Source organism: Streptomyces tsukubensis (genome assembly GCF_003932715.1).
Classification (GTDB): domain Bacteria; phylum Actinomycetota; class Actinomycetes; order Streptomycetales; family Streptomycetaceae; genus Streptomyces; species Streptomyces tsukubensis.
Window position 1 is genome coordinate 5117642 of the sequence record NZ_CP020700.1, and the last position, 57671, is coordinate 5175312.

The following is a 57671-nucleotide window of genomic DNA, read 5'->3' on the forward strand; positions in this document are numbered from 1 at the left end:
GGGCCGGGTGCCGTAGGCCTTGGAGACGTCCCTGACGGTGAGCTGGGAGCGTTCCGGTGTCCCCGGTCCGGACGCAGGGGCGGGTGCGGGCAGGGTGGAGTGGGCGCGTTCGCGCATGGTTCTTTCCCTGAGAGGTGAAAGGGGGCGCGCGGCGACGCCGGAAAAAGAGGGGTCAGCCGCGGCAGGGCAGGCGGAAACGGAACGCCGGCGGAGCGGTCAGTCGCTCGACGCGGCGGCGTCCGTGGCCCTGATCAGAGAAAGAAGTAGTGCAGGTGCGGTCCCATGCGTCCAGCGTAGCCGGGGGCCGGGGAGACCGTCGAACGGTTTCCCCGGCCCCTCTGAACAGGACCTAGCGTCCGAGATACGCCTGGTGGACCGTGACGACGCTCCGGTTGCCCTGCTTGTCGAGCGCCTGGCCGCGCAGCGCCAGGCCCTTCCCCTTGCCCGGGTTCTTCAGGGTGACCGTGCCCTTCTTCACGGGCACCTGCCGCCAGGTCTTCCCGGAGTCGTAGGAGACGTGCACCGCCAGCGACCGCAGATTCGTTCCGGCGGCGGCGCCTTCGACGGCCACCGGGAAGGTCTGGGTCCGGCCGGCCGGGGCGGTGGAGTCGAGTGCGACGGCCGGGGAGAAGCGGATCGTGGACAGCGGCAGCCTGACCGGCTCCGGCGCCCGGGCCGTGGCGAAGGTCCACGTGCCCTCGATCCGGGTGCCCACCGCGGACACGGACACGGGACGGGTGACCGTGGTCGTCAGCGTGTACTTCCCGGGCGTGCCCGGAAGGGTCAGCGGCTCGTCGGAGACCAGATCGTCGGCCTTCTCGTCGATCAGTTTCCCGCCCTTGCGGAGCGTGGTCCGCGCGGTCGAGTACCGGGAGTCGCCGATATGGCCGCTGCCGTCGGAGAAGAACGGCAACTGGCCGATGACCGAGTCGCCGTCCCGGAAGACACCGATGAAGCGGCCCGCGACCCGCGGCCCGTGGACGGCGGTGTTGATGTCGACGCGGTAGCTCTTGCCCGCGGTGTAGACGCGATCCGCGGAGTAGAAGTAGACGTCGCCCGCGGCATCGCCGGGCTTCTCCAACTGGTCGTAGTTCAGGTTCCAGGCGGTGCCCGTGTTCCCGGCCACTGCGGCCTCGTGACGGCTCGGCGCCGGCCGTTCCACCCAGACTCCGATCCCCTCACCCGTCGGCAGGACGCCGATCACGGCGACCCTCCCGGTCCTGCCCTTCACGGCGGAACCGAGCCCGACCGACAGCTTCGCGAAGTCGCTCGCCCGATAGTCCTTGGTCAGGGCCGAGAACCGGGACGACTGCGCGTAGTGCACGGTGTTGCGGTCGGCGGCCCCGCCCTGCCACATACCGATCCAGCCCTGCCACGCCTTGTCGCCCGCCGGGGCGGGCGGCCCGGCGTGGGCCGTGCGCAGTTGGCCGGGGGGGTCGGCGATGAAGCCGCCGGAGTATCCCTGCGTTTCCAGACCCCAGTAGGAGACCGTGCTCACCGGCTTCGACTCCGGGTCCGGCACGGTGATCCGGCTCGGCTTCGCCGTCCGGGCGTCGAGGACGACCGTGGTGTCCCCGGCGATGTCCAGGTTGGGGTAGAGCACCTGGTCGGAGCCCTTGCGCAGATCACCGTCGACCTGGGTGACGTGGTCGACGAAGTAGCGCCCCTTGGGGAGCCGCAGGGTCGCCGTGCCCGAGGACCAGTCGCCCTCGAAGGTCCGGCCCTGCGCGGCGCCGGTGAGGGCGGCCACGGAGACGAGGGCGTACGGATCGGGTTTGCCGCTGCGGTCGAGGTTCCTGATGGTGACGGAGTACGCCTCGTCCTCGCGGTCGACGGCGACGGGGGTACGGACGCTCAGGCCGCCGTTCGTCGCGGTCACCGTCGCGGCGTAACCGCCGTTGCCGCCCGCGGCGATCCGGGTGTCGGCGGTGACGTCCACCGTCGCGGTGCCGCGTCCCGGGACCGTGACACTGGATGCGCCCAGGGTGAAGAAGCCGTCCGGCGCGGGCTGTCCGCCGGGCCCGGTCGCGCCGGTGACGGCGAGGTTCAGGGTGACGTCCTCCGGGCCGGTGTTGTGGTAGGTCAGCCTTTTGGTGACGGGGGTGTCGTCCTCGTGCGGCCAGGCCTGGGAGCCGAGCGACAGCGACCCGGGCTCGGCGAAGAGGCCCTGTTCGACGGCCCGGTCGACCGCGATCCGGCCCGCGCCCTGGACGTGCGGGCTGTAGGCGCCGGGCTTCGCGGAGCCCATCAGCGCCGCCTTCAGCCGGGACCCGGTCCAGTCGGGGTGCTGCTGCTTCAGCAGGGCGGCCGCGCCCGCGGCGTGCGGGGTGGCCATCGACGTACCGCTCATCGCGTAGTAGCCGGGCGGGTTCTGCGGGCCGGTGCCGTCGGCTGCGGCCGCGACGACGGCGACGCCCGGGGCCGTGACATCGGGTTTGATGCCGCTGTCACCGAACTTCGGTCCGCGGCCGGAGAAGTCGGCGATCACATCGTTGCCGTCGACCGCGCCGGCGGTCAGGGCCGCCTCGGCGCTGCCCGGGGAGTCGATGGTGCCGTCACCCGGACCGGCGTTGCCCGCGGCGACGGCGAAGAGGATGCCCTTCTGTTCCGACAGCCGGTTGATCTGGGCTTCCGACGGGCCCGTTCCGATCCGGTCGGGGCCGCCGACGCTCAGATTGACGATATCGGCGCCCTGGGCGGCGGCCCATTCGATGCCCGCCATGATGGTGGACTCGCTGCCGATGCCCCAGTCGTTGAGGACCTTGCCGTTGAGCAGGGTCGCACCGGGGGCCACGCCCTTGTGCGTGCCGCCCGACTTCGCTCCCGTACCGGCGGCGGTGGCGGCGACGTGTGTTCCGTGGCCGACGCGGTCCGGGAGGCCCGGGGAGTTGGAGAAGTTCGCCGCGGCCCGGACCTTGCCCGCGAGGTCGGGGTGCGTGTCGTCGACACCGGTGTCCAGGACGGCGATGGTGACCCCCGTCCCGTCCAGTCCGCGGTTCCACGCGGTGGGGGCGCCGATCTGCTTCGTGGTCCGGTCCAGCGCGGCCTTGACGACCCCGTCCAGCCAGACCTTCCCGATGCCCGCGACGGCCGTCGTGCGGGACGCCGTGCTGCCGGAGGCGGTAAGCGCGTCCCACAGGGCGGTGGGTTCATCGGGCGATGCGGTGAGCGCCTCCGCGTTCAGGGTCGGCAGGCTGCGCCGTACCGCGGTGCCTTCCGAACCGCGTACGCCCGCCTTCGCGGCCGCGGCCGACGGGCCCGCGTAGGTGACGATCACCTTGAGGCCGTCGGCGTATGCCGTGCGGGCCTCCGGCCGGCTCAGCGCGGTGATGTCGAACAGGTTCCGGTCCAGCTTCCCGGCGGCGATCAGCCGCTCGGCGTCCAGCGGCACGACGTGGGTGCGGTTCGCGTGCCGGGTGATCCGGACGGGTATGTGCTTGCGCCCCTCGGGCCGGTCGACGCCGATGACCCGGCCGGCGGTGTCGATACGGACCCGGTCGCCGGTCAGCAGGGTGACGGTACGGGCGCCCGCACCGGACCCGGACCCGGACTCGGACCCCGTTCCGGTCCCGAACCCGGCTCCGGACCCCGTTCCGGTCCCGGCTCCTGCCGACGGTGTGACGGCCGGAACCGGACCCGCCGCCCCCAGCGTGAGTGCCACCCCGGTCGCCAGGGCCACCGTCGTACCGAAAAATCGTCTTCTCTGTCTCTGCGTGCGCACATCATCCCCTGCGATAAAGGACATGCTCGGTGATTTCCGTACGTCCCCCGTGGACTCCCCCGCGGAACGAAGTATCGGACGGCGGGGGAAGGGAATCGGCCGGTGCGGGTGGCGTGATAACTGCCGTGACGCATCCGTGATCGGAAACCGGTGCCGTTATCACCGGGGGATGGCGAACGCATTCGGTGGGGGCCAACCTGCCCGAGCCCGGGGGAAGTTCGGGCTCGGGCGGGTGGCGTTGTTCAACGGTCCGGGGCGGTGGTCACTTCCCCAGATAGGCGTTGGCGATCCTGACCGAGGCCTTGTTGCCCTTCTTGTCGGAGACGAAGGCCTGAAGCGAGATTCCCTTGCCCTTGGCCGGGTTCTTCACCGTGATCTTTCCGTTCTTCACGGGCACCTTCTGCCATTTCTTCCCGGAGTCGTAGGAGACGGAGACGCTCAGCGACTTCAGGTTCTTTCCGGCGGCCGGTCCCTGGACGGTGACCGGGATGCTCTGCGTCCGGCCCGCCGGGGCGGTGGAGTCGAGCGCGACGGCCGGGGCGAAGCGGACCGTGGAGAGCGGCAGTTGCTCGGGGCTGCCGGGGGCGGTGCGTCCCGTACGGAACGTCCACGATCCGTCGATCCGGGTCGCTGCCCTGCTGACCTCGGGCGCCCGGCTGACGGTCGACACCAGGGTGTACTGCGCCTGCTGCGCGGGCAGCGTGGCCAGCTCCACGTAGAACGGCAGCTCGTCGATCCGGGCGACGAGCGTCGAGCCCCGGTGGAGCGTGGTCCGGGTCGAGGTGTACGTCCCCGAGATGGAGACGTTGCCGTGGCCGTCCGAGAACAGCGGCAGCTGGCCCTGGAGCGTGTCCTCGTCCCGGAAGACCCCCCAGGTCCCGCCCACCGAAGGCCCGTGGGCGGCGGTGTTGAAGTCGATCCGGTACGTCCTGCCCGCCTTGAAGGCGCGGGATTCTGCGAAGGCGTGCACCGTCTCCCCGCCGAACCAGACGTCGTCCGGGCTCTTCAGCTGGGCGTACTCCATGTCCCAGCGGACACCGTGGGCCGTGGTCACCAAGCTGCTGCGGCGGGTCTGGGCCGGAGCCACGGTGTCGACGCCGAAGCCCCAGAAGCCGTCACCGGGAGGCCGGCCGAAGGGGATGTAGCCCCCCGACCTGCCGGGGACGGAAGCGCCGAGTCCGGCGTCGACCCGGGCGAAATCGGCCTTCCGGTAGTGCTTGACGGCCCCCGCCGGGAAGCGGTTGCCCCGGCCGGAGAGAACGGTGTTGTAGTCGACGCCCGGCCTGCGCCAGTTGGCGTGCAGGGCGTACGTCAGGGCGCCGTCGGCCAGGGCGGGGCCGAGGTGCCCGGTCCGCAGCGAACCGAGGGACGGCACCATGACCATCGAGTGGTAGCGCTCCGTGCCCACGCTCACCTGATGCTGGACGACTCCGGGCGCCTCCTGGACCCGGGGATCGGGGACGGTGATGTCGAACGGCTTGGTGGTCCGGAAGTCGAGGACCGTGGAGGTGTTCCCGTTGAGCTCCAGCACCGGCTGCACCAGCTCGTCGAAACCGTCGGCCGGACGGCCGGTGGAGGCCGAGCCGGTGAGCTGGTAGCGGCCCTTCGGGAGGCGTATCGTCCGCTCTCCCGCGGAGAGGTCGACCGGCAGATAGACGCCGTCCAGTTCGCCCCCGAGCCCGACGAAGGTTGCCGATGCGATCGGGGCCGCCGCGCCGTCACGGCCGATCGTCCGCAGGGTGATTTCGTACGACTCCGGCTCGCGGTGCACCGAGGTGGCGGTGCGGACCACGGTGCGGCCGTTGTCGCCGGTGGCCACGACCGTGGCCTGGTAGGTGCCGTCGGCGGCGCCCGGTACCCGGATGTCGGCCGTCACACCGACCGTGGCGGTGCCGCCCGCGGGAACGGTGATGCGCGAGGCGCCCAGGGTGAGCAGACCGGCGGGGGCGGGTGTGCCGCCGGGGCCGGTCGCCCCGGTCAGCGCGAGGTCGAGGGTGAGGTCCGCCGGCCCGCTGTTGCGGTACGTCACCTGCTCGGTGGCGGGTGCCGCGTCGTCGTGGGGCCACCGGTGGGTGCCGAGGGAGACCGACGCGGGTTCGGCGACGACCTGTTGGGCCACGGCCCGGTCGACGGCTATCCGGCCGGTGCCCTGGGTGAAGACGTCGTACGGTCCGGGCTTCGCGGAACCCGCCAGGGCGGCTTTGATCCGGGCCCCGGTCCAGTCCGGGTTCCGCTGCTTGAGCAGCGCTGCCGCGCCCGCGGCGTGCGGGGCGGCCATGGACGTGCCGTCCATGTCGGTGTAGCCGGGCGGGCTCTGGGGTCCGGTGCCGGTGGCGGCGGCCGCGGTGACGGCTACGCCGGGGGCGGTGACATCGGGCTTGATGCCGCCGTCGCCCAGCCGGGGGCCGCGGCTGGAGAAGAACGCGATCTCGTCGTGGTCGTCGACCGCTCCGACGGTCAGGGCGCCGGATGCGGTGCCCGGGGTGCCGACGGTCAGCCGGCCCGGGCCGCTGTTGCCCGCGGCGACGGCGAAGAGCACGCCCCTCTCCGCGCTGTACTTGTCGATCAGCGCCTCCACCGGGTCGACGCCCGGGCTGTCGGACCCGCCGAGGCTCATATTGACGACGTCCGCGCCCTGGGCCACCGCCCAGTCGATCCCGGCCATGATCTCGGACCAGGTGCCGCCGCCCCAGTCGTCCAGGACCTTGCCGTTGATCAACTGGGCGCCGGGTGCCACGCCCTTGTGCGTGCCGCCCGACTTCGCCCCCGTCCCGGCGGCGGTGGACGCCACATGGGTGCCGTGGCCGTTGCGGTCCCCGGCATCGGCGGTGAGGGTGAAGTTCCGTTCGGCGACGACCTTGCCCGCGAGGTCCGGGTGGCCGCTGTCGATACCGGTGTCCAGTACCGCGATCTTCACCCCGGTGCCGTCGTACCGGCTGTCCCAGGCGGCCGGCGCGCCGATCTGCTTCACCGTCCGGTCCAGACTCGCCTTGACGGTCCCGTCCAGCCAGATCTTCCGTACGCCCGCGGTGGCGGCGATCCGGCCGTCCGCCGCCGTGTCGGTGAGCGCCTTCCACAGCGCCGCGGCCTGCCCGGGCGCCGCGGTGAGGGCCTCGGCGCCCGCCGCGGGCAGGGCCCTGCGGGCCTTCGTACCGCCGGAGGACCGGACGGCGGTCTTCGCGGCAGCGGCCGCCGGACCCCCGTACGAGACGATGACCTTCACACCGTCGCGGTAGGCCCGGCGGCTCTCGGGCGTGCTCAGCGCGGTGATGTCGAACAGCTTCCGGTCCACTGTCCCGGCGGCGATGAGGCGCTGTGCGTCGTACGGGACGACATAGGTGCTCCGCCCCGCGCGCAGGGCATGGAAGGACATCCCCTCCCGGCCCTTCGCCCGCTGGACCGACAGGGGCCGGCCGTCCGTCCCGACGAGGACCCGGTCCCCGGTGACGAGCGTGACGGAGTGCGACACCACGCCCCCGCCCCGGGGCTGGCCCTGGCCCGTACCCTTGCCGCCCGCGCCCCCGCCGGGCGGAGCGGCGCCCGCCCCCACGGTGAGCGCCATGCCCGCCGTGACGGCCACGGCGATACTCAGTGATCTTCTGACGTGACTGCGCATACAGCCCCCTGGAGAAGGTCCGACTCCCGCATCCGCGGGATTCCGGGGGAGTATGGCCACGGGTGTTGCCATCACTCAATGAAGTGACGGCGGTTGCCTACGTTTCGGACAGATTCCCGATCTCCGCTACCGCTGACACTCCAACTCTCTTGTGCTTTCAGGGAGTTGACATCGCGCCGAACCGCTGGAATCCCCTGGAGTGTCCGGGGTCCTTCGGGGGGTTTCGTACGAGCGGGGGCAGCCGACGATCCCCGGCCCCGCCCTGCGGCGCGCCGGGGATGATGACCGGATAGTCCCGGGTCCACCCGTCCGGGGCGCCCCGGACAGGCAGACCCGAGAACGGCGCGGTGGAATCAGCGCCGTACGGTACGGGCCGCGGCACCCTGCCGGGGTTCCGGGAGCGGCGGACGGATCCGGGGTGAGGCCGCCGGACTACTCCTTCGGAGCCTCCGGGGCCGGGGTGACCCCTACCGGACAGGAGACTCCGGTGCCGCCGATACCGCAGTAGCCCGCGGGGTTCTTGTCGAGGTACTGCTGGTGGTAGGCCTCGGCCGGATAGAACGGGCGGCCTTCGGCCGGGAGGATCTCCGTGGTGATCGTCCCGTAGCCGGAGGAGGTGAGGACCTTCTGGTACGCCTCGCGGGAGGCCGCGGCCGTCGCCGCCTGGGCGGGGGAGTGGGTGTAGACCGCGGAGCGGTACTGCGTGCCGACGTCATTGCCCTGGCGGAAGCCCTGCGTGGGGTCGTGCGACTCCCAGAAGAGCTTGAGCAGCTGTTCGTACGAGACGACCGAGGGGTCGAAGACGACACGGACCGCCTCGGTGTGGCCCGTGCGGCCGGAGCACGCCTCCTCGTAGGAGGGATGGGGGGTGTGGCCGCCCTGGTAGCCGACGAGGGTGGTCCAGACGCCGGGGGTCTGCCAGAACTTCCGCTCCGCGCCCCAGAAACAGCCCAGCCCGAAGTCCGCGACCTCCAGCCCCTCCGGATACGGCCCCAGCAGGGCGTTCCCCAGGACCGTATGGCGGTCGGGGACGGAGAAGGCGGGGGAGGGGCGGCCCGGCAGGGCTTCCTCGGGGGTGGGGAGGACGGGGGCGCGGCGGGACAGGAACATGCGGGCTCCTCCTCGGAAGGTCGGTATCCATGGAACGCCGGGGGCCCGGCGGACATTCCGGAAGCTTCACGCGCCTCGGGGGCCGTGCCCCCGTAGTGAGTCGAGCGCCTCGGGGCCGGGCCCCGCCGTGGTGAGGGGCGGGCGGGGCCCTGTGCCCGGAAAGGGCCGGGAAGGGCCGGGGAAAGCGGCCCCGCGCGGGGGCGGGGTGCCCGGGACAGGACTCCCGGGCCCGCGACCGGTCCCCGTCAGGGAAGGCCCCCGGACGTGCCGGGGCCGGAGCGTCCGGGTGCATCCGGGTCCCGGTGCGGGCGGTCCCCGGCGGCCTCCCGGCCGCCCCGGCGCGGCCGGGCTCCGGGTCAGACGCCGCCCAGCATCGCCGGGGTGCCGCCGTTCGCCTCGAAGCCCGCGACCGCGAGGTTGCGGTAGAGCGTGTACTCCGCGGCGGGGTCCTCGTTCAGCGTCCACGGGAGGGCGCCGACATGGCCGTCGATCCGGACGAGCTGGGCCATCGCCTCGGCCCAGCGCTCGGAGCGGATCAGGAAGAACACCAGCAGATGGCGGACGTGGGCCAGCATCGGATCGTCGGGGCGGGCCGAGTGGACCGCGTACAGCGCGCCGTCGACGGCCTTGGAGACCACCGCGCTCCCGTGGAAGTTCTGCATGATCACCAGGTCGGGGATGTGCTCGTAGACCGCGAACAGCGGCAGCGCGGCGAGCAGCGAACCCTGGGGGGCGCGGGCCGCCGCGGTGGTCGCGAAGTGGTCGGCCTCCTCACGGGAGCCGTGCCACTTCTCGCACAGATACTGCAGGGCCGCCAGATGCGCGCCCATATGCTCGGGGGCCCGGTCGATGACCTTGGCCCACAGCTGATCGAACTGCTCGTGGCCGTAGCCCAGGCCGCGGGCGACGGCCAGCTCCGCGATATACGGCACGGGGTCGTCCGGGGAGAGCCGCGCGGCCTCCTCGCAGACCGTCCGCGCCTCCTCCAGGATCATCCGGAAGTCGTCCTGGCCGACCGCGGACGACCGCCAGGCCTGCTGCACGAGGAACTGGGCGTGCACCTGCGCGGCGCCCGGGTCCTCCGGGGCCTCGGACCGCCAGGAACGCAGCCAGGAGCCGCCGACGCCGGGCCGCTGCTGCAACTCCAGCGCCGCGGCGCCCGCGAAGGCCTGCACCCGCTGCCAGCGGACCTCACCGGCCGCCGGGGTGCCCGCGAGGAGCTGGGCCGCGGCCTTCCAGCTCTGGGTCTGCTGGACCACATCGAGCACGTCGAGGAGATCCTGGTCCGGCCCGGGCAGCCGGATGTCCTGCTGCTCCTGGCGCAGGAAGCCGTAGGCCTCGGGATCGGCGGCGTCGGGTGAGCGGGGGTCGACGACCTGAAGGCCCCCGCCACCGCTGCGGCGGCGGCGCACGAACGGCGCGACGACGCAGAACAGCAGGCCCATCGCGATCAGGAACCAGAGAATCTCCATGCCCCCATTGTCCCGGACCCCGCGCGAAGCAAATCCGCCCGCCCATCGGGTTCCCCGTAATGTGGCACCGAGTTGTCCACAACGTGCAGGTTGTCCACAGGCGGAGCCCGGGCGGTCGCCGCGCGGCTACTCTCTGGCCTCATGAGCGACGACCAGCACAGCCACCACCATCTCGAAACCCTCGCGATCCACGCGGGCAACACCGCCGACCCGCTGACCGGCGCGGTCGTGCCGCCGATCTACCAGGTGTCGACGTACAAGCAGGACGGCGTCGGCGGTCTGCGCGGCGGCTACGAGTACAGCCGCAGCGCCAACCCCACGCGCACCGCGCTGGAGACCAACCTCGCGGCGCTGGAGGGCGGCCGCCGCGGGCTCGCCTTCGCCTCGGGCCTGGCCGCCGAGGACTGCCTGCTGCGCACCCTGCTGTCGCCCGGCGACCACGTGGTGATCCCGAACGACGCCTACGGGGGCACGTTCCGGCTGTTCGCCAAGGTCGTCGCGCGCTGGGGCGTGGAGTGGTCCGTGGCCGACACCTCCGATCCGGCGGCCGTGCGGGCCGCGATCACCCCGAAGACCAAGGTGGTCTGGGTCGAGACCCCGTCCAATCCGCTGCTCGGCATCACCGACATCGCCGCCGTCGCCGGGATCGCGCACCAGGCGGGCGCCCGCCTGGTGGTGGACAACACCTTCGCCAGTCCCTATCTCCAGCAGCCCATCGCGCTCGGCGCGGATGTCGTGGTCCACTCCCTGACGAAGTACATGGGTGGTCACTCCGACGTGGTCGGCGGTGCCCTGGTCGCCGCCGACGAGACCCTGGGGGAGGAGCTGGCCTTCCACCAGAACGCGATGGGAGCGGTCGCGGGCCCCTTCGACGCATGGCTCGTACTGCGGGGCATCAAAACGCTGCCCGTCCGCATGGACCGGCACAGCGAGAACGCGGGCCGGATCGCCGAGATGCTCACCCGCCACCCCAAGGTGACCTCGGTGCTCTACCCCGGGCTGCCGGACCACCCCGGTCACGAGACCGCCGCCAAGCAGATGAAGGCGTTCGGCGGAATGATCTCCTTCCGGGTCGCCGGTGGCGAGCAGGCAGCCGTCGAGGTCTGCAACCGTGCCCGGCTGTTCACCCTCGGTGAGTCCCTCGGTGGGGTGGAATCGCTGATCGAACACCCCGGTCTGATGACCCATGCCTCGGTGGTGGGATCGGAGCTGGAGGTCCCCGCGGACCTGGTGCGGCTCTCCGTCGGCATCGAAGCCGCCGACGACCTGCTGGCTGATCTCCAGCAGGCGCTCGGCTGACAACGGCGGGCCGGTGGGCCGACGCCGGCGGGGGCTCGCCCCGGGGCGTCGGCTCACCGGGCACCTGTACGTCCCCGGAGCGGGCGGGGCGGTCGTGCCCCGACCGAGCCGGAGGCAGCCCTCTAAGCGGGGACCTTCTCGTCCTCCAGCAGACCGCGGATGTCCTTCCGCAGCTCGGGGGAGTCGGCGTGCCCGTGCACGGAGACCGCATGTTCGGTAGCAGCCCGTACGACCTCGTCCTCCTCGCCGGAGATGGTCAGGGTGCAGCCCGATTCGCTGGGGTACTTGCGGCAGTCGGCGACTTTCCTGGTCATGACGACCTCCTCGGATGTCCGTACTCCGCTCCCTCCAGAATAGGCAGTACGGAAGGGGGCGAAGGGAATATCTTTCCCAAGCTCCCCTCGCGCCACCGGGCTCCCCGACGCCCGACGCTCGGCGCCCGGGCCCGACGCCCGACGCTCGGCGGTTGTCGCGGGCCCGTCCGGGTCAGATGCCCTCCACCGGCGGACTCGTCTCCCTCGGCGGTCTGCTCCACGGTTCGGCCACCGCCGCCCAGAGCAGCAGCCCGGTGATCAGCGCGAACAGCAGCAGCCAGACCGCCGCCCTGGCCGTGCGCCGTCTCCGGGCGATACGGGTGCCCAGCTCCATCGCCCGCCGGGCCAGATCGGGCGGGAGCGCGGCCGGACCGGCGCTCAGCATCCGCCGGACGTCCTCCTGCTTACGGGTCCGCCCGCTCACCGGGCCCCCGGAGTGTGGACGGCCGTGACCGCGCGCCGGCAGATCGTGTGGATCCGCTCGGTGGACAGCCCGAGCAGGGCGGCGGTCTGCTCCTCCGGCACCCCCTCGTACAGCCGGAGCACCAGGACGAGCCGCTCGCGCGGGCGCAGGGCCCCCAGCGGTCCGCCGCGGGGCGGGTGGAAGCGCCAGGACCCCAGGGCGAACCGGGCGGCCAGTTCCCGGCGGGCGTGGTCGTAGGGGTCCTCGTCGCGCAGTTGGTCCCAGACGGCGTAGGTCCGGGCCAGTGCCGAGACCAGCAGGTCCCGGGCGCGCGGATTGCGGTCCGCGGTCTCGGCCGTCAGCAGGGTGGCGGCATGCAGCAGCCGGCCGCCCGCGCCCGCGACGAAGGATTCGAACCCCCGGGCCCGGTTGCTGCTCATGGACGGCTGCTCCGGCTCACCTCCTCATCTAGGAGCAGACGTCCGGCCGGGGTCAAGACGTCGGCAGGCGCGAGAAGACGGCAGGAACGCAGGAAGCCGGCAGGAATACGGCGGCCAAGTAGCGGACAGGCAACGGGAAATCGGCGGGAAATGGCGGAGAAAGGGCCGGAAAGGATCGCGACGAGCGGAGCGGAGCCGTGCCGCGGGTGCGCGGCCGGGCCGGACGACCGGCGGACCCAGGTGGTCGGCGTACCAGGGTCGGATCGCCGGTGCGCGGGCTCGGCCGCGAAGCCGCTGCGGACGGTGCGCGCCGGATGCGCGGGACGCGCCGTACCGGGATCGGAGACGTACGCAGAGGTGAGGGCGCGTACGGCCGGTGTCGGTGAACGGGCGGATTCTCGGAGGTCGGGCGAAGGGTCAGAGGATCGTCAGAGGATAAGGAGAAGGGTCAGCCGGTGGCCGGGGGCGGTACCTCCGTCCCCGTCTGCCGGGCGGACAGCGCCCGGTTGAAACGCGTCAGCAACGAGGTGAAGGACTCCCTCTCGGAGTCCGACCAGCCGTCCGTCACCTGGGCCATCAGCGCCCGCCTCGACGAGCGGACCTCCTCCAGGCGGGCCTGCCCGCGCGGGGAGAGCTGAAGGACGACGGCACGGCCGTCCTCGGGGTGGGAGGTCCGCTTGACCAGGCCGGTGTCCACGAGGGGCGCCACCTGGCGGGTGACCGTCGACGAATCAATGCCCATACCGGCCGCGAGCGCCTTCACGCCCATCGGACCCTCCAGGTCCAGCCGGTTGAGCAGCAGATAGGCAGCACGGTCCATCGAGTTGCGGACTTGCCCGACTCCTCCGAGCCGGGTCTGCTCCGCACGCCGTGCGAAGAGGGCCACTTGGTGTTGGAGGGCATCGAGGAGACCGGGGTCTAGACGGGTCGTCATGTCCTGAGAAGTGGGCATGGCAAAGGGCTCTCTCGTGCGGGAGCGGTCGATTGGTGGGGGACAGAGTACGCGGCCCCGGGGCGGTCCGTACGGGGCCTGAGAAAACCGGCGGAGAAGCGGTACGCGCGCATTCGACGGGGGCGCGGCCGGGCGGAACGCGCCCCCGTGAGCTGCGAGACTGGGGGTCATGAGCTTCCGTCCGCGTCACACCTTTCACCCGGTCATCCTCGACGACGTCCGGGGGGCGCAGAAGATGCTGTCCGGGGTGGCCAGGACGACCGCGGTGGAGGGCAGCCGTCATCTGACCCGGCTGGTGGGCGCCCCGGTCCACTTCAAATGCGAGAACCTCCAGCGCACGGGCTCGTTCAAGCTTCGTGGCGCGTACGTCCGGATCTCCGGGCTCCGCCCCGAGGAGCGTGCGGCGGGCGTGGTCGCCGCTTCGGCGGGGAACCATGCGCAGGGCGTGGCGCTGGCGTCGTCGCTGCTCGGGGTCCGCTCGACCGTGTTCATGCCGCAGGGTGCGCCGCTGCCGAAGGTGGCCGCCACCCGCGAGTACGGGGCGGACGTCCGGCTGCACGGCCAGGTGATCGAAGAGACGCTGGAGGCGGCGCAGGAGTACGCCCGTACGACGGGCGCGGTCTTCATCCACCCCTTCGACCACCCGGACGTGATCGCCGGACAGGGCACGGTGGGGCTGGAGATCCTGGAGCAGTGCCCGGAGGTGCGGACGATCGTCGTCGGTATCGGCGGCGGCGGTCTGGCGGCCGGGGTCGCCGTGGCGGTGAAGGCGGTCCGGCCGGACGTCCGGATCGTCGGGGTGCAGGCGGAGGGCGCCGCGGCCTATCCCCCCTCACTGGCGGCAGGCCGCCCGGTGGCGGTGCGGACCCCGGTGACGATGGCCGACGGGATCAAGGTGGGGCGCCCCGGTGATCTGCCGTTCCGGATCATCGAGGAGCTGGTCGACGACGTCCGTACGGTCTCCGAGGACGAGCTGTCGTCCGCGCTGCTGCTCTGTCTGGAGCGGGCGAAGCTGGTGGTGGAACCGGCGGGCGCAAGCCCGGTGGCGGCCCTGCTGAGCGACCCGGCCGCGTTTTCGGCGGGCCCTGTGGTCGCGGTCCTCTCCGGCGGCAACGTGGACCCCCTGCTGCTCCAGCGCATCCTCCGCCACGGCATGGCCGCCGGCGGCCGCTATCTCTCTCTCCGCCTCCGCCTCACGGACCGCCCGGGCGCCCTGGCGACCCTGCTGGGCACCCTTTCCCTCCTGGACGCCAACGTCCTCGACGTCAGCCACGTCCGCACGGACCCCCGCCTGGGCCTGACGGAGGTGGAGGTCGAACTCCAGCTGGAGACGAAGGGCCCGGACCACTGCGACGAGGTAGCCGACACCCTCCGTAACGAGGGCTACGCGGTGACGGTCATGGGTTGATCTCGGTAGCCCCTTCCAGCCGCACGATGAGCTGGGCCGCACGCATCCACCTGATGCGCGGGTCACCGTAGGCGAGCCCGCCGCCGGTGTCCGGGAGGGGGTGGGGGAGTCCGGGCCGATGGAGCGCCCCGTGTACCCCGAAGGGCACGCAGACCCGGGCCCGGACCAGGGCATGCTGCCGCCGTAGTGAGGGGCAGGCGCGCACGGCCAGTGCGGCGCAGGGTGCGCAGACGGGTGGATGGGTGGTGGTGAGGTCTTCGTCGTCGGTGCCGTTGAGCAGCCAGAGAATCCCCTGCTCGTTGCGGTCGGCGGGTTGCCCGCACACCTGGCACAGCAACCGCCGCACGGCTCGCCGCTGGCGCATCGGATGAACCCGCCCGAACTGAGGCTTCCCCCGCCCCGGGCTTGAGAGTTCCCGCATCCACAGCACCCCGTCGCGATCCCGGTCGTACGGCGTCTCGTCGGCGTAGCCGATGCCCGCATCCTTGGTGATCACTAACGGCTGGGTCATGGTCTCGGAGCTCCAGGCGGTGATGTAGGGGACGAGGGGGCGCCCCGGCGGTCCAACAGTTGAGTTCATGCCCGACTCCAGTAGTCGTGTACTAGCTTACGTAGAGCATGTGTATGCTAGCTTACGCTTGTCAAGGGGGCCTCGTGGGTACGCTCACGGTGGGCTAGCTCACGAATACAGGAGGCGAGATGGCACCGCAGGTGAGACGAGAGCTGCCGCCGTTCATGCAGATCGCGAACCACTTCCGGCAGCGGATCGTGGATGGAGAGCTCGCTCCGGGTGCGAAGCTTCCGTCGATCGCGGAGATTGCCGGGGAGTGGGGTGTGGCTACGGCGACTGCGGCCAAAGGCGTCAAGCAGCTTCAGGCCGACGGGTATGTGCGCTCCTCCACCCAGGGAACCTTTGTCGATCTCGGCCGCAGGCAGACGACCGGACCCGACCGGCTGCGCATGGTCCGTGTTGGCGGCAGCGCGATACGGCCCGGAGAGCGGGTCGAGATCCTTTCCGCCGGGCTGGAGGCCGCGCCGGCGGATGTCGCCGAAGCCCTCGGTGTGGATGCGGGCGCCAGGGTGATCCGGCGCCGTCGGCGCTACACCGACGACGAGGGCGTCATGGCCGTGTCGACCTCCTGGCTTCCGGCGGAACTCGCACAGCAGGCACCCGAGCTGCTCGCTCCGGAGCCGCTGCCCGCCATGACCTTCGGTCTCGTCGAGGAACGGACCGGGCGGCGGGCCGTGCGCAGAAGGGACACGGTGGCACTTGCCGAGGCCGCTGGAGAGCTGGCCGAACTCCTCGGCGTCGCGGTCGGCACCTCCGTGCTGACCTGGGCCAACCACTACTGGGACCAGAACGGGTCCGTCACCGAGTACGCCACGGACTTCCTGGGCCCGGACCGGCGGCTCTCGGCCGAGTACGACATGCCCTGAGAGGTGGCACCCGTATGACACTGCGGCGCCGGGGAATCGCACGGCTCGCCCGCGAGGGCTGGGACGGCGGACGGTCGGTCTGGGAGTCCGAGGCCGAGGGGCGGGTGCTCACCGTCGACGAGATCGTCGTACGCGAAGGGCCCGCACCCGAGCGCATCGCCGCCGTGCTCCGGCTCGATGCCGGAGAGCCCGTCTGCGTACGCTCGCGGCGCTACGTACTCGACGGCAAGCCCGTTCTGCTCGCTACCTCGTATCTGCCCGGTGCGCTCGTCGCGGGTTCCCCGGTTACTTGGCCCGACCCCGGGCCCGGCGGGATCTACGCGCGGCTCGCTGATCTCGGGCACGCGCCCGCGCGGTTCCGGGAAGAGGTGCGGGCGAGGATGCCGTCACAGGAGGAGGCAGGGCGGCTCGGACTCGGCAGCGGCGTGCCCGTCGTGCTGGTCTGCCGGACCGCGTACACCGCACAGGCGCGGGCCGTCGAGGTCAATGAGATGGTGCTCGACTCCGCCGCGTACATCCTGGAGTACGGTTTCGAGGCCTGAGCCCTGCCCGGGCCGACCCTCGACGATCACCCGCACAGTTCGCCCCGCGCCGGGAACGCCGATGCCCCCGGGTGGACCCCCGGGGGCATCGGGCGCGGGCAAGCGGTGGGCTCAGCCGGTGTAGGGCTTGGCGTTGAGGATCTTGACCGAGGCGGTGCTGCCGTTCGGGAGCTCGTACTCCGCGGTGTCGCCGACCTTCTTGCCGTTGACCCCGGTGCCGAGGGGCGACTGCGGGGAGTAGGTCTCGATGTCCGAGCTGGCGTACTCGCGGGAGGCCATCAGGAACGTCAGGGTGTCGTCCTCGTCGCCGTCGAAGGCGATCGTCACGACCATGCCGGGCTCCACGATGCCGTCGTCCGCCGGCGCCTCGCCGACCTTCGCGGTCTCCAGGAGCTGGGTGAGCTGCCGGACCCGGAGCTCCTGCTTGCCCTGCTCCTCCTTGGCCGCGTGGTACCCGCCGTTCTCCCGCAGGTCGCCCTCCTCGCGAGCCGCCTCGATCTTCTTGGCGATCTCGGTGCGCGCGGGACCAGACAGGTATTCCAGCTCGGCCTTGAGCTGGTTGTACGCCTCCTGGGTCAGCCAGGTGACGTTCTCGCTGGTCTGGGTCACAGGTGCTCCTCGTCGGTACATGGGATACAAAGCTTCGCCCTACCCAGAAGCATGTGCCTCTACGGGAGGGCGAAACCACGACCCTAACAATTTCGTGCTGAAAGGGGGAGAACAAAAGGCATCAGAATCGCATCAACGCAGGTCAGGTAATGATCCGCGGTCGAACGACCCGATCGGTTTTTCCGATTGGCGCCACTGGACCACGCCACTGGACCACTCTGCGCCGGCCCCTTCGGCGGCGTTACCTCAGCCGCCGTTGCACTGGACGAGTTCGGCCGTCGTGCCCTTCGCCAGGGTGCGGATCTTGACCACCTGGTCGATCCGGCGCTCACCGCGCGCCTCCACCGGGACGTCCAGCCGTCCGACCTCGGCACCGTCCGCCGCGCGCGAGCGCACGGTGCAGGTGCCCGTGGCGTCGGCGTCCTTGCGGATCTCCAGATGGACCTGGACCTCCGAGTCCGAGGTCACATCGAACTTGATGAGCTCGGCGCTGATCTTCTGCTCGGCGATGTAGTCGTAGCCGAACCAGCCGACCATGCCGACGAAGCCCACTCCCAGCACGGCACCGAGGATCTTGAGCTTGCGGTCGGAGCGCTGGTCCGCCGAGCGCCCGTAACGGGCCTCGGGACGCTGCTCGCGCACGCCGCTCATGGTGATTCCTTCCGCACGGTCCGTCTCGGGCGGACCGGAATTTTCCACCGCCCGATTCGGTCACTATAGAAGCCGTGCCGACCGACCAATCACTGAGGATCCCGTCTTGACTGAGCAGCTTCGACTGATGGCCGTGCACGCCCACCCCGACGACGAGTCGAGCAAGGGCGCGGCGACGATGGCCAAGTATGTGTCCGAGGGGGTGGACGTGCTGGTGGTGACCTGCACGGGCGGCGAGCGCGGCTCCATCCTCAACCCCAAGCTCCAGGGCGACGCCTATATCGAGGCCAACATCCACGAGGTCCGCCGCCGGGAGATGGACGAGGCGCGGCAGATCCTCGGCGTCCGGCAGGAGTGGCTGGGCTTCGTCGACTCGGGGCTGCCCGAGGGCGATCCGCTGCCGCCGCTGCCCGAGGGCTGCTTCGCGCTGGAGGACGTGGAGAAGGCGGCCGGGCGGCTGGTGCGCTCCATCCGCTCGTTCCGTCCCCAGGTGATCACCACCTACGACGAGAACGGCGGCTATCCGCACCCCGACCACATCATGACCCACAAGATCACGATGGTCGCTTTCGAGGGTGCCGCCGATGCGGAGCGCTTCCCGGAGGACGAGTTCGGCCCGGTCTTCCAGGCCCAGAAGCTCTACTACAACCAGGGCTTCAACCGTCCGCGTACGGTCGCGCTGCACGAGGCGCTGCTGGCCCGCGGCCTGGAGTCGCCGTACGGGGAGTGGCTGGAGCGCTGGAAGGAGTTCGAGCGGGTCGAGCGCACCCTGACCACGCACGTTCCCTGCGCCGACTTCTTCGAGATCCGCGACAAGGCGCTGATCGCGCACGCCACGCAGATCGACCCCGACGGCGGCTGGTTCCGCGTTCCGCTGGACCTCCAGCGGGAGGTCTGGCCGACCGAGGAGTACGAGCTGGCGAAGTCCCTCGTCGCTACTTCCCTCCCCGAGGACGACCTCTTCGCGGGCATCCGCGACAATGCCTGATATGACCCCTAGCGCAAATCTGGCAATGATGCACGCGGCCGAGTTCGCCAAGGAGCTGGACAAGAACAAGGTCACCCCCGGGGTGCTCGGCTTCCTGGTCTTCGCGGGACTCGCCGTCGGCGTGTGGTTCCTGATGAAGTCCATGACGCGGCATATGAACCGGGTGAACTTCGAGAACCCCGGGACGGCGGCGGACGCCCCGGCCGGGGAGAGCGCGGAGACCGGACCGGGCACCTCCGCGAAGACGGCGTAGCGGCGCATTCCAGAGGCGTGTGCGAGCCGCCCGTACCCCCGCCGGGGGCGCGGGCGGCTGCCCTGCCACGGGACGGGTCCCCCCCGCTGGGCCCGGACAGGGCCTACGGCACCGGGACGCCCATGACCTCTCGCGCATGGCGGTTCGGATACAGGCCCAGCTGCCAGGCCTGCCAGCCGTCCTCCAGGCGTACGCCGCGCTCCAGCATCACCGTCAGCGCCTCGGCGCAGTCCTCCAGCTTGCCGTCGCGCGCCGGGTGGCGTGCGGCGGTCATCCGGGCCAGCTCCTCCTGGGCGACGACCGTGCCCACCTCCGTACCGCCGGGTGAGGCGTACGGCAGCAGGGTGCAGCGCAGCAGCTTCGCCCAGTCGGCGCCGCGCTCGTCGCCGTACGAGCCGAACAGTTCGACCGCCTCGTCGCAGAGCGCCAGCGCCTGGGCCTCCCGGCTGTTGCCCGCGTCGATCAGCGCCAGCTCCAGACAGGTCCAGGCCTCGCCGTGGGCCACCCCGATCCGCCGGAAGTCGGCCCGCGCGTCCACCAGCAGCTGACGGGCAAAGCCGGAATTGCGCAGATTGCCGGTCCGGGCGGCCCGCATGTCCCGGGTCACCCGCCCCGAGTGGTGCCGGGCGCAGGCCAGCCCGTACACGTCCCGCATCCGCGAGAACATCGTCCGCGCCCGCTCCAGCTCCCGGATCGCCCGGTCCGGGTCGCCGCTCTCCTCCAGCGCCTGCCCCAGGTAGTAGAGGGTCCACGCCTCACCGCGCGCGTCCTCGTTCTCCCGGTGCCGTGACAGCGCCTGCTCCAGCTCGTCCACGGCCGCCGCCGGATCGCCGTCCACCAGCTTCGCCCGGGCCAGCTGGGTCAGCGCCCAGGCCTCGCCGCGGCCGTCCCGGGTCCGCCCGTACTGGTCGAGCGCCGTCTCCAGCTCCACGACCGCCCGCGGCACATCGCCCATCCGCAGACAGACCTGGCCGAGCTGGAAATGGGTCCACGCCTCCCCGTGCAGCGACTCGCCCTCCCGGTGCAGCGTCAGCGCCGTGTCCAGCAGGGTCACCGCCTCCGCCAGATGCGCCTGGTCGCGGCGGACAGCCGCCAGCGCGTGCAGCGACCAGGCCCGGTCCTCCGCCTGCTCGTCGGAGCCCTGCATCGCGATCGCCTCGTTGAGCTTGGCCGCCGCCTCGGTGAGATTTCCCTGGTGGTGCAGGGTGATCCCGAGGGAGCAGAGCGCCAGCGCCGCACCCGCCTCGTTCCGGGCGTCCCGGTAGAGGCCGACCACCGACGACAGGGTCGTCCGCGCCTTGTCCAGCTCGCCGAGCTGCCGGGCCGCGATACCGGTCCGCAACTGCACCGCCCGGTCCAGCAGCCCCTTGTCCACCGCCTGCGTCAGCTCCGATATCTCCCCGAGCCGGTAGAGGTCGCCCCGGAGCAGGCAGTAGTCCGCCAGCGCGCCCAGCAGATTGAGTACGGACTGCTGCTCGACGCCCTCCGCATACCGCAGCGCCGAGGTGATGAAGCTCGACTCGTCGTCCAGCCAGCGCAGCGCCGCGTCCAGCGACGGGAATCCGTGCGCGTCGAACTTCCCGGCCCGGGTGGACAGCTTTCCGTCGACCATCCGGATCACGGCCCCGGCCAGATCCGCGTAGTTCTGGATCAGCCGCTCCTGCGCCGCGGCCCGCTCCGCCGGGTCCTCCTCGTCCAGCAGCCGGGCCAGGGCGAAGGCCCGTACCGCGTCGTGCAGCTTGTAGCGGGACGAGCGCACCCGGTCGATCAGCCCGGCGGCCGCCAGCTCCTTCAGCAGCGTCAGCGACTCCGCCTTGTCGGTCGCCAGCAGCGCCGCCGCGGCCGCCGCGCCCAGCGACGAGCGGCCCGCCAGGGCCAGCCGCCGCAGCAGCCGGCGGGCCTGTTCGGGCTGGTCCGCGTAGCGCAGCCGGAGCGCCCGCTCGACCGGGTCGGCCGGACCGGCGGCCGCCAGATCCTCCGCGAGCCGGTCCGCGGTCCGCGCCCCCAGCGATGAGCCCGCGACCCGCAGCGCCAGCGGCAGCCCGCCGCACAGCTCCCGGATCCGGTCCGCGCCCTGCGCGTCGTACGGACCCGTGCCGTCCGCCGCCGCGACCCCCGCCAGCAACTCCTCCGCCCCTGCCGCGTCCAGCGCCTCCACCGGAAGCTGGTGTACCCACGCCGGTACGTCCGCGGGCAGGTCGAGCGGCTCCCGGGCGGTGACCAGCACCAGACTGTCCGAACGCTCGGGCACCAGGGTCCGCACCTGCTCCGGATCGCGGGCGTCGTCCAGCACCACCGTCACCGGAAGCCCCGTCAGATGCTGGTGGTACAGCTCCGCCAGCCGCCGCACCTGCTGCTCCGCCGACGAACGCTCCCGGAACAGCAGTTGCTCCCGGGGCGCGCCCAGCCGGTTCAGCAGATGCAGCAGCGCGTCCCGGGTGGTCAGCGGACGCCCGCTCTCACCGCGCAGATCCACCACGCAGGCCCCGCGGAACTGGTCCTTGAGCTGGTGGGCGGCGCGCACCGCGAGGGTGGTGCGCCCGGCGCCGGGGCGCCCGTACAGCACCACGATCGTGGGTCTGGTCTCCGTGGCCGTCCTGGCCGTACGCACCCACTGCGCGATCTGCCCGAGGGCCTCGCGGCGCCCCGCGAACGGGCCCTCCGGAAGGGGCAGATGGCCGAACGACTGCTCCAGCACCGACCGGCGGCGCGCGGCGGCGCTGCGGTCGGCCCCGCGCAGCCGGTCCACGGCGGCGGGCGGGTTCGCGGGCCGGGTCCGGGAGGCCGTCAGCATCCGCTGCTGCTCCAGATACGGGCGGATGCCCCGTACCTCCAGCGCCGTCAGCCACTGGAGCCGCAACTGCTCGGGCCCGCCCGGCTGTCCCGCCTGGCCCGCGGAGCGGTGCGCGGCGGGCCAGTGCGAAGCCGTCACCTTCAGTACGGTCGCCGCCGCGCCCGCCACCGCGACCACCGCCCCGGCGCCCAGCGCCGTACCCGAGGACGTGCCCAGGGCCAGATCGGCCCCCGTGGCGGCGACCGCGGCAACGGCCGTCACCAGCGCCGGAGTCGACAGATTCCGCCAGGCGAGCCGGGCCGACAGCGGCTGCCGGGCCGCCTCGCCCGCGCTCAGCGCCTGCTCGTACGCCGCGTACTCCTCGCCCGCTGCCGCGGCCATCCCGTCGAGGGCCGCCCGGCCGCGGGCCAGCAGCATCCGCCCGTCGCCCGTCCCGCCCGCCCGGCGGGTCTCCTCCTCCACCGCGCGCGCCAGCAGCTTCTCGGCCTCGGCCCTATGACTTTCCCGCATGACGGGGCCCCCTCCGTACCGTCGATCGTGTGACGCCCGGCCCCCGGCGCCGGCCCCCCGCCCATGCCAGGGCCGCGCCCGGGCACCGTTGCCACCACGCGAGGGAACCGGGATTCCAGAGCCGGGACCCGAACCGAGGGCCGTGTCCCGTGGATCCCGCCGGACACCGACCCGGCCTGATCCACAACACCTGGCCCAGAACTGCCCTACCCGCTCACACCGTGCTCACGCCTGCCGGCGGCCGTCCGCCGCGGCACGCAGGCCGGTGCGGCTTGGGCGGGCCGCCCCGGCATGGCAGGGTGGCCGCATGAACAGACTGGCGGACTCCCAGTCCCCGTATCTCCTCCAGCACGCCGACAACCCCGTCGACTGGTGGCCGTGGTCGCCCGGGGCCTTCGAGGAGGCGCGGCGGCGGGATGTGCCCGTGCTGCTGAGCGTCGGATACAGCTCCTGCCACTGGTGTCACGTCATGGCCCACGAGTCCTTCGAGGACGAGGCCACCGCCGCGTATCTCAACGAGCACTTCGTTTCGGTGAAGGTCGACCGGGAGGAGCGGCCCGATGTGGACGCCGTCTATATGGAGGCGGTGCAGGCGGCGACCGGGCAGGGCGGGTGGCCGATGACGGTGTTCCTCAACGCCGACGGGGAGCCGTTCTACTTCGGCACCTACTTCCCGCCCGAACCGCGGCACGGCATGGCGTCGTTCCGGCAGGTCCTGGAGGGCGTCACCGCCGCGTGGCGGGACCGGCGGGAGGAGGTCGGGGAGGTCGCCGCGAAGATCACCCGCGATCTGGCCGGGCGGGCGGCGGCGCACGGCGGCGAGGGGCTGCCCGGCGAGGACGAACTGTCGCAGGCGCTGCTCGGGCTGACCAGGGATTACGACGAGCGGTACGGCGGCTTCGCCGGCGCGCCCAAGTTCCCGCCGTCCATGGTGCTGGAGTTCCTGCTGCGGCACTACGCGCGGACGGGGGCCCGGGGCGCCCTCGACATGGCCGCCGGTACCTGCGAGGCGATGGCCAGGGGCGGGCTGTACGACCAGCTCGGCGGGGGGTTCGCGCGCTACTCCGTCGACCGCGAGTGGATCGTCCCCCACTTCGAGAAGATGCTGTACGACAATGCGCTGCTGTGCCGCGTGTACGCCCACCTGTGGCGGGCCGACGGCTCCCCGCTCGCGCGCCGTATCGCCCTGGAGACCGCGGACTTCCTCGTCCGTGAACTGCGTACCGCCGAGGGCGGTTTCGCCTCGGCGCTGGACGCCGACAGCCACGACCCGGCCGGTGAGCACGGCGAGGGCGCGTTCTACGTCTGGACGCCCGCGCAGCTGACCGAAGCCCTCGGCGAGGCGGACGGCCGCCGGGCCGCCGAGATCTACGGGGTCACCGAGGAGGGCACCTTCGAACGGGGCGCCTCCGTGCTGCGGCTGCCCGGCGAGGACGATCCCGCCCTGCGCGCCCGGCTGTTCGAGGCGCGGGAGCGGCGGCCCCGGCCCGAGCGGGACGACAAGGTCGTCGCCGCCTGGAACGGGCTCGCAATCGCCGCGCTCGCCGAGACCGGCGCCTTCTTCGACCGGCCGGATCTGGTGGAGCGGGCCACGGAGGCCGCGGATCTGCTGGTACGGGTCCACCTCGGCGACGGCGCCCGGCTGACCCGCACCTCCAAGGACGGTGTCGCCGGCCACAACCCCGGTGTCCTGGAGGACTACGCGGATGTGGCGGAGGGCTTCATCGCGCTCGCGGGCGTCACCGGCGAGGGCGTCTGGCTGGACTTCGCAGGGGTGCTCCTCGACCTGGTCATCGACCTGTTCACCGGTGAGAACGGCACCCTGTTCGATACCGCGCACGATGCCGAACGGCTGATCCGGCGGCCGCAGGACCCCACGGACAACGCCACCCCGGCGGGCTGGACCGCCGCCGCCGGAGCCCTGCTGTCGTACGCGGCGCACACCGGTTCGGAGCCCCACCGGGCCGCCGCCGAACGGGCCCTCGGCGTGGTCAAGGCGCTCGGGCCGCGGGTGCCGCGGTTCGCGGGCTGGGGGCTCGCCGTGGCCGAGGCGCTGCTCGACGGCCCCCGGGAGATCGCCGTCGTCGGCCTCGACGGCGATCCGGCCGCCCGCGCCCTGCACCGTACGGCCCTGATCGCGACCGCCCCCGGCGCGGTCGTCGCCTCCGGGGAACCGGACGGCGACGAGTTCCCGCTGCTGAAGGGCCGTCCGCTGGTGAACGGCGAGGCGGCGGCGTACGTCTGCCGGGGTTTCACCTGCCGTACCCCGACCACGGACCCGGCGGAGCTGGCGTCGGAACTGGCGGGGGCGCCGGAAGGCGGCTGACCCACGGCCGGACCGGGTCCGGCGTCGGATCCGGCTCGTGGAGGACCGGTGGCTGTTGTGAACGCCCCGGCCGTGTTGCACCAGCGCGACACGGCCGGGGCGTTCTTGTTGTGTCCCTGTCCATATTCATTCGTACCGCCGGTAACGGCAGGGTGACAACGGATCTCATCCGTCACAACAGCCCCACTGGTCAACCCGTTTCACCTGCGATGTCAAGGCTCCTGTCCCGTCCCGGATGGAAACGAGACAGAATTTTGCTAAACCATGACAGACGGCCGCCCCTGCACCACTCTTGACCAGGAGTGGTTGCAACGCGGTCGAGAATGCGCCAGGTTCCGGTAGTTCACGAGTGTGATCAAATCGGCACCGGACTTTCACATTCCACCACTAGGGTCCACTCATCAACAACTATGAGTAGCCGGGAGAGCACGCAGGGGAGCGTGTCGCTCTGCCCGGGACCCGTAGCGCATTCCGCCGGCAGGGGGGTCCTGTACGCCGCGTGCGCTGGGGGTTCCATGTTCCAAGGGGGGACTTCGTGCTGTTATCGGTGTTCGTCGTGGCCATATCCCTGGCCCTGTTCGGGATGGCGGTCTTCACGCTCTGGTGGCAGATGCACGCCTGGCGTACCCCCGAGACGCTGGCCGCCACCAGCTTCGACCGGCCCGACGGAGACTCCGGACTGGCGTTCTCGCTGCTGCTGCCCGCCCGCCACGAGCAGGCGGTGCTGGAGCACACCATCCAGCGGCTGCTGGAGTCCAGTCACACCAACTACGAGATCATCGTGATCGTCGGGCACGACGACCCGGAGACCGCGGCGGTCGCCGAACGCGCCGCGGCCCGCGATCCGCTCCGGGTCCGGGTGATCACCGACACCCATGAGAAGAAGAACAAGCCGAAGGCGCTCAACACCGCCCTGCCGCACTGCCGCGGCGATGTCGTCGGTGTCTTCGACGCCGAGGACCAGGTCCACCCCGAGCTGCTCGCACATGTCGACCACGCCTTCACGACCACCGGCGCCGATGTCGTCCAGGGCGGCGTCCAGCTGATCAACTTCCACTCCAGCTGGTACAGCCTGCGCAACTGCCTGGAGTACTTCTTCTGGTTCCGCAGCCGGCTCCACCTCCACGCCGAGAAGGGCTTCATCCCGCTCGGCGGCAACACCGTCTTCGTCCGGACCGAGGTCCTGCGCGAGGCGGACGGCTGGGATCCCGAATGCCTCGCCGAGGACTGCGATCTGGGGGTACGGCTCTCCTCCGTCGGCAAGAAGGTCGTCGTCGCGTACGACAGCGACATGGTCACCCGCGAGGAGACCCCCGACACGCTGATGAGCCTGCTCAAGCAGCGCACCCGCTGGAACCAGGGCTTCCTCCAGGTCTACCGGAAGAAGGACTGGAAGCAACTGCCCGGCCGGGGCCGCAGGATGCTCGCCCGCTACACCCTGATGACCCCGTTCCTCCAGGCGTTCTCCGGGGTGATCATCCCGCTCAACGTCGGCATCGCGCTCTTCTTCGACGTCCCCGTCGGCGCGGCCATGGTGACCTTCCTCCCGGCGATCACGGCCGTGGTGACCTTCATCTTCGAGCTGGTCGGACTGCACGACTTCGGCAAGCAGTACGGGCTCCGGGTGCGCTTCGTCCACTACCTCAAGCTCATCGTGGGCGGCCCCTTCTACCAGATCCTGCTCGCCGGTGCGGCGCTGCGGGCGGTCTGGCGCGAGCAGCGCGGACGGAACGAGTGGGAGCTGACCAGCCATATCGGCGCCCACCTCCAGGACGGCCGGACCTCCGACGGCCCGACCGCTGATGACCGGCCGTCCGACGGCCGGATATCCGGCGACCGGGCCGCCGTCCTCTCCACCGCCGCCGACCGTGCCGACATCCGAGAGGACGCCCACCGGTGACCACGACCCTGCCCTCCCCGGACGAGACCGCTCCGGAGGACACCACACGGAAGAAGTCCGCTCCGGACCGGGCGTCCGACCGGGCTCCGGCCGCCGGTGCCGAATCCGCCCCCACCGGCGGCTCTGCATCCGCCGTCGATGCGCCCGCCCGCTCCGGGACATCCGAGCCGGGTACGCCCGTCCCGGAGGCCCCGCTCCCGGCCCCCGGCACCCCGGATCCCGCCCCCGCCGCCGCCCGTACCGCTCTCGCCCGCGCCGCCGCCAAATCCGTGGCGGCCCGGCGCCGCACCGAGCCCCGCCCGGTCGTCAGATTCCGCTCCTCCCGCCCCGACCTGATCGTCTGCTTCGGCCTGCTCGCCGTCATCGTGCTGGTCCAGGGCTGGAACATCACCGGCTTCCCCGCCCTCAGCGACGACGAGGGCACGTACCTCTCCCAGGCGTGGGCCGTTCAGCAGGGCGAGGGCCTCGCCCACTACACGTACTGGTACGACCATCCCCCGCTCGGCTGGATGCAGATCGCGGCGCTCACCTATCTGCCCGCGCAGATCTGGCCCGAGTCGATGAACGTCGCGACGATGCGCCCGGCCATGCTGCTGATCAGCGCGATCAGCTCGGTCCTCGTCTACGTACTGGCCCGCAGGCTCTTCCTGCCCCGCTGGGCCGCCGCCCTCGCGATGGCCGCCTTCGGGCTCTCGCCGCTCTCCGTCTACTTTCAGCGCGAGCTGTTCCTCGACAACATCGCGGTGATGTGGATGCTGCTGGCGTTCTGCCTCGCCGCCTCCCCGAGCCGCCATCTGTGGCACCAGTTCGCCGCCGGACTCGCGGGCGCCGTCGCCGTACTGTCCAAGGAAACGATGCTGCTGGTCCTGCCCGCGCTGCTGATCACGCTCTGGACCCACAGCCACCGCGAGACCCGGAAGTTCGTGGTCACGGGCGCGATCACGTCCTGCGCGCTGATCGGCCTCTCGTACCCGCTCTACGCCCTGCTGAACAACGAGCTGTTCGCGAGCCCGGACCATGTGTCCCTGTTCGCCGGTATCGAATACCAGCTGAGCAGGCCCGGTTCCGGTTTTATCCTGGACGCGGGCTCCGGCTCCCACAAGACGTTCCAGGCGTGGCTCTACTACGATCCGATCCTGCCGCTCGCCGGGGTCGCCGCGGCCGTTCTTTTACTGCTGGTCTTCCGCTGGTCGGTCACCGCGCGGGCGATCGGGGGACCGGCGCTGGCCGTCGCGATCCTGACCCTGATGGCGTTCCGCCCGGACGGCTATCTGCCCGCGATGTACGTCATCCAGGCACTGCCCTTCCTGGCGCTGGTGCTCGCGGGCGCCGCCGCCAGCATCGTCCACATGGTGCTGCACCGCCGCCGTACGGACGATCCCGACAGCGACAGCGGTGAACCGGCCGCCGTACCGGCCGGCCGGTTCCGCAAGCGGCTGGGCCCGCGCCATCTGGTGGTCGCCGTGCTCACCGGGCTGGCGGTCGGCACCGTCGTCCCGTCCTGGGTCGAGGGCAACCGGGACGCCCTCACCGAGGACGCCAACCGCCACTACCGCGCCGCCGCCGCCTGGTTCGAGACCGAGATCGACGATCCGGCGAACACCCGCGTCCTGGTCGACGACGCCCTCTGGCTGGACCTGGTCCACGACGGCTACACCCCCGGCACCGGCGTGTTCTGGTTCTACAAGGCGGACCTCGACCCGGCCGTGATGAAGACCATCCCGCGCGGCTGGAGGGACATCGACTACATCGTCTCGTCGGTGACCGTCCGCCGTGACGCGCCCACCCTGCCGACCACCGCAGCCGCCCTCGCGAACTCCACCGTCGTCGAGGTGTTCGGCACCGGCGACGACCGGATCGAGATCCGCCGCGTCAACGGCGGTACGGCGGCGGTTGACGAACCCCGTGCCGGAGGGGGCCGATGAGCACCACCGGAACCGGCACCGGCGCCGGAGAGGACACCGAGCCCGGGATCGGTGCCGCCGACATCGCCGAACCCGGCGCTGTCACCGTGGTCGTCCCCACCTTCAACGAGTCCGCCAACGTCCGTGAACTGCTGCACCGGCTCACCGAGTCGGTGCCCGGCCGGCTGCCCTGCGAAGTCGTCTTCGTCGACGACTCCACCGACACCACGCCCGAGGTGATCCGCAGCGCCGCCCAGGACTGCCCCTTCCCGGTCACCGTCATCCACCGCGAAAGCCCCGACGGCGGACTCGGCGGCGCGGTCGTCGAGGGGCTGCGGGCCGCGGGATCGGAGTGGATCGTCGTCATGGACGCCGACCTCCAGCACCCGCCCGCCCTCGTCCCCGAACTGATCGCCGCCGGGGAGGCCGCGGGCGCCGATCTCGTCGTCGCCAGCCGCTATCTGCGCGGCGGCAGCCGGGAGGGCCTGGCCGGCGGCTACCGCATCGCGGTCTCCCGTACCGCCACCTGGCTGACCAAGGCGCTGTTCCCCCGCGGGCTGCGCGGTATCAGCGACCCGATGAGCGGGTTCTTCGCGATCCGCCGCAGCGCCGTGACGGACGCCGTCGCCGCGGGGGAGCTGCGCCCGCTGGGCTACAAGATCCTGCTGGAGCTGGCGGTACGGCTGCGGCCCAGGGCGGTCGCCGAGGTCCCGTTCGTCTTCCGGGAGCGGTTCGCGGGGGAGTCCAAGTCCACGCCCGCCGAGGGCCTGCGCTTCCTCCGGCATCTCGTCGGCCTGCGCACCGCCGCCCCCCTGGCCCGGATGATCGCCTTCGGACTGATCGGACTGACCGGGTTCGTCCCCAATCTGCTGGCACTGTATCTGCTGACCCAAGGTGGGATGCACTATCTGCCCGCCGAGGTGGCGGCCAACCAGTTCGGGGTGGCCTGGAACTTCCTCCTCATCGAAGTGCTGCTCTTCCGCGACCGCCGCGGCCACCGCCACTGGGCGGACCGGATGGGCCGGTTCGCCCTGCTCGCCAACGCCGATCTGCTGCTGCGCATCCCGCTGATCGCCCTGCTGGTGGCGGGGGCCGGAATGCCCGTCCTGCCCGCGACCGCACTGGCCCTGCTGCTCACCTTCGTCCTGCGGTTCGCCGCCACCGAGGCCCTGGTCTATCTGCCCCGGGGCCCGCGCGGATCCCACGGTTCCGGCAGACCCGGGGCGTCCCGGCCCGGCAGCGCCGATCACGTCTGACTCAACGCCTCCCACAGACACGGCGACCGGACTGACCCCCGGCCGCCGTTTTGTCCACGAGCCGCCTCGGGGACACCGCCAGCGCGCGGGCACCTAGGTGCCCGCGCGGAGAACAGCAAACAGGGAAGGAGGACCGCCATGCCGTCAGCGATACGCCGCCGCAGATCCGTCGCGCTGCTGGCCGTCGCGGCGATGAGCGCAACGCTTCTCGTCACCTCGCCCACGCCCGCGACCGCCGGGCCCAATCTGATCCGCAACCCCGGCTTCGAGGTCCCCGGGGGACCGGGCGACGACGGAATGCCGGAGTGCTGGAAGAAGTCGGGCTGGGGGAACAACGACTTCGCCTTCGAGACCGTGGCCGACGCCCGCACCGGGTCCGCCGCGATGAAGGTGTCACTGACCCGCAGGGTCGAAGGCGACCGGAAGGCGCTGGTGACCGAGAGTTCGCTCTGCGCCCCGGTCGTCGCGCCGAGCCGTCAGTACGATCTGTCCTTCTGGTACAAGAGCACGACGCCGGACACGGCCGTGACGCTCTTCCGGCACGACGCGGCCACCGGCTGGCAGTACTGGACGGACGTACTGACCCTGCCGGTCAATCCGTCCGCCTACGCCCGGGCCGAGGTGCGCACCCCCGAGGTGCCGCCGGGTACGGACCGGATCGCCTGGGGCGTCTCGGTGTACGGGGTCGGCTCGGTCACCACCGACGACTATGTGATGGAAGAGGTCGAGGTCCCGGTGCCGGAGCCGGGCTGCACCGGCACCCCGGAGGAGTGCGTCAAGGGCCGCTGGGACGTCCTGCCGACCAAGAACCCGATCCGCTCCATGCACTCGGTGGTGCTGAAGAACGGCAAGGTGCTGGTGATCGCCGGCTCCGGGAACGATCCGATGCTCTTCGCCGCCGGAACGTTCACCTCCGCCGTCTACGACCCGGTCAACGGCTCATGGCGGCAGGTCCCGACGCCCGCCGACCTCTTCTGCGCCGGTCATGTCCAGCTGGCCGACGGCAAGGTCCTGGTCATGAGCGGGAACAAGGGCTATCCGACGGCCGACGGCCGGCTCGGCTACCAGGGGCTGAAGGACAGCTACATCTTCGACCCGGACACCGAGCGGTACATCCGTACCAACGATATGCACGACGGGCACTGGTATCCGTCGGCGACCATCCTCGGCAACGGTGACGTGATCTCCTTCGGCGGGCTGAAGGAGGACTCCACGGGCAATGTGACGGCGGAGAAGTTCTCGGCCGCGCAGAACCGCTGGCTGCCGATCAGCCAGGTCAACCAGACCTGGTCGTACTGGGGCCTGTATCCGTCGATGATCCTGATGCAGGACGGCCGGCTCTTCTACTCCGGCAGCCATGTCTTCGGCAACGGGACCCCCGGTACGGGTGCGTCGATCTACGACTACGACCGCAACACCATCACCGACGTACCGGGGCTCCAGAACAAGGACGAGCGCGACCAGTCGGCGAGCGTCCTGCTGCCGCCCGCGCAGGACCAGCGGGTGCTGACCATCGGCGGCGGGAACAACGAGCGCAATCCGGTCGCCAACCGGCTCACCGACATCATCGACCTCAAGGAGCCCAGCCCCCGCTACCGGCCGGGGCCGCTGCTGCCGCAGGGCGAGGTCGACCAGGGGCAGGGCCGCCGCCCGCAGCGGGGCGCCGAGGGCAAGATGTACGTCTCCGCGGTGCTGCTGCCGGACGGCAAGGTCTTCGAGACCGGGGGCGCGCTGCACGACCGGGCCGATCCGGTGTTCGAGGCGTCCATGTTCGACCCGGTGACCAATACGTACCAGGCGAACATGGCCCGGGACCCGATTCCGCGCGGCTACCACTCGTCGTCGTTCCTGCTGCCCGACGGGCGGGTGATGTCGGTGGGCGACAACCCGGGCAACAACAGCTGGAACCACAACGTGTCCGTCTACACGCCGCCGTATCTGCTCAAGGGGCCCCGGCCGGAGATCACCTCCGTACCCGACGACCGCTGGCACTACGGCGACACCCAGCGGATCACGGTGAACCGGCCGATCGTCAAGGCGGAGCTGATCCGGCCCGCGGCGGTCACCCACTCATCGGACCCCAACCAGCGGTTCGTCGATCTGCCGCTGACCGTCCACGGCGGCAACCGGATCGACCTCAATGTGACCAGCAACCCCAATCTGGCGCCGCCCGGCTGGTACATGCTGTTCGCGGTGGACGCCAATGGGATCCCGTCGGTGGCGAAGTGGGTCCACCTCGGGCCCGCGCCGGGGCAGCCGGGCGCCGCGGCGGCCGCGAAGTCCTCGGGCGGGCACGGGCACGGGGCCCCTCCGGCGCCTTCGGCCAAGGTCAACGAGTTTGCGGACGCGCTGGAGAAGCCCGCGAAGCCGCCGCTGAAGAAGCGGTCGTCGGCGCCGGTGAGCCCCAAGGTGGCGGGCTGTGAACCGGCCTACGGCACACCGGGCGTCTGTGTCCCGGTGAAGTTCCCGGCGACCGTCGCGGCCACGGCCGCGGCCCGCTGCGACTGGCTGGAGGCCCGCGACTTCGGCCGGCTGAAGGTCAACGGCCGCTCCGACCCGCTGGGTCTTGACCGCAACAAGGACGGCGTGGCCTGCGGAAAGGGGGACCGCAGGAAGTAGCAGCCGGACGGCCGTGGCGCAGGAGCGCCACGGCCGTCGTGGTCTTCTGGGGGCGTAGTGAAGACGCAACCCCGGGGCAGGGGCTACGCCTGGTAGGCCACGAGGGAGATGCCCACGTAGTGGACGACGAACGCGGCCAGCGTGAACGAGTGGAAGACCTCGTGGAAGCCGAACCACCGCGGTGAGGGGTTGGGCCGCTTGATGCCGTACACCACCCCGCCCACGCTGTAGAGCAGTCCGCCCGCGATCACGCAGACGAGGACGGCGATGCCGCCCGTGCGCAGGAAGTCCGGCAGGAAGAAGACCGCGGCCCAGCCCATTGCGATGTAGCAGGGCGTGTAGAGCCAGCGCGGCGCTCCCACCCAGAACACCCGGAAGGCGATCCCGGCCACCGCGGCGGCCCAGACCGCCCAGAGGAGGGGCCGGGCGGTGGAATCGGGGAGCAACAGCATCGTCAGCGGGGTATAGGTGCCCGCAATGATCAGAAAGATGTTGGCGTGGTCCAGGCGCCGCAGCACGGCCTCGCCGCGCGGCCCCCAGTTGCCCCGGTGGTACAGCGCGCTGACCCCGAAGAGCAGACAGGCGGTCAGGACGTAGACGGCACAGGCGGCCCGGGCCCGGGGGGAACCGGCGAAAGCGGTCAGTACCAGTCCGGCGACCAGCACTGCGGGGAACATTCCGGCGTGCAGCCAGCCGCGCAGCTTCGGCTTCGCCGGAGGAGACGGTATCGAGGTCGCCGTGGTCGCGGGGAGGGCGTCGGGCGCTGCAGGCGTCATAAGGGGATGGTAGCCAGCCCGCGGGGCAACCGGCGCGTCCGCCTGTCCCCCGTGGTGTCCGCGACACGTGGCGATGCTCACGTGAGGTGCCCTCTGGACATATGGGCACCAGCCACGGATGATCAGATGAGTGCGGTCGGCACCGGATGAGCGCATTGCTGCGTCCGGGTCGCAGCCCCCACGGGGCAGACAGTTCAAAAAACCCTCGACTAGGAGCGATCGTGGCGCGCGACGCTGTGCTCTCCGGGAACGCCCCCCACAGCCCCGGGGCCCTCGGCACCCTCCCCCCTCCCCCCACCACCCACAAGGCACTGGTTGCCTGGGTCGACGAGATCGCGTCGATCACCCAGCCCGACCGGATCGTCTGGTGCGACGGTTCCGAGGCGGAGTACGAGCGCCTGTGCGAGGAGCTCGTCGCCAAGGGCACCTTCACCAAACTGGACCCGGTCAAGCGCCCGAACTCGTACTACGCGGCTTCGGACCCCACCGACGTCGCCCGCGTCGAGGACCGCACCTTCATCTGCTCCGAGAAGGAGGAGGACGCCGGGCCGACCAACCACTGGAAGGCCCCGGCGGAGATGAAGGAGATCTTCGCCGGCGAGAACGGCATCTTCCGCGGCGCCATGCGCGGCCGCACCATGTACGTGGTCCCCTTCTGCATGGGCCCGCTCGGCTCCCCGCTCTCCGCCGTCGGCGTCGAGATCACCGACTCCGCCTATGTCGCGGTCTCCATGCGCACCATGACCCGGATGGGGCAGCCCGTCCTCGACGAGCTGGGCTCCGACGGCTTCTTCGTCAAGGCCGTCCACACCCTCGGCGCCCCGCTCGCGGAGGGCGAGGCCGACGTTCCGTGGCCGTGCAGCTCCACCAAGTACATCTCGCACTTCCCGGAGACCCGCGAGATCTGGTCCTACGGCTCCGGCTACGGCGGCAACGCCCTGCTCGGCAAGAAGTGCTACGCCCTGCGGATCGCCTCCGTCATGGCCCGTGACGAGGGCTGGCTCGCCGAGCACATGCTGATCCTCAAGCTCACCCCGCCGCAGGGCGACGCCGAGTCCGCCGAGTCCGCCGAGTCCCCCAAGTATGTGGCCGCCGCCTTCCCCTCCGCCTGCGGCAAGACCAACCTCGCCATGCTGGAGCCCACGATCCCCGGCTGGACCGTGGAGACCATCGGCGACGACATCGCCTGGATGCGGTTCGGCGAGGACGGCAGGCTGTACGCGATCAACCCCGAGGCCGGTTTCTTCGGCGTCGCGCCCGGCACCGGCGAGCACACCAACGCCAACGCCATGAAGACCCTCTGGGGCAACGCCGTCTTCACCAATGTCGCCCTCACCGACGACAACGACATCTGGTGGGAGGGTATGACGGAGGAGACCCCGGCCCGGCTGACGGACTGGAAGGGCAACGACTGGACGCCCGCCACCGAGACCCCGGCCGCCCACCCTAACGCCCGCTTCACCGTCCCGGCGTCCCAGTGCCCGACCGTCGCGCCCGAATGGGAGGACCCCAAGGGCGTCCCGATCTCCGCGATCCTCTTCGGCGGCCGCCGCGCCTCAGCCGTTCCGCTGGTCACCGAGTCCTTCAGCTGGCAGCACGGTGTCTTCCTCGGCGCGAACGTCGCCTCCGAGAAGACCGCCGCCGCCGAGGGCAAGGTCGGTGAGCTGCGCCGCGACCCCTTCGCCATGCTGCCGTTCTGCGGCTACAACATGGGCGACTACATGGCCCACTGGATCAAGGTCGGCCAGAACGCGGACCAGGCGAAGCTGCCGAAGATCTACTACGTCAACTGGTTCCGCAAGAACGACCAGGGCAAGTTCGTCTGGCCGGGCTTCGGTGAGAACAGCCGCGTACTGAAGTGGATCGTCGAGCGCCTCGACGGACGGGCCGACGGTGTGAAGACCCCGATCGGTGTGCTGCCCACGGCCGAGTCCCTGGACACCGACGGGCTGGAGCTGTCCCAGGAGGACCTCGACTTCCTGCTGACCGTCGACCCCGAGGTCTGGCGCGAGGAGGCGGCTCTGGTCCCCGAGCACCTCAACACCTTCGGTGACCACACGCCGCAGGAGCTGTGGGCCGAGTACCGCGCCTTGGTGGCCCGCCTGGGCTGACCCCATGCCCCCATGAACCGGGGCCGGGCGCGCACGAACGCGCCCGTCCCCGTACGCGGCGGTCCTGCCGACCACACCGCCCTGACCTGTGGAGTGCCCTCACCGGTCCGCCGCCCCCGGCCCCGACGCCTACCGACCAGGCGCCGGGGCCGGCGTGTTTCCGGCGCCGCTCAGTACCCGTCGACGCGCTCGCCCTCGGGCACCTCGTAGCAGCCGGAGACCACATGCAGGGAGAGGCTCGGTTGTTCGTCCTTCGCCAGATGGATGATGTTGACGCTGAACCTCCGCTCGTCGTGGTCGGCGGTCAGATTGAGGTTCTTGTTCCGGCTGGTGTCGTACTCGTACTCGACGATTCTCCAACCATGGGCGGGCAGTTCGGCCTTGAGCTGTTCCATCACTCCCGCCAGCTGATCGGGTGATTCCGGATAGAAGGTCGACGGCTGGAACGTCTGGTAGTACTTCTCCGGGTCCTTCCCGTCACCGCATTCGCTGATCCTGGCGCCGCCTTCATCCGCTTTCCCCTTGACCTTGATCAGGCCGAAGAGCTCGCTGGAGACCAGCTCCGTCTCCGTCCTGGCGTCGTCGAGACTGCTGACGCCGGAGGAGGGAAGAGGGTTGTCTGACTGCCCGGAGTCGCCCATACCGCATCCCGTGATCAGAGTGAGTGCCAGCCCCAGCGAGAGCGCCGCGGCAGGTTTCCTAGTCTTCAAGCTTCACGTTCCCGTGTTTCCCGACGACGACGAAGGCCTGGTTGCGAAGCGTCTCCTTGCCGTCCACCCAGTAGTTGCTGTGCTCCCTGGTGTCCGTGGTCATCTGGTTCGCTCCGAACAAGGAGTCGCTGGGGATGATCCCCGTAATTACCTGATGGCCGATCAGCTGGCCGCCGCCGTGTCCATAGCGGCCGATGTCCGGCACGGGGTCCCCGGGCGCCTCCTGGTTCCAGACCCGGCCCTTCGCTACGTCCAGCTCCTCGGCGGAGCCCACCTGCACCCCGGGGCTGCCGGCGAAGATCAGGTCATCGGCGTTGAGGTCGCCCTGCCGGGCCGCGGAGCCGATCAGGGTCGAGCCGTACGAATGGCCGATGACCGTCGTATGACCCGGTCCTTCGGCGGTCCTGGAGGTGTCGAGTCCGTCGAGGAACCGGTTCAGAGCCGGTGCCCCGTCATTGGCGTAGTGACTGAAAGGGGCGTCCTTGACGGCGTTGTCGGGCGCGTCATAGCCAATCCAAGTGATGGTGGCGACCGACTCACCGCCCGCGACTTTGTCCGCCGTCTCCCACAAGGTCGTCATCCGGCTGATGTCACCCCCCACCTTCTCCAGGCTCGCCCCCGTCCCGGGCACGAACACCGCCGTGTGATCGGCCGTATCGGGGTTCCCGTTGGCGATGATCGCCCTGCCGTCGCCCTCGGTGCTGAAGCCCAGCAGATACGCCTCCGGCAGCCCTTCCGTCCCCGTGTCGTCGAAGCGCTGCTCGATCCGCTCCATGCCCTTCAGCCCCTGGGTCAGCCGTTTCTCCTCGCCCTCGTACTTCCGGGTCCACTCCATGTACTCGTCCGAGTACACCTTCACCGGACCCCGGGCGGTGTTGATCCAGGTGTACTTGTTCTCCGGTGCGGGCGGGATCGCGTTCAGCGCGAGCTGGTACTCCCCGTGCTTCTGGGCGAGGACCGTACGGTTCGCCTCGTCACGGACGGTGGCCGGGAGGCCGTCCAGTACGCCGACGCTCGCCGGGTTCATGGAGATATAGGCGTCGCGTTCCTCGTCGGAGAGGCCTTTCCACCACGCGGCGTTCTCGGCGGGCGAGGCGTCCTTCGGCGGACCTTCGATCGTCCTCAGATAGGTACCGGCGGCTTCCCGGACACCGCTGGTGTCGGCCGTGGTGTCCGTCCAGTCCCGGGCGGAGACCGTGAGGTCGTCGTCCGCCTTCAGGGCACGGAGCTTCGGGGCCCACTTCCCGTCGGCGGCGGTGGCCTCCGACAGCGCATTGGTGATCCGTACCGCGATGTCGTAGGCGGGCCCCGTGTGCGGGTTCGGATACTGGTAGGCGGCCTGCCGTCCGACGTCCCGGGCCTGCGGGCTGTCGTCCCCGTACCCCCGGGCGGTGCCCCCGCCGGGGATCTCGCCGTCGACCTTGTCCGGGCCCGCCGGGTACGTGACCGTACCGTCGTCGTTCACCGTGAACTTCCGGGACTCGGCCTCCAGCAGCGCCGACTCCAGTTTCCGCTTCGCCGCGGCGATATCGAAGGCGAAACCGTTGAGCGCGGTACTGATGAGACCGCATTCGACCTGGGTGTACTGGAAGTTCTTGGCCAGCTCCCGTAACTCGCCGAGTGCGGCGTCCAGGGCTTCGCCCTTGAGGCCCGCCTTCCGCATCCCGCCGATCACACCCGCCTCGACCTGGTCCTTCGCCGACTGCGCCATATCGGCGAGGGCGCGGTATCCATCGGCGGCGCCCTCGTACTCGGCGGGCTTCAGACTCTTCAGGGTCTTGAGGTCCACGACGCCGTCACCGCCTCGTCGGCACGCAGGCGATATCGTCGCGGTCCGCGAACTCCGCCCGCACCTTGCCGATTTCGGCCTCCACGGCCTCGTCGGTCCGCAGCAGCTCCCGGCCGACCTGATCCAGGATCCCCTGGAGGCTCCCGCAGCGCCGGCTCACGTCATCGGCGTACTTTTTCCAGGAGGCGTACAGCTCCTGCTGGGCCGCGGCGCTGAGGCACCCGGCGGTCTCGCCGAGCCCGGACTGCCCGTCCGTCAGCTTGCCGACTGCCGTCGTGACCCCTCTGCGTAAGGAGCCGACGCCCTCCCCGGCCGCGAGCCACGCCTGCCGGCTGGACTGCAACCCCAGGGTGACCGCGCTGATGCCCGGGCCCGTCTCATCCGGCGGCAGTCCGTTCAGCCGCATCGCGGTGGCCTCCCGTTCGGCCACCCCGGCTTTGATCTGTTCCCACTCGTCCCACGCCACGCGCGCCCCCCGGCAGCAGCTTCCCGACACCTGCAGATCTCCCCGACTCTACCGGCCGTACGGGGGCGGGACCGGGGCCTGTGGACAACTGCCGGGACCCCGCCCACCGGGGTGGACGAGGTCTCGGTTCCTCACGGTTTCGTGCCGTACGACTCAGGCCGCGGCGAGCTCCGCGCCGCCGAGGGCGGCCGCATGGGCGTCCATCCGCTCGGCGGCCAGGATCGCCACCGCCGTATCGGCCCGGGACGCGGCGACGACCAAGGCGCGCCCGGCGAGCGCATGTGCCCTGCGGTGCAGCGCCAGCGGGTCGGCACCGCTCAGCGCCGTATGCCGGGCGGGCGGCGCCCCGCGCAGCCGGGCGACCTGGGTCGCGATCCGGTCGGCCGCGGTGTCCAGGGCCAGCTCGTCGGTGACCGCCAGCAGAGCGGAGAGATGGCCCGCGAGCTGGATGTCCAGCTCCTCCTCGCGGGAGCGATGCGGATACGCGGCGGTGTCGGCCATCGAGTGGACAGACCTGGTGCGGATCGGCTCGTACATAAAGATGGCCTCCTGCTCACTGTCAGGAGACCATCCTACCTTGGATTCAGTCTAAAGTTCGTCCTGGTCGGAATTCGGCCCGATCCGTCCGCTCAGGGGGGCGGTTCGGCTCAGTGCTGGCTGTAGCCGTCCAGGAACGATCCGATCCGGGTCACCGCGTCCGCCAGGTCCTTGGTCGCGGGCAGGGTGACGATCCGGAAGTGATCCGGCTCGGGCCAGTTGAAGCCCGTCCCGTGGACCACCATGATCTTCTCGGCCCGGAGCAGGTCGAGGACCATCTGCCGGTCGTCCTTGATCTTGTAGACCTTCGGGTCCAGCCGGGGGAAGAGATAGAGCGCGCCCTTCGGTTTGACGCAGGTGACGCCGGGGATCTGCGTCAGCAGGTCGTACGCCGCATCGCGCTGTTCCAGTATCCGGCCGCCCGGCAGGACGAGGTCCTCGATGGACTGCCTGCCGCCCAGTGCGGTGGCCACTGCGTGCTGCGAGGGCATATTCGCGCACAGCCGCATATTGGCGAGGATGGTCAGCCCCTCGATATAGGAGGCGGCGTGCGTCTTGGGGCCGCAGACCGCCAGCCAGCCGGAGCGGTAACCGGCCACCCGGTAGTTCTTGGAGAGCCCGTTGAAGGTGAGGGTCAGCAGGTCCGGGGCGATCGCGGCGGTCGGGGTGTGGGTCGCTCCGTCGTAGAGGATCTTGTCGTAGATCTCGTCGGAGCAGACCACCAGCCGGTGGCGGCGGGCGATGTCGGTCAGCCCGCGCAGCAGCTCGTCGTCGTAGACCGCGCCCGTGGGGTTGTTCGGATTGATGATCACCATGGCCTTGGTCCGGTCGGTGATCTTGCGCTCCAGATCGGCGAGGTCGGGCATCCAGTCCGACTGCTCGTCGCAGCGGTAGTGCACCGCGGTGCCGCCGGCCAGCGAGACGGACGCCGTCCACAGCGGATAGTCCGGCGCCGGGACCAGCACCTCGTCCCCGTCGTCGAGCAGTGCCTGCATCGACATCTGGATCAGCTCTGAGACGCCGTTGCCCAGATAGATGTCCTCGACATCGAGGCCGATGCCCTTGGTCTGGTAGTGCTGCATCACCGCGCGCCGCGCCGAGAGCAGCCCCTTCGCGTCACCGTAACCGTGGGCCCCGCCCACATTGCGGAGGATGTCCTCCAGGATCTCCGGCGGGCACTCGAATCCGAATGCTGCGGGGTTGCCGGTGTTCAGCTTGAGGATCCGGTGTCCTGCTGCCTCCAGCCGCATCGCCTCCTCAAGGACCGGACCGCGGATCTCGTAACAGACATTGGCGAGCTTCGTCGACTGGATCACCTGCATGTGCGTGAGCTTACGACCGTCGGTCGCCGCTCGCCGAGTGTTTTAGCCCACGCCGCCCCGGACCGGTAATCCGGCGTGCGGGGGCGGCGGCGGGGTGCCGGGCCCATTCCGCGGCCGGTCCGCCCGGTGCCGGGCGTGGACGGGGAAAGGCCCCGGGATGCGGCGACGCACCCCGGGGCCCCGGGTCCGGCGGCCGGTGGACCGGCCGTTTCCCATTCCCTCATGACCGGTGAAGGATCAGCCGTTCACACAGGCGTTGCCGAGGCTCGGGTTCAGCAGCGCAATGATGTTCACCGTATTGCCGCAGACATTGATCGGAACGTGAACCGGGATCTGGATCACATTGCCGGACAGCACGCCGGGGGAGTTGGCGGCAGCACCGTTGGCGTTCGAGTCGGCCACGGCCGGAGCGGCCGCGCTGAGCGCCAGCAGAATACCCGCAACGGTGGCGGCAGCCTTCTTGTGCTTCATTGTTCGATCCTTTCAGCGGCGGCACTGAACGCAGGCACGACCCTCGTGCGCTGCGCCGACAGTCATCTGTTCCATGGCGCCCCCGCAGATCTAGTAACGACTGGGTTCCCGCCAGGAAACCTCGCCTATAGCGACCTGAGGAAAAGTCACTCGTATGCGAAGCGGTCCGGGGAAATGCCCCGGGAAAGGGGTGTGCCCCCGGGCGCCGAACGCTCGGGGGCACAACTCAGAGGCGGACGGCTCAGCTGTTGCCGGCGCCGTTGCCCGAGAGGACCGGGATGTTGCTGAGGATGTGCGACAGCGGCTCGTCGCCCTTGGCCTGCGTCGAGTTCTCGGTGCACTGCTGGTTCTGCGGCGCCGACAGGATCGGGACGTCCTGGACGGCGATCGGGATGACGCCGATGAGGGAACCGGCGTTGACCTTCGCGGGCAGGCCGATGCAGGGCTTGTTCAGCGAGCCCTGGATGAGGGCCATCTGCGGGCTCATGTCGCCGTGCGTGGCGGAGTTGCCGTAGGTCTGCGAGGCGCCGTTGCCGCTGAAGGACGTGGTGCCGTTGTCGTTGCCGATGGCCATGGCCGGAGCGGCCACCGTGGCGCCGGCGCCCACCATCGACGCGGTGACCGCAGCGGTGGCCAGAATCTTCTTGATCACTTGATGTTCCCTTTTCGCTATGAACGATCGATCGTGGAGCAGACTGATCAACTGCCCCCGATCCGTTTGGTTCCGCGCGTTCACCCGAAAGCCGTAATACGGCCGGATGGTCGACGCCCGGAATATCGGAGGAGGGACCTCGGACGGTCCCGTCCTCCGATACGGCGGATCGCGATTCGTCCCCGGATGCGCCATGCCAACTGGAAGCACGACTGCCCCACGACGCAATGCGCCGCCGGCTGGAGGCAGGCATCCGGAACGGATCCGATTCCACGGTCCGCGGGCCCATTCAAGCAGCCCCGACGGCCGTCTGCCGAGGCTCGTTCACCCATCTGCCGAGTGAATTTCCGCCGTACGGATTCCTTCGAAATGATGAGGCAATCGGAGCAGGGTTTTCGAGTAAACGTTTCAGCAATTCCGGGGTGCGGCGGGAAGGGAGGGCCGGAAAAGCGTGCGGAATCGGGGGAGGGGAGCGGTGGAGAAGGGGGAAGCCCCCGGCACCGGGCGGGTGCCGGGGGCTTCGTGCCGTCCGCTGTGGCGGGCCGCCTCAGCTGTTGGCGACGCCGTTGCCCGAGAGGACCGGGATGTTGCTGAGCAGGTGCGAGAGCGGCTCGTCGCCCTTGGCCTGCGTCGAGTTCTCGGTGCACTGCTGGTTCTGCGGAGCCGACAGGATCGGGATGTCCTGGACGGCGACCGGCACGAGGACGCCCACGAGGGAGCCGGCGTTGGCCTTCAGCGGCAGACCGATGCAGGGCTTGTTCAGTGACCCCTGGACCAGGCTGAGCTGGGGGCTCATGTCGCCGTAGGTCTCGGCGTTGCCGTAGGACTGCGACGCGCCGTTGCCGCTGACCGACGTGGTGCCCGTGTGGTCGCCGATGGCCATAGCCTGCCCGGCACCCGCGCCCACCACGGAGAGGCCGACCACTGCGGTCGCCATAACCTTCTTGAGCATGTTCCGTCCTTCTGTCTCGTGGATGCCCACTAGCGGAGCGACCTGACAACAGCGGGCCGCCGAGTTTGGTTCTCCCGGTTCACCCCAATGGCGCACACGCCCTGGTCGGACCGGACCGCGGCGGCCGGGTCCGGGGGCCGGAAACGGGCGGCCGTTGGGCCGAACGGGGGTCCCCCGACATGTCGCCCGTGTCCCCGCCGCGCATCGTCCGTTTCGATCTGTGTGAGCCCTTACGCAGGGCAGAACATCGAACAGAAGGTGCTATCTCCCATGAACACTGCCAAGAAGGCCGCCGTGGTGCTCGCCACCGCCGGACTCGCCGCGGGTGCCGCCGCCGGCAACGCGTTCGCCAGCAGCGACGCGAACGGCGCCGCCGCCAACTCCCCGGGCGTCCTGTCCGGCAATGTGGTCCAGGTCCCGGTGCACGTGCCGGTCAACGTCGTCGGCAACTCGATCAACGTCATCGGGCTGCTGAACCCGGCCTTCGGCAACACCGGCGCCAACGCCTGACGTCCGCACGGCGCGTCACGGGTGGTGCCCCCGGCTCCCGGCCGGGGGCACCACCCTTTTTCTGCCGCCGTACGGGTGCGGAGCCGACCGGGTACGAGACGTTCGGGTACGGGGAAGGGGTGCGGCCGCAGCGGCCGCACCCCTTCCCCGTACCCGGACTCCGTCAGCCGCCGACCGAGATCCCGCCCAGCATCGGGGTGGCTCCGGCGGCGGTCTTCAGGATGCGCTCGGGTGCCTGTCCCTTGATGCTGTTGAGCTGCATCGCCGTTTCCGCGGCGTCCTTTACGACGTTGCCGCTGCCGCCGTTGAGCAGCGGGGACTGTTCGACGATGTGGGTGAGGCCGCCGTTCAGGCTCATGGGCGGCATGGCCGGCGGGGCTGCGGTCGCGGCCATCGCGGGTGCCGCCGCGCCGACCGCGGCCACCGAACCGGCGATGATCACGGCAACCCTCGACGAATACTTCATCTCTTCGCATCCCTTTCTCCGGCGACGTTCCTCGCCGCCGTCACCGTGGACAACGACGGCCCCGCCCGGGGGTTATCGTCCAACCCGGCCGAGGAACGGGAAAACGCCATAACGAGCATCGGCGGAAAAGGGTGCGTCGAATCACCCGAAGGTTTGATAAGGGGCCGCCGTGGGTTGCCGTGACAGCGGCTCAAGGCGCGTCCGGCGTGATTACCGGTGGTTCATCTGTCAAAGTGCACACTCCTGTTCTTGTCATCTTGACCGAGTGGGAGAGGCGCCTCATGTCGAACTCGCCGGGCAGCACCACCAGGGGCGTCCGGGGCGCCGCGCTTCTGCTGGCGGCCGCCGCCGTGCTCGGGCCCGCCGCGGGCGGCGCCGGGGCCATCGGGCAGTCCGGCCAGCCCGAGTCGTCGAGCCTTCCCTTCGCCCAGCGCTACCACGCCGTCCAGCACGGCGGGATCGTGCGTACCGCCAACGCCGCCATCACCTGCCGCACCCCCGAGACCACCGGCGCCACCCCCTGTGCGGCGGTCCAGCAGGGCGGCAGCGGCGTCAACAGCGACTACGAGATGTTCTACGTCGACGAGGACGACGACCCCAACACCTACAACTCCAGCCGCGCCCGGCTCACCCTGCCGCCGGGCGCCGAGGTGACCTACGCCCGGCTGTACTGGGGCGGCAACCTGCGGGTCGGCGAGCAGAAACCCCCGAAGGACAACGGCCGCGTGCTCATCGCGGAACCCGGCGGACGGTACAAAGAGGTCCTCGCCGACACCCGCACGGCCCACCGCGACGCCGACGGCGCCGATGCCTTCCAGGCCTCCGCCGACATCACCCCGCTGGTCCGCAGCAGCGGTTCGGGACTCTGGACCGTCGCCCAGATCAACGTCGCCATGGGCCACTCCGACGTCGGCGCCTGGGGCGGCTGGACCCTCGTCGTCGCCTACGAGGACCCCACCGCACCCCTGCGCCACCTCGCCCTCTGGGACGGGTTCCAGACCCTGAACAAGGCGAACCCGGCGTACGAGATCGCCCTCACCGGACTCCGGATCCCCGCCGGGGCCGAAGGGATCGCCGGCCTCGCCGGATACGACGGGGACCGCGGCACCACCGGCGACCGGGCCCGCATCCGTACGGACACCGGAAAGACGTTCGACCTCAAAGGTGCGGGAAATCCGGCCGACGACCTGATGAACTCCACCATTACCGGACCCGGAAATCCGCTGGTCCGACAACCTGCCCATAGCAACACCCTTGGATACGACTCGGATGTCTATGACATCGGCGCCGCACTGGTGTCCGGGGTCACCAGTTTGAGTTTCCGCTTCGAGACCGAAAACCTCGGATACTCCCTCGGCGTTCTCTTCGTGCAGGCAGACACCCGCCGCTGACATTCCCCGCGCGGCGCTGCTCGCCCCGAGCCTGATCCGCCCCACGTACCAAGAGAGCCGCACGTGCCGCAGAGAAACCGGACCGAGCCGAGCCAACTGACGATCTTCCATCTGGTGCAGCCGGTGGAAGGGGGAGTCGCCCGCGTGGTCACCGACCTCGTCCGGGCGCAGATCGCCGAAGGACTGCGGGCCGAGGTCGCCTGCCCGCCCGGCGGCGAACTCGCCGAACGCGCCGCCGAGGCCGGGGCCCGGGTGCACTCCTGGCCCGCCGGACGCGCCCCCGGACCCGCCCTGCTGCGAGAGGTGTGGACCGCCGCCCGGCTGATCCGCCGCAGCAGTCCGCATCTCGTGCACGCCCACAGCGCCAAGGCGGGTCTGGTCGCCCGGCTGGCGGTCCGCGGCCGGGTGCCCACCGTCTTCCAGCCGCACGCCTGGTCGTTCGACGCCGTCGAAGGGCGCGCCGCCGAACTGGCCCGGATCTGGGAGCGGTACGGCACCCGCTGGTCCACCCGGACGCTCTGCGTCAGCGAGACCGAGCGGCGGGCGGGGGAGAGCGCCGGGATCGCCGCCCGCTGGGCCGTCATCCGCAACGGCGTCGACCTCGGGCACTTCGAACCCGGCGCCGGACTGGTCGGCGGACGGCCCGTACCGCCCGCCGACCGGGGCGACCGGCTGCGGGAGCGCGCCGGACTGCCCGAGCTGACCGGGGTGCCCGACGACGCGCCCGTCGTCCTCTGCGTCGGCCGGCTCTGCCGCCAGAAGGGCCAGGACGTGCTGCTCGCCGCCTGGCCCGCGGTGCGGGCCGCCGTCCCCGGCGCCCGGCTCGTCCTCGTCGGCGACGGCCCCGACCGCGCCGCGCTCACCCGGCTCGCCCCGCCCGGGGTCCGGTTCGCCGGCGCCATCCACGACATCCGCCCCTGGCTGCGGGCCGCCGACGCCGTCGTCCTCCCCTCCCGCTGGGAGGGCATGGCGCTCGCCCCCCTCGAAGCCATGGCCTGCGGACTGCCGGTCGTCGTCACCGACGTCAGCGGCGCCCGGGAGAGCCTCCCGCCCGGCCACGACATCCACGGCCTCGTACCCCCGGACGATCCGCAGGCCCTCGCCGCCGCGCTCACCGGGCTGCTCACCGACCCGGATCTGCGGGCCCGCCTCGGCCGCGAGGCGCAGACCCATATGCGGGCCACCTGCGACGTACGGCAGACGGCCGCCGCGGTCTCCGGGCTCTACCAGGATCTGCTCAGCTCGCCCCCCAAGCCGCCCAACCAGACGAGAAAGCGCACCAGGCGATGACGACGGAGAGCGCCCCCGCACCCCACCACCACCGCGCCGTCGCCGTGCCCTCGGCGGTCACGGCCCTGCACCCGCCGCGCCGCACCGCCCGCCACCGCCACCGCGCGGCCCGGGCCGTCCGGCGCAGCACCACCGCCCGCTACGGACCCGCCGCCGGACTGCTCACCGCCGACGCCCTGGCGCTCGCGCTGACCGCCGCCCTGCTGCTGCCGTCGCTGCCGTGGCCCGCCGCCCTCCTCGTCCCGGCCCTCCTCGTCCAGCCCGCCGCCCACGCCTGCCGCGGCCTCTACCGGCCCCGGCTCTCGCCCTCCGCGCTCGCCGAGATCCCCGCCCTCGCCGGGCTCGCGCTCCTCCAGTGGCTGCTGCTCGCCGAGGCCACGGCCGCCTGGAACGCCTCCCTCGCCGTCGACAAGGCCGTACTCGCGCTCGCCGTCGCCGTCCAGACCGGGCTGTGCACCGGGGCCCGCGCCCTGCTGTACGTCACCCGCAGGCTGGCCGCGGCCCGCCGCCCCCGCTCCGTCCTCGTCATCGGCACCGGACCGCTGGCACCCCAGGTCACCGCCGCACTCGCCGACCACCCCGGCTACGGGATGCGGCCGGTGGGCCTGGTCGGCGGCGGGCCCGCCGACCCCGCCTGCTCCCTGCCGCTGCTCACCACCGCCGAGGACGTCGGCCGGGCCGTCGTCCAGAACGCGGTACGCCACGCCGTCTTCACCGAACAGCCCGGCACCGACCACGAGTCCGCAGCCCTCGTCGCCCTCTTCGCCCAGGCCGGCGTACGGCAGTGGCTCGTCGACGGCGGCGCCACCACCGGCAACCGCTGGTACCGCGCCGCGAGCCCCGACCATCTGTGGGGATTCGCCGTACAGCCCCTCCACGGAGGGCTCCACCGGCCCGTCGCCCGGGCCGTCAAACGGGCCATCGACACCGTGCTCGCCGGACTGGTGCTGCTGGCCGCCGCGCCCGTACTCGCCGTCTGCGCCCTCGCCGTACGCCTCTCCGACGGACCCGGGGTGATCTTCCGTCAGGAGCGCATCGGGCTCGACGGCCGCCCCTTCACCCTGCTGAAGTTCCGCACCCTGGCCCCCGCCGACGACCACGAGTCCGCCACCCGCTGGAACATCGCCTACGACCACCGGATGAGCGCCACCGGCAGCGTGCTCCGCCGGACCTCCCTCGACGAACTGCCCCAGCTGTGGAACGTCGTCCGCGGCGATATGAGCCTCGTCGGACCCCGGCCCGAACGCCCCTACTACGTCGGCCGGTTCAGCCACACACACCCCGGATACGCCGCCCGCCACCGGATGCCCGTCGGCATCACCGGACTCGCCCAGGTCCACGGACTGCGCGGGGACACCTCCATCGAGGAGCGGGCCCGCTTCGACAACCACTACATCGAGACGTGGTCGCCCTGGCAGGACCTCTGCATCATGGCGCGTACCGCCGTCTCCCTCTTCCGGCTCGGAGGCAGTTGACGATGGCCGTGCCCTGGACCGCGCCACGGCCGCGCCCCCTCGGCGCCCCGGTGCCGAGGCCGATTCCGTGGGAGCTGCTCCCCCTGGTCGTGACGGTGCTGCTGCTGGCCGTACCGCTGCCCGTCCCGGCCGCCGGCGGCGGGGGGCTCGGGCCCGCCGACTACGCGTCCGGGGTTCTCGTCCTGTGCTGTCTGGCCCGGGTGCTGCGGACCCGGAGCCGTCCGCTGAGCCGTACCGCCGCCGTCGTCGTGGGCGCGCCCGCCGTCGCCATCGCCCTGGCCACCGTCACCGCCGCCGACCCGCTGGCCGCGGTGCCCGGTTTCGTCCGCTACCTCCAGGTCTTCGTCCTCGTCCCGGCGGCCGTGGTGCTGCTGGTGCGCGATGCCCGCGACTTCCGCGCCGTCACCGGGGCGCTGGTCGTCCTGGCGCTGGTCCAGGGCGCGATCGGGGTGCACCAGTACGCGACCGGTACCGGCGCCTCGTACATGGGCGAGGACATCCGGGCCGTCGGCACCTTCGGCCCCACCGACGTCATGGGCATGGCCACGGTCGTCGCGTACGGACTCCTCGCCTCCGCCGCACTCGCCCTGCGCACGCCCAAGGGCGCCCCGGTCCCGCTGCGCCCGGCCGCCGCCGGGGCCGCGGTCCTCCTCGTCGTCCCCCTCGGGCTCTCCTTCAGCCGCGGCGCGTGGATCGCCACCGCCGTCGCCGCGCTGGCGATGCTGACGCTCGCCGGGGTGCGCCGGGCCCTCACGGTGCTGGCCGTCGCGGTCGCCGCGACCGTCGTCCTGGTCGGCGGCTTCGGCGTCGGCTCCGCGATGATCGGGGCCAGGCTCAGCAGCATCACCCAGGTCACCGACGCCCCCGACCGCTCGGTCACCGACCGCTACACGATGTGGGCCGCCGCCGAGAGCATGTGGCGCGGGCATCCGCTGACCGGCGTCGGACTGAAGGGCTTCCCCGACCACCGGGACTCCCACGCCACGATCGGCCTCTCCTCCGGCAGCGATACCGCGGGCGCGGGACAGGAGTTCCTGCGCCAGCCGCTGCTCTCGCCGCACAACATGTATCTGCTGATCCTCAGCGAACAGGGGCTGATCGGCGCGGTCGCCTTCACCGGAAGCTGGGCGGCCCTGCTGGTCGGCGGCGTCCGGCGGCTCCTCGTCCGGCGCGGCGCGCTGGACTGCGGTCTCGCGGCGGTGGCGCTGACGCTCTGGCAGACCGTCGACTTCCTGTACGCGGACATCGGCGGCCCCTCGACCGTGCTGACGGGCGTGGTGTTCGGCCTGGCGGCGCGGTGGGCGCTGGCGCCCCTCGGCGAACCGGTCCGCGCCGCGGGACGGGTGCCGGGGCCGGCCACGGGGACCGGGGTACGGGCCGGGGAGCGGGCCCGGGCGTGCACCGCACCCGCACCCGCCCCCGCGCCCGGCCCCGGGTCCGGTACGGCCGGATGACCGGCGTGGACACCCGCGGGAAACCCTCCGCCACGGCCGAACCCTCCCGGCTCGGCAACGTCCTCGCCCGCGCCGCCGCCGTCACCGCCGGACTCACCCTCGCGGGCGCCCTCTTCGGCCTCGTACGCGACCAGGCCATCGCCCAGATCTACGGCGCCAGCGTCGACAGCGACGCCTTCCTCATCTCCTGGACCGTGCCCGAGATGGCGGCGACCCTCCTCATCGAGGACGCCATGGCGCTGCTGCTCGTCCCCGCGTTCAGCCACGCCCTGGCCCGGCGCGCGGCGGCGGCCGGGGAACCGGACGGCGGGGCGCTGCGCGGCGATCCGGTACGGGCACTGGTCCGTCACACCTTTCCGAAGCTGTTCGCCGTCCTCGCCGCCGCGACCGGGCTGCTGCTCGTCTTCGCCCCGCAGTTCGTGGCCGCGCTCGCCCCCGGTTTCGCCGATCCGGCGCTGGCCGTCGAATGCACCCGGCTGACCGCGCTGACCGTGCTCACCTTCGGCATCGCGGGCTACTTCAGTGCGGCGCTCCGCGCCCACGGCTGTTTTGTGCCGCCCGCGGGTGTGTACGTCGCCTACAACGCCGGGATCATCGCCACCACGATCGCCCTGCACGGCCTGTGGGGGGTCCGGGCCGCGGCGGCGGGGGTCGCGTTCGGGGGAGCGCTGATGGTCCTGGTGCAACTCCCCTTCTTCGCCCGCGAGGTGACCACTCGCCCACGGCGCCCGCATCCGCTGCCGCGTCCCCGCACCGGCGCCCGTACGGGCAGGTTCCGGGGCGTCCGTCCCCTCGGGGCATCGGGGGCGGAACTGCCCGACCGGCCGGCAACGGCCCACGGCGGGCGGACGGCCCCCGGCCCAAACGGCACTCACCCGGAGCCGGAGGGCCCGCACCGCGCAGAGCCCGGCACACCCCCGGCGGGCCCGGCGGGCCCCGCGGGAGCCGTTGGAGTACTCCTCGCCCCCATCGTGCTCTTCGCCGTCAGCCGCCAGTCCCAGGTCCTCGTCGAACGCTTCCTCGCCTCCTCCCTCCCCAGCGGCGCGATCTCCCACCTCAACTACGCGCAGAAGGTCGCGCAGATGCCGATGGTGCTCTCCCTGATGTTCTGCACCGTCACCTTCCCCGCCGTCGCCAAGGCCATGGCGGAGGGCGACCGGGAGCGGGCCCGCCGCCGGGTCGAGAACGATCTCGCGCTCGCCGGGCTGACCGTCCTCCTCGGCACCGCGCTGATCATCGGCTACGCCCCCCAGATCGTGGAGGTCCTCTTCCAGCGCGGCGCGTTCGGCCCCGAGGACACACAGACCACCGCGACCGTGATGCGGGTGTACGCCGCCGGGCTCCTCGGCCACACTCTCGTCGGCGCGCTGGGCCGCCCGTTCTTCTCCGCGGGCCGCCCCACCTGGTATCCGGCCGTCGCGATGGCCGCCGGGCTCGTCGTCACCGTGGCCGCGGGCGCGGCCGCCGTCGGCCCCTGGGGCGTCTACGGCATCGCCGCCGCCAACGCGGCGGGCATCTCCACCACCGCCCTGCTCCTGCTGCGCGGCCTCGGCTCCCGGGTCGTCCCCATCCGGGTCCGCGCCATCACCCCGGCACTCGGGCGGCTCGCGCTCGCCGCCGGGTGCGCCGCCGCCGCAGGACGGCTCGCCGCGGGCACGATCGAAGCGGCGCTGCCGAGCCTGGCCGTGGGCTGTCTGCTCGTCCCCGCCGTCTTCACCGTCACCGGGCTCGCGGTCCGAGCCCCCGAAGTCGTCCATCTGCTGGCTCTCATCCGACAGAGGATCGCCCGACATGTCCGCTGACACGGCGCCACCGCGCAACCAGACGCCCGCCACCGCCACCGCCGCCCTGTCCCTCACCGCCGTGGCCGCGCCCGTCGCCACCGCCGTCCGACGGCCGTGGATCCTGATGTACCACTCGGTCTCCGACCCGGCGCACGATCCGTACGGCATCACCGTCTCGCCCGACCGCCTCGACCTCCAGCTCCGCTGGCTGCGGGCCCGCGGACTCACCGGGGTGTCCGTCGCGGCCCTGCTGCGGGCCTGTGCGCAGGGCCGCGGCCGGGGGCTCGTCGGCCTCACCTTCGACGACGGCTACGCCGACTTCGCCGACGGCGCGCTGCCCGTCCTGCGCCGCCACGACTGCACCGCGACGCTGTTCGTGCTGCCCGGGCGGCTCGGCGGCGACAACGCCTGGGACCCGGACGGCCCCCGAAGACCCCTGATCGACGAGGCCGGGATCCGTACCGCCGTCGCGGCCGGGACCGAGATCGCCTCGCACGGCCTGTACCACGTCGACCTCACCCGGCTCGACGACGACGCCCTGCGCGAGGAGACCCTCCGCAGCCGCGCCTGGCTGCGCGAGGTGACCGGCCGCGATCCGGAGGGCTTCTGCTATCCGTACGGCACGGTCGACGGCCGGGTCGCGTCGGCGGTGCGCTCGGCGGGGTACGCGTACGGCTGCGCGATCCGCCCGCCCGCCGGACTCGGCGGCCCCTACGCCCTGCCCCGTACGCACATCAGCCAGGCCGACCGCGCGGTCCGGCTGTGGGCGAAGCGGGCCGGGCACCGGGCGGGTCTGCGATGACGGCCGCCGCTCCCCGGGTGCTCCAGGTGATCACCGGCCTGGGCACGGGCGGCGCCGAGCAGCAGCTGCGGCTGCTGCTGCGGCATCTGCCCTACGCCTGCGACGTGGTGACGCTCACCAACCCGGGGCCGGTCGCGGACGGACTGCGCGCGGACGGGGTCGAGGTCACCGACCTCGGTATGTGCGGCAACCGCGACCTGGCCGCGCTGCCCCGGCTCGTACGGCTGATCAGGGACGGCGGCTACGGCCTCGTCCACACCCATCTGTACCGGGCGTGCGTGTACGGGAGGATCGCGGCCCGGCTGGCCGGGGTGCGGGCGGTCGTGGCGACCGAGCACTCCCTCGGCGACCGCGAGATCGAAGGCCGGCCGCTGACCCGCGGCACCCGTGCCCTGTACCGCGGTACGGAACGCCTGGGCGCGGCGACGGTCGCGGTCTCGGACACGGTCGCGGCCCGGCTGGCCGATTGGGGCGTCCCGCCGGAGCGGACGCACACGGTGCCCAACGGCATCGACGCGCGGCAGTTCCGCTTCGACCCGGCGGCCCGGTCGGCGGTACGGTCCGGTCTCGGCGTCGCCCCGGACGCGTATCTGCTGGGCGGGGTGGGGCGGCTGGTCCCCGGCAAGGGCTTCGACGCCCTGATCCGTACGGCGGCTGCCGTACCCGCCGTGACGGTCGTCATCGCGGGCGAAGGCCCCGAAGGCCCCGCCCTGAAAAGGCTGGCGGCGGAGCTGGGCGTGGCGGACCGGGTCCGCTTCCTGGGCGACTGCGCGCCGGGCCCGACGGCGGACACCGGCGGCCCTGCCGGGCGAGGCAGTTGCGGTCCGGTGACCGATCACACCGTGGGCACGGGTTCCGCCGGGCCCGGCGGCTCGGCGCCCGCGGACCCCGGTGCCGCTGTCGCTGCGGGGCCGCCCGGTGCGGCCCGGGTGGGCGGGTCCGGCGGCTGCGACCGGGCCGCGGTAGCCGCGGTTCCGGTGTGGGCCGGTGCCACCGGCCCGGGCGGTACTGCCGCGCAGGAGACACCCGTAGCGGGAGCCGCAGAAGCGGGCGCTGCGGCCGGGGCGGGTGCCCCCGCCCGGCCGGGGGCACCTGCCGGGCCCGGTGCCGCTGCCCGGTCCGGGCCGTCCGCCGGGCCCCGACTCCGGATCACCGTTCCCGAAGTCCTCAGCGCCGTCGACGCCTTCGTCTCCGCCTCCCGGGAGGAAGCCTTCGGGCTCGCCGTCGTCGAGGCACTCGCCGCCGGGCTGCCCGTGCTGTACCGGACCTGTCCCGCCGTCCAGGACCTGTCCCCGGAACTGGTGCCCGGAGCCGTCCGGTTCGGGCCCGACGACGCGTCCCTCACCGCCGCCGTCCGCGAACTCGCCGCCCGGCGCCCGCCGCGGAGCCGTACCGCACCCGGCGGAGTCGCGCACTACGACATCCGCCGCACCGCGGGCCTCGTCGCCGAGGTCTACGAGCGCGTGCTCGCCGGGGACCGGCCCCACCCCTCGAACCCGCGTGGCCGAACCCTGCCCCGGCAGAAGACCCAGCCCGATCCGACCGAGAGAGTCCACCGATGACCAAGCCGCAGAGTCCGCAGACCCCGCGCCCGGAGCCCCGGGAGCCCGGGCCCGAGCGGGCCGGGAAGACCGATCGCCCCGAACCGGCACCGGCACCGGCGCCCGCCCGGTCCCGGCGGCCGGGTCCGCTGCGGTGGGCCGCGAACCGGTCCCGGCGGCTGCCCGTCTGGTGGCCGCTGCCCGCGCTCGCCGCCGCCGGTGCCCTGTGCGGGAGCGCGTACGGACTGCTCGCCACCCCCCAGTACGCCGCCACCAGTTTCGTCGTCGCCGTCACCGGCAAGGACGCCCAGCCCGGGGCCGCCCTCGGCTTCGCCCAGGCGTACGGGCGCGTCGCCACCAGCGACTCCACCATCGCCTACGCCCGGGTCGCGGCCGCGATGTCCGCGCAGGAACTCCGGAGCCGGGTACGGACCGAGACCTCCCCCGACTCGCCGATGATCGCGATCACCGGCACCTCGGACCGCCCCGGTGAAGCCGCCGATATCGCCAACGCCGTCGCCGACGCCGTGTTCGTGAGCGGCAACCAGGTCGCCAAGAACACCGGCGTCCAGCTGCTGAGCTTCTCGCGGGCCATCCCGCCCGCCGAGCCCGTATCGCCCTCCGCACCGCTCGGCGCGGCCGTCGGCGCCGCCACCGGAGGCCTGATCGGCGGTCTGGTGCTGCTGGTCCGGCCCCGGGCCCGGCACCGAAGCGCCGGAACCGGGACCGAGACCGGGAGCGCTGGCCGCACACCGGCCGCGCCCGCCTCCGTGCCCGCGCCCGCCACTGCTGCTCAGGGGTCCGCCGCCGGGAAGGAGCGCGTCTGATGGCCGCGGCGGAACGGAAGCCGCACGGCTTCACCGTCACCCTCTGCCGGGACCAGCGCACCTTCGCCCTGCTGAGGCCCGAATGGGACGACCTCCAGCGCCGCTGTTCCACCGCCACCCCCTTCCAGAGCCACGCCTGGCTGGAGTCGTGGTGGCTGTCCTACGGCACCGGGGGCCGGCTGCGGATCGTCCTCGTCCGCCGCGGCGGACGGCTGGTGGCCGCCGCACCGCTGATGCTGGTGCACCGGCCCATGCCGCTGCTCGTCTCCCTCGGCGGCGGTATCTCCGACTACTCCGACATCCTCGTCGACGACGCCGACGGTACGGATCCGGCCGCCGCCAACGCCGCCGTGGACGCGCTGGAGCGCGGGCTCCAGCGGGCCGCCCGGCACGCGGTGATCGACCTGCGCGAGGTCCGGCCGGGCGCCGCCGCCGAGAAGCTGTACGCGCGGTGGACCGGCGCCCGTGCCCGGCTCACCGACTCCGTCTGTCTGGAACTGCCCGCCAGTCCTATCGAAGAGCTGGTCAAACGGCTGCCGACGGCCCGCGCCCAGCGGGTGCGGGCCAAGCTGCGGAAGATCGACGCGCTGGAGATCGAAGACATCACCGTCGGCGAGGACGGCGTCCCGGAGGCCATGGGGCATCTGCTGCGGCTCCACGAACTCCAGTGGCGGGGCCGCGGGGTGACCGTGGAGCATCTGCGGCCCCGGTTCGCCGAGCATCTCGTCCGGGCCACCCGGCGCATGGTCCGCGACGGCGACGCGGCCCTGACCGAGTACCGGCTGGACGGGGAGGTCGTCGCCGCGAGCGTGGCCCTGCTGTCCGGGCGGTTCACCGGCGGCTATTTGTACGGGGCGGACCCCCGGCTGCGGGAGCGCAAGGTCGACGTCACCACCATGCTGCTGCGGCACGACGCCGATCTCGCGGCCGGTACCGGCCGCCGGGTGATGAGCCTGCTGCGCGGCAAGGAGCCGTACAAGAACCACTGGCGCCCCGAAGCGGTCACCAACCAGCGGCTGCTGCTCGCCCCGTACACCCTGGAACCGCTGCTGAAGCTGCACGTGTCACGGGCCGCTCTGCGCGAGCGGGCCGCGACGGCCGTCGGCGAACGGTTCCCCGCGGCCCGGGAATGGCGCGACCGGCTGAAGGACTGGCGGTCCGCCGTCGGCATCCGTTCGGCGGGCCGCCTGGGTGCCCGGCGCCCGGCGGACCGCTGAACGGGTCCGCCGGGCCGGCCGGGCGGGCTCAGCGACCGCCGTTGCGGGGCCCGGGCCAGCCCTCGGGCCAGGGGACCTTCACACAGAACTTCCCGCCCGGGGCCCAGGAGTCCGTCCAGGGCGAGAACGGGACCGCGACGCACCAGTCGACCGAGCCGAGCCGGCCGGGAACGACGGGCGGGACGGGCGGGTTCGGCACCGGTGCGGGCACCGGCACATTCGGTGTGGGTGTGGGTGTGGGCGTCGGGGTCGGGGTCGGTGCCGGAGTGGGCTCCTCCGGCTTCGGGGTCGGGTTCGTGACCACCGGCGGCACCGGCACCGTGGGCTCCGGCGGCACCGGCGGCTCCGGGGCCGGTGGCACGGGAGGTGCCGGAGGCGCCGTCGGTACGGGCGGCACGGTCGGCGTCGGTACGGGCGGGACCGGCGGCACGGTCGGCGTCGGCACCGGAGGTACGGGCGGTACGGGCGGTACTGGCGGCACCGGCGGGGTCGTCGGGACCGACGGGCCCGTCTGGTTGTACAGCCGGGTGCGGAACACACTCGACGATTTGGGGTTGCTATTACACTGCCAGACGCCGTGCGGGCAGTAGTCCGTGATGGTGTGGTACAGCGGCCGGTGCTGCTCGATCCAGTCGAGCATTCCCCGCATGTAGTCAGGGTTGTCCCCGTTGCGGAACAGCCCCCACTCCGGGTACGAGATCGCCTTGCCGTGCTCGCGCGCGAACTGCACCTGGGCACGGAGCCCGTACGGCGCCGACGCCTGCTCCTCGAAGCTCCGGCCCGGCGCCTGGTCGTACGAGTCCATCCCGATGATGTCGACCACCCCGTCGCCCGGGTAGCACGCGGTCCACGGCACCGCGTCCTGCCCCCGGTTCGGCGCGAAGTCGAAGCGGAAGGCCTGGCCCTCGACCGAGCGCATCGCCGCCACGATCCGGTTCCAGTACGTCTTCCAGGACTCCGGGTCCGGTCCGCAGCGGTGGGTGTAGGTGATGCCGTTCATCTCCCAGCCCAGGACCAGGACGGTGTCCGGTACGCCGAGGTCCACCAGGCGCCGGGCCAGCGCCCGGAAGTGTTCGTCGTACTGTCCCGACGCGCCCGCCTGCAGCAGCCTGCGGACCTCGTGGTCCGGCACCCGGGCCTCGTTCCGCTCCAGCATCGGCACATTGAGGACGAACATCCGGTCGTCACGGGCGCGCCGCCAGCGGGCCCAGTCGTCGAGGAAGCCGACCTGCCCCTCGATACCGGCCCACCGGTCGCCGGGCAGATAGGTGTGGCCGACCCGGAGCTCCGTACCACCGAGCCACCGCGACAGTTCGGCCATCCGGCGAGGGCCCGCCGCACCGTAGTCGACGTACGCGCCGACGGCGGCCGGGGCGGCAGCGGGGGCGGCCGTGGTCTCGGGCTGGTCCTCGGCCCGGGCGACACTCGCCGCGCCCGCGACGGCACCGGTGGAGACCAGCAGACTCGCGGCGACCGTCCCGATGGTGGTGCCGGTGAGACGGCGCCTTCGGGTCATGGCTCCTCCTAGGGGAGAGCGGTGATCTGGCGGCCCGTCGGACTGACGCTCTGTCCGGTCCGGCGTATCCGGCCGTAGGAAGAAAGTCCTACGAATGAGCGGTCCGGGCGACCTCCGGTAGGCCATTCGCGATCACCACCGCGTTCCGCACGACCATCCAGGTGAAAGATGTGACGTCCATGCCACCTTTCGACGCCGGGGTTCCCGCGCTGGTGCTGCGCCTCGACCGGAATCCCTTTCACCACGGGACCCTCGGGGCCGTCAGATCCCTGGGGCGGGCCGGGGTCGAGGTGCACGCCGTCGTCGAATCGGCGGCGAGCCCCGTCGTCCGCTCCCGGCATCTGCACCGGGCGCACCCCGTCGCCCCCGGCGCGGTCCGCCCGGACGGCACCGGCTTCCCCGAACTGCTGCTGCGGGTCTCGGAGCGGATCGGCCGGCCCGCCGTACTGATTCCGATGGACGATCTGGGCGCGATCCTCACGGCCGCGCACGCGCCCCGGCTCGGCGACCGCTACCTCCTGCCCGACCAGGCCCCGGGGCTGCCGGACGCCCTCGCCGACAAGTCGTTGCTCGCGGAGCTGTGCGAACGGGCGGGCGTTCCGCATCCGGAGACCGTCGTGCCCGGCAGCGCCGCCGAGGCCGCCGGGGCGGCGGGCGCCCTCGGGCTGCCGCTGGTCGCCAAGTGGAGCCGTCCTTGGCTGCTGCCGCCGGGGACCGGACTGCGCAGTACGACCCTGGTCCGCTCGCCGGGCGCGGCACGGGCGCTGTACGAGCGGGGCGCGGACAGCGGTGCCGGCCTGCTGCTCCAGCGCCGGCTGCCGGACGCGCCGGACGCGGACTGGTTCTTCCACGGCTGCTTCGGCGGCGACGGACGGCTGCTGGCCGGGGGCACCGGCCGCAAGGAACTCTCCTGGCCGCCGCGCGCGGGACTGACCGCGAAGGGCCGCTGGCACCCCAACCCGGAGGTGGCGGCGATCGCCACCGGGCTGGTGGAGCACACCGGCTACCGGGGCGTCATCGACCTCGACCTGCGGCGCGACCGGGTCGGCGGCACCTACCGTCTGCTGGACGCCAATCCGCGGCCCGGG

Annotated in this window: 47 protein-coding genes and 1 pseudogene (2 of these 48 running past the window's edge); 24 read left to right on the forward strand and 24 right to left on the reverse strand. The window is 71.9% G+C overall.

Annotated elements, in window-relative coordinates; translation table 11 throughout:
* From B7R87_RS21165 to B7R87_RS21185, 5 genes are all read right to left on the reverse strand, one after another.
* A protein-coding gene (locus B7R87_RS21165; RefSeq protein ID WP_006347024.1) for an ABC-F family ATP-binding cassette domain-containing protein crosses the window boundary here: on the reverse strand, positions 1 to 117 show its 5' end (the start). The gene continues 1743 nt to the left of window position 1, outside the view; the window shows 117 of its 1860 coding nt (coding positions 1–117); its start codon is at positions 115 to 117; the stop codon falls past the left edge of the window.
* 232 nt (positions 118 to 349) lie between these two features.
* The gene (locus B7R87_RS21170; RefSeq protein ID WP_006347023.1) at positions 350 to 3679 is read right to left on the reverse strand and encodes a S8 family peptidase; all 3330 of its coding nucleotides are present in this window, start codon (positions 3677 to 3679) and stop codon (positions 350 to 352) included.
* 304 nt (positions 3680 to 3983) lie between these two features.
* Positions 3984 to 7337, reverse strand: coding sequence for a S8 family peptidase (locus B7R87_RS21175; protein WP_040914658.1), 3354 nt, complete (start codon positions 7335 to 7337; stop codon positions 3984 to 3986).
* Positions 7338 to 7769: 432 nt separating this feature from the next.
* A complete protein-coding gene (gene msrA / locus B7R87_RS21180) occupies positions 7770 to 8447 on the reverse strand; it encodes a peptide-methionine (S)-S-oxide reductase MsrA (RefSeq protein ID WP_006347021.1) in 678 nt (225 codons plus the stop codon).
* A gap of 356 nt (positions 8448 to 8803) precedes the next feature.
* The gene (locus tag B7R87_RS21185) at positions 8804 to 9919 is read right to left on the reverse strand and encodes a tetratricopeptide repeat protein (protein ID WP_006347020.1); all 1116 of its coding nucleotides are present in this window, start codon (positions 9917 to 9919) and stop codon (positions 8804 to 8806) included.
* A gap of 141 nt (positions 9920 to 10060) precedes the next feature.
* Between B7R87_RS21185 and B7R87_RS21190 the strand changes: the two genes are divergently transcribed.
* Positions 10061 to 11218 carry a cystathionine gamma-synthase gene (locus tag B7R87_RS21190; protein WP_006347019.1) on the forward strand — a complete coding sequence of 386 codons (1158 nt, stop codon included), beginning with the start codon at positions 10061 to 10063 and terminating at the stop codon, positions 11216 to 11218.
* Between the two features lie 122 nt (positions 11219 to 11340).
* Here B7R87_RS21190 and B7R87_RS21195 read toward each other — a convergent pair whose 3' ends face one another.
* The 4 genes from B7R87_RS21195 to B7R87_RS21210 all read right to left on the reverse strand — a co-directional run bounded on the left by B7R87_RS21195 (position 11341) and on the right by B7R87_RS21210 (position 13327).
* Complete coding sequence (locus tag B7R87_RS21195; RefSeq protein WP_006347018.1) at positions 11341 to 11532, reverse strand: DUF1059 domain-containing protein; 192 nt, start codon at positions 11530 to 11532, stop codon at positions 11341 to 11343.
* Positions 11533 to 11704: 172 nt separating this feature from the next.
* Positions 11705 to 11956 (reverse strand): hypothetical protein, encoded by a 252-nt coding sequence (locus B7R87_RS21200; protein ID WP_040914656.1) that lies wholly within the window; start codon positions 11954 to 11956, stop codon positions 11705 to 11707.
* Positions 11953 to 12375, reverse strand: coding sequence for a sigma factor-like helix-turn-helix DNA-binding protein (locus B7R87_RS21205; RefSeq protein ID WP_006347016.1), 423 nt, complete (start codon positions 12373 to 12375; stop codon positions 11953 to 11955). The genes B7R87_RS21200 and B7R87_RS21205 overlap by 4 nt, the downstream gene beginning before the upstream one ends.
* A gap of 448 nt (positions 12376 to 12823) precedes the next feature.
* A complete protein-coding gene (locus tag B7R87_RS21210; RefSeq protein ID WP_040914654.1) occupies positions 12824 to 13327 on the reverse strand; it encodes a MarR family winged helix-turn-helix transcriptional regulator in 504 nt (167 codons plus the stop codon).
* A gap of 169 nt (positions 13328 to 13496) precedes the next feature.
* On the opposite strand from B7R87_RS21210, the gene ilvA reads away from it, so the two are divergent.
* Positions 13497 to 14735, forward strand: coding sequence for a threonine ammonia-lyase (gene ilvA / locus B7R87_RS21215; protein WP_006347014.1), 1239 nt, complete (start codon positions 13497 to 13499; stop codon positions 14733 to 14735).
* Here ilvA and B7R87_RS21220 read toward each other — a convergent pair.
* Positions 14725 to 15315: a hypothetical protein gene (locus B7R87_RS21220; RefSeq protein ID WP_040914652.1), complete on the reverse strand. Its 591-nt coding sequence runs from the start codon at positions 15313 to 15315 to the stop codon at positions 14725 to 14727. The two genes, ilvA and B7R87_RS21220, sit on opposite strands and share 11 nt — an antisense overlap.
* A gap of 119 nt (positions 15316 to 15434) precedes the next feature.
* Here B7R87_RS21220 and B7R87_RS33695 point away from each other — a divergent pair, with 119 nt between their 5' ends.
* A complete protein-coding gene (locus tag B7R87_RS33695; protein ID WP_040914650.1) occupies positions 15435 to 16172 on the forward strand; it encodes a GntR family transcriptional regulator in 738 nt (245 codons plus the stop codon).
* Positions 16173 to 16186: 14 nt separating this feature from the next.
* Positions 16187 to 16714, forward strand: a complete 528-nt coding sequence (locus tag B7R87_RS33700; protein ID WP_006347011.1) for a UTRA domain-containing protein — start codon at positions 16187 to 16189, stop codon at positions 16712 to 16714.
* A 111-nt stretch (positions 16715 to 16825) separates the two neighbouring features.
* On the opposite strand, the gene greA is transcribed toward B7R87_RS33700, so the two are convergent.
* Positions 16826 to 17323: a transcription elongation factor GreA gene (gene greA, locus B7R87_RS21235; protein ID WP_006347010.1), complete on the reverse strand. Its 498-nt coding sequence runs from the start codon at positions 17321 to 17323 to the stop codon at positions 16826 to 16828.
* 246 nt (positions 17324 to 17569) lie between these two features.
* Positions 17570 to 17974: a DUF4307 domain-containing protein gene (locus B7R87_RS21240; RefSeq protein WP_040914647.1), complete on the reverse strand. Its 405-nt coding sequence runs from the start codon at positions 17972 to 17974 to the stop codon at positions 17570 to 17572.
* Positions 17975 to 18080: 106 nt separating this feature from the next.
* Between B7R87_RS21240 and mca the strand changes: the two genes are divergently transcribed.
* Together mca and B7R87_RS21250 are read left to right on the forward strand one after the other, a co-directional pair.
* On the forward strand, positions 18081 to 18962 hold the full coding sequence (mca, locus tag B7R87_RS21245; RefSeq protein WP_006347008.1) for a mycothiol conjugate amidase Mca: 882 nt from the start codon (positions 18081 to 18083) through the stop codon (positions 18960 to 18962).
* Between the two features lies 1 nt (position 18963).
* The gene (locus B7R87_RS21250) at positions 18964 to 19215 is read left to right on the forward strand and encodes a hypothetical protein (RefSeq protein WP_391115944.1); all 252 of its coding nucleotides are present in this window, start codon (positions 18964 to 18966) and stop codon (positions 19213 to 19215) included.
* A 103-nt stretch (positions 19216 to 19318) separates the two neighbouring features.
* Here the strand turns inward: B7R87_RS21250 and B7R87_RS21255 are convergent, their stop codons facing one another.
* The gene (locus B7R87_RS21255; protein WP_130584875.1) at positions 19319 to 22519 is read right to left on the reverse strand and encodes a tetratricopeptide repeat protein; all 3201 of its coding nucleotides are present in this window, start codon (positions 22517 to 22519) and stop codon (positions 19319 to 19321) included.
* A gap of 307 nt (positions 22520 to 22826) precedes the next feature.
* On the opposite strand from B7R87_RS21255, the gene B7R87_RS21260 reads away from it, so the two are divergent.
* The 5 genes from B7R87_RS21260 to B7R87_RS21280 all read left to right on the forward strand — a co-directional run bounded on the left by B7R87_RS21260 (position 22827) and on the right by B7R87_RS21280 (position 32524).
* Positions 22827 to 24845, forward strand: a complete 2019-nt coding sequence (locus tag B7R87_RS21260) for a thioredoxin domain-containing protein (protein WP_006347004.1) — start codon at positions 22827 to 22829, stop codon at positions 24843 to 24845.
* A 535-nt stretch (positions 24846 to 25380) separates the two neighbouring features.
* The gene (locus B7R87_RS21265; protein ID WP_040914635.1) at positions 25381 to 26745 is read left to right on the forward strand and encodes a glycosyltransferase; all 1365 of its coding nucleotides are present in this window, start codon (positions 25381 to 25383) and stop codon (positions 26743 to 26745) included.
* The gene (locus B7R87_RS21270) at positions 26742 to 28670 is read left to right on the forward strand and encodes an ArnT family glycosyltransferase (protein WP_006347002.1); all 1929 of its coding nucleotides are present in this window, start codon (positions 26742 to 26744) and stop codon (positions 28668 to 28670) included. Before B7R87_RS21265 ends, B7R87_RS21270 begins: the two co-directional genes overlap by 4 nt.
* Positions 28667 to 29905, forward strand: a complete 1239-nt coding sequence (locus B7R87_RS21275; RefSeq protein ID WP_006347001.1) for a glycosyltransferase — start codon at positions 28667 to 28669, stop codon at positions 29903 to 29905. Before B7R87_RS21270 ends, B7R87_RS21275 begins: the two co-directional genes overlap by 4 nt.
* A gap of 138 nt (positions 29906 to 30043) precedes the next feature.
* A complete protein-coding gene (locus B7R87_RS21280; RefSeq protein ID WP_006347000.1) occupies positions 30044 to 32524 on the forward strand; it encodes a galactose oxidase-like domain-containing protein in 2481 nt (826 codons plus the stop codon).
* A gap of 83 nt (positions 32525 to 32607) precedes the next feature.
* On the opposite strand, the gene trhA is transcribed toward B7R87_RS21280, so the two are convergent.
* Positions 32608 to 33300 carry a PAQR family membrane homeostasis protein TrhA gene (gene trhA / locus B7R87_RS21285; RefSeq protein ID WP_040914632.1) on the reverse strand — a complete coding sequence of 231 codons (693 nt, stop codon included), beginning with the start codon at positions 33298 to 33300 and terminating at the stop codon, positions 32608 to 32610.
* Between the two features lie 236 nt (positions 33301 to 33536).
* Here trhA and B7R87_RS21290 point away from each other — a divergent pair, with 236 nt between their 5' ends.
* Positions 33537 to 35411, forward strand: a complete 1875-nt coding sequence (locus B7R87_RS21290; protein WP_006346998.1) for a phosphoenolpyruvate carboxykinase (GTP) — start codon at positions 33537 to 33539, stop codon at positions 35409 to 35411.
* A gap of 170 nt (positions 35412 to 35581) precedes the next feature.
* Here B7R87_RS21290 and B7R87_RS21295 read toward each other — a convergent pair whose 3' ends face one another.
* The 8 genes from B7R87_RS21295 to B7R87_RS21330 form a co-directional block, all read right to left on the reverse strand.
* Positions 35582 to 36121, reverse strand: a complete 540-nt coding sequence (locus tag B7R87_RS21295; protein ID WP_040914630.1) for a hypothetical protein — start codon at positions 36119 to 36121, stop codon at positions 35582 to 35584.
* Complete coding sequence (locus tag B7R87_RS21300) at positions 36111 to 37910, reverse strand: alpha/beta hydrolase (RefSeq protein ID WP_006346996.1); 1800 nt, start codon at positions 37908 to 37910, stop codon at positions 36111 to 36113. The genes B7R87_RS21295 and B7R87_RS21300 overlap by 11 nt, the downstream gene beginning before the upstream one ends.
* Positions 37911 to 37917: 7 nt before the next feature.
* Positions 37918 to 38376 (reverse strand): hypothetical protein, encoded by a 459-nt coding sequence (locus tag B7R87_RS21305; RefSeq protein WP_006346995.1) that lies wholly within the window; start codon positions 38374 to 38376, stop codon positions 37918 to 37920.
* Between the two features lie 153 nt (positions 38377 to 38529).
* Positions 38530 to 38913 (reverse strand): SCO4983 family protein, encoded by a 384-nt coding sequence (locus B7R87_RS21310; RefSeq protein WP_006346994.1) that lies wholly within the window; start codon positions 38911 to 38913, stop codon positions 38530 to 38532.
* Positions 38914 to 39023: 110 nt separating this feature from the next.
* On the reverse strand, positions 39024 to 40235 hold the full coding sequence (locus B7R87_RS21315) for a pyridoxal phosphate-dependent aminotransferase (protein WP_006346993.1): 1212 nt from the start codon (positions 40233 to 40235) through the stop codon (positions 39024 to 39026).
* 237 nt (positions 40236 to 40472) lie between these two features.
* The gene (locus tag B7R87_RS21320) at positions 40473 to 40706 is read right to left on the reverse strand and encodes a chaplin (protein ID WP_006346992.1); all 234 of its coding nucleotides are present in this window, start codon (positions 40704 to 40706) and stop codon (positions 40473 to 40475) included.
* 241 nt (positions 40707 to 40947) lie between these two features.
* The gene (locus tag B7R87_RS21325; RefSeq protein WP_006346991.1) at positions 40948 to 41358 is read right to left on the reverse strand and encodes a rodlin; all 411 of its coding nucleotides are present in this window, start codon (positions 41356 to 41358) and stop codon (positions 40948 to 40950) included.
* Between the two features lie 547 nt (positions 41359 to 41905).
* Positions 41906 to 42310 carry a rodlin gene (locus B7R87_RS21330; protein ID WP_040914627.1) on the reverse strand — a complete coding sequence of 135 codons (405 nt, stop codon included), beginning with the start codon at positions 42308 to 42310 and terminating at the stop codon, positions 41906 to 41908.
* 270 nt (positions 42311 to 42580) lie between these two features.
* Here B7R87_RS21330 and B7R87_RS21335 point away from each other — a divergent pair, with 270 nt between their 5' ends.
* Positions 42581 to 42820 (forward strand): chaplin, encoded by a 240-nt coding sequence (locus B7R87_RS21335; RefSeq protein ID WP_006346989.1) that lies wholly within the window; start codon positions 42581 to 42583, stop codon positions 42818 to 42820.
* Positions 42821 to 42983: 163 nt separating this feature from the next.
* On the opposite strand, the gene B7R87_RS21340 is transcribed toward B7R87_RS21335, so the two are convergent.
* The gene (locus B7R87_RS21340; RefSeq protein WP_040914625.1) at positions 42984 to 43286 is read right to left on the reverse strand and encodes a hypothetical protein; all 303 of its coding nucleotides are present in this window, start codon (positions 43284 to 43286) and stop codon (positions 42984 to 42986) included.
* A gap of 281 nt (positions 43287 to 43567) precedes the next feature.
* Between B7R87_RS21340 and B7R87_RS21345 the strand changes: the two genes are divergently transcribed.
* The 10 genes and pseudogenes from B7R87_RS21345 (at position 43568) to B7R87_RS21385 (ending at position 55067) form a co-directional block, all read left to right on the forward strand.
* A complete protein-coding gene (locus tag B7R87_RS21345) occupies positions 43568 to 44677 on the forward strand; it encodes a hypothetical protein (RefSeq protein ID WP_006346987.1) in 1110 nt (369 codons plus the stop codon).
* A gap of 63 nt (positions 44678 to 44740) precedes the next feature.
* Positions 44741 to 45967 carry a glycosyltransferase family 4 protein gene (locus tag B7R87_RS21350; protein ID WP_130584874.1) on the forward strand — a complete coding sequence of 409 codons (1227 nt, stop codon included), beginning with the start codon at positions 44741 to 44743 and terminating at the stop codon, positions 45965 to 45967.
* Entirely contained in the window at positions 45964 to 47442 is a 1479-nt protein-coding gene (locus tag B7R87_RS21355; RefSeq protein WP_130584873.1) for an exopolysaccharide biosynthesis polyprenyl glycosylphosphotransferase, read from the forward strand. The genes B7R87_RS21350 and B7R87_RS21355 overlap by 4 nt, the downstream gene beginning before the upstream one ends.
* A gap of 2 nt (positions 47443 to 47444) precedes the next feature.
* Positions 47445 to 48896 (forward strand): O-antigen ligase family protein, encoded by a 1452-nt coding sequence (locus B7R87_RS21360; protein ID WP_130584872.1) that lies wholly within the window; start codon positions 47445 to 47447, stop codon positions 48894 to 48896.
* Positions 48839 to 50698, forward strand: a complete 1860-nt coding sequence (locus B7R87_RS21365; protein ID WP_006346983.1) for a lipid II flippase MurJ — start codon at positions 48839 to 48841, stop codon at positions 50696 to 50698. The genes B7R87_RS21360 and B7R87_RS21365 overlap by 58 nt, the downstream gene beginning before the upstream one ends.
* Positions 50688 to 51482, forward strand: a complete 795-nt coding sequence (locus tag B7R87_RS21370) for a polysaccharide deacetylase family protein (RefSeq protein WP_006346982.1) — start codon at positions 50688 to 50690, stop codon at positions 51480 to 51482. Before B7R87_RS21365 ends, B7R87_RS21370 begins: the two co-directional genes overlap by 11 nt.
* Positions 51479 to 52253: pseudogene (locus B7R87_RS34520) on the forward strand (glycosyltransferase); the annotation flags it as partial. The gene B7R87_RS21370 and the pseudogene B7R87_RS34520, both read left to right, overlap by 4 nt.
* Before the next feature lie 71 nt (positions 52254 to 52324).
* A complete protein-coding gene (locus B7R87_RS34525) occupies positions 52325 to 53044 on the forward strand; it encodes a glycosyltransferase (protein ID WP_456300569.1) in 720 nt (239 codons plus the stop codon).
* Positions 53041 to 53850 (forward strand): YveK family protein, encoded by an 810-nt coding sequence (locus B7R87_RS21380; RefSeq protein WP_233168893.1) that lies wholly within the window; start codon positions 53041 to 53043, stop codon positions 53848 to 53850. Before B7R87_RS34525 ends, B7R87_RS21380 begins: the two co-directional genes overlap by 4 nt.
* Positions 53850 to 55067 carry a GNAT family N-acetyltransferase gene (locus B7R87_RS21385; RefSeq protein WP_130584870.1) on the forward strand — a complete coding sequence of 406 codons (1218 nt, stop codon included), beginning with the start codon at positions 53850 to 53852 and terminating at the stop codon, positions 55065 to 55067. Before B7R87_RS21380 ends, B7R87_RS21385 begins: the two co-directional genes overlap by 1 nt.
* Positions 55068 to 55095: 28 nt before the next feature.
* Here B7R87_RS21385 and B7R87_RS21390 read toward each other — a convergent pair whose 3' ends face one another.
* On the reverse strand, positions 55096 to 56583 hold the full coding sequence (locus tag B7R87_RS21390; protein WP_130584869.1) for a glycoside hydrolase family 26 protein: 1488 nt from the start codon (positions 56581 to 56583) through the stop codon (positions 55096 to 55098).
* A gap of 179 nt (positions 56584 to 56762) precedes the next feature.
* Between B7R87_RS21390 and B7R87_RS21395 the strand changes: the two genes are divergently transcribed.
* Positions 56763 to 57671 carry the 5' portion of a carboxylate--amine ligase gene (locus tag B7R87_RS21395; RefSeq protein WP_006346977.1) on the forward strand. Its footprint extends 354 nt past the window's final position, so 909 of the gene's 1263 nt are visible here — the first part of the coding sequence; it begins with the start codon at positions 56763 to 56765; its stop codon lies off the right edge, out of view.

Coding starts and splice junctions, on each gene's coding strand:
- B7R87_RS21190 (WP_006347019.1), top strand. CDS start 10,061: ATGAGCGACGACCAGCACAGCCACCACCATCTCGAAACCCTCGCGATC.
- B7R87_RS21315 (WP_006346993.1), bottom strand. CDS start 40,235: ATGCAGGTGATCCAGTCGACGAAGCTCGCCAATGTCTGTTACGAGATC.
- B7R87_RS33695 (WP_040914650.1), top strand. CDS start 15,435: ATGGCACCGCAGGTGAGACGAGAGCTGCCGCCGTTCATGCAGATCGCG.
- B7R87_RS21275 (WP_006347001.1), top strand. CDS start 28,667: ATGAGCACCACCGGAACCGGCACCGGCGCCGGAGAGGACACCGAGCCC.
- msrA (WP_006347021.1), bottom strand. CDS start 8,447: ATGTTCCTGTCCCGCCGCGCCCCCGTCCTCCCCACCCCCGAGGAAGCC.
- B7R87_RS21330 (WP_040914627.1), bottom strand. CDS start 42,310: ATGCTCAAGAAGGTTATGGCGACCGCAGTGGTCGGCCTCTCCGTGGTG.
- B7R87_RS21380 (WP_233168893.1), top strand. CDS start 53,041: ATGACCAAGCCGCAGAGTCCGCAGACCCCGCGCCCGGAGCCCCGGGAG.
- ilvA (WP_006347014.1), top strand. CDS start 13,497: ATGAGCTTCCGTCCGCGTCACACCTTTCACCCGGTCATCCTCGACGAC.
- trhA (WP_040914632.1), bottom strand. CDS start 33,300: ATGACGCCTGCAGCGCCCGACGCCCTCCCCGCGACCACGGCGACCTCG.
- B7R87_RS21220 (WP_040914652.1), bottom strand. CDS start 15,315: ATGAACTCAACTGTTGGACCGCCGGGGCGCCCCCTCGTCCCCTACATC.
- B7R87_RS21250 (WP_391115944.1), top strand. CDS start 18,964: ATGACCCCTAGCGCAAATCTGGCAATGATGCACGCGGCCGAGTTCGCC.
- B7R87_RS21185 (WP_006347020.1), bottom strand. CDS start 9,919: ATGGAGATTCTCTGGTTCCTGATCGCGATGGGCCTGCTGTTCTGCGTC.
- B7R87_RS21345 (WP_006346987.1), top strand. CDS start 43,568: ATGTCGAACTCGCCGGGCAGCACCACCAGGGGCGTCCGGGGCGCCGCG.
- B7R87_RS21390 (WP_130584869.1), bottom strand. CDS start 56,583: ATGACCCGAAGGCGCCGTCTCACCGGCACCACCATCGGGACGGTCGCC.
- B7R87_RS21385 (WP_130584870.1), top strand. CDS start 53,850: ATGGCCGCGGCGGAACGGAAGCCGCACGGCTTCACCGTCACCCTCTGC.
- B7R87_RS21210 (WP_040914654.1), bottom strand. CDS start 13,327: ATGCCCACTTCTCAGGACATGACGACCCGTCTAGACCCCGGTCTCCTC.
- B7R87_RS21340 (WP_040914625.1), bottom strand. CDS start 43,286: ATGAAGTATTCGTCGAGGGTTGCCGTGATCATCGCCGGTTCGGTGGCC.
- B7R87_RS21360 (WP_130584872.1), top strand. CDS start 47,445: ATGGCCGTGCCCTGGACCGCGCCACGGCCGCGCCCCCTCGGCGCCCCG.
- B7R87_RS21280 (WP_006347000.1), top strand. CDS start 30,044: ATGCCGTCAGCGATACGCCGCCGCAGATCCGTCGCGCTGCTGGCCGTC.
- B7R87_RS21195 (WP_006347018.1), bottom strand. CDS start 11,532: ATGACCAGGAAAGTCGCCGACTGCCGCAAGTACCCCAGCGAATCGGGC.
- B7R87_RS33700 (WP_006347011.1), top strand. CDS start 16,187: ATGACACTGCGGCGCCGGGGAATCGCACGGCTCGCCCGCGAGGGCTGG.
- B7R87_RS21175 (WP_040914658.1), bottom strand. CDS start 7,337: ATGCGCAGTCACGTCAGAAGATCACTGAGTATCGCCGTGGCCGTCACG.
- B7R87_RS21370 (WP_006346982.1), top strand. CDS start 50,688: ATGTCCGCTGACACGGCGCCACCGCGCAACCAGACGCCCGCCACCGCC.
- B7R87_RS21260 (WP_006347004.1), top strand. CDS start 22,827: ATGAACAGACTGGCGGACTCCCAGTCCCCGTATCTCCTCCAGCACGCC.
- B7R87_RS21240 (WP_040914647.1), bottom strand. CDS start 17,974: ATGAGCGGCGTGCGCGAGCAGCGTCCCGAGGCCCGTTACGGGCGCTCG.
- B7R87_RS21335 (WP_006346989.1), top strand. CDS start 42,581: ATGAACACTGCCAAGAAGGCCGCCGTGGTGCTCGCCACCGCCGGACTC.
- B7R87_RS21205 (WP_006347016.1), bottom strand. CDS start 12,375: ATGAGCAGCAACCGGGCCCGGGGGTTCGAATCCTTCGTCGCGGGCGCG.
- B7R87_RS21320 (WP_006346992.1), bottom strand. CDS start 40,706: ATGAAGCACAAGAAGGCTGCCGCCACCGTTGCGGGTATTCTGCTGGCG.
- B7R87_RS21310 (WP_006346994.1), bottom strand. CDS start 38,913: ATGTACGAGCCGATCCGCACCAGGTCTGTCCACTCGATGGCCGACACC.
- B7R87_RS21255 (WP_130584875.1), bottom strand. CDS start 22,519: ATGCGGGAAAGTCATAGGGCCGAGGCCGAGAAGCTGCTGGCGCGCGCG.
- B7R87_RS21355 (WP_130584873.1), top strand. CDS start 45,964: ATGACGACGGAGAGCGCCCCCGCACCCCACCACCACCGCGCCGTCGCC.